This is a genomic window from Rhizobium sp. BK602 (assembly GCF_014195095.1).
Taxonomy (GTDB): Bacteria; Pseudomonadota; Alphaproteobacteria; order Rhizobiales; family Rhizobiaceae; genus Rhizobium.
The window spans coordinates 1-56,965 of sequence record NZ_JACIBC010000005.1 but is presented as its reverse complement, the minus strand read 5'-3'; the positions used below and the strand labels follow the sequence as shown (position 1 = coordinate 56,965).

The 56,965-nt window shown below is 60.7% G+C and carries 55 protein-coding genes (1 of these 55 cut by a window edge); 32 read left to right on the top strand and 23 right to left on the bottom strand.

What is annotated here, in order from left to right; genetic code table 11:
- Nucleotides 1-1,084: the 5' portion of a sigma-54-dependent Fis family transcriptional regulator gene (locus FHX11_RS16935; protein ID WP_184358830.1), read on the bottom strand. 704 nt of this gene lie to the left of the window's left edge; 1,084 of the gene's 1,788 nt are visible here — the first part of the coding sequence; its start codon is at nt 1,082-1,084; the stop codon falls past the left edge of the window.
- Nucleotides 1,085-1,406: 322 nt separating this feature from the next.
- Between FHX11_RS16935 and FHX11_RS16930 the strand changes: the two genes are divergently transcribed.
- Together FHX11_RS16930 and FHX11_RS16925 are read left to right on the top strand one after the other, a co-directional pair.
- Nucleotides 1,407-2,879 carry a benzaldehyde dehydrogenase gene (locus FHX11_RS16930; RefSeq protein ID WP_184358829.1) on the top strand — a complete coding sequence of 491 codons (1,473 nt, stop codon included), beginning with the start codon at nt 1,407-1,409 and terminating at the stop codon, nt 2,877-2,879.
- 86 nt (nt 2,880-2,965) lie between these two features.
- Nucleotides 2,966-3,733 carry a coniferyl-alcohol dehydrogenase gene (locus FHX11_RS16925; protein WP_184358828.1) on the top strand — a complete coding sequence of 256 codons (768 nt, stop codon included), beginning with the start codon at nt 2,966-2,968 and terminating at the stop codon, nt 3,731-3,733.
- A gap of 121 nt (nt 3,734-3,854) precedes the next feature.
- On the opposite strand, the gene FHX11_RS16920 is transcribed toward FHX11_RS16925, so the two are convergent.
- A complete protein-coding gene (locus FHX11_RS16920) occupies nt 3,855-4,265 on the bottom strand; it encodes a MarR family transcriptional regulator (protein WP_184358827.1) in 411 nt (136 codons plus the stop codon).
- A 291-nt stretch (nt 4,266-4,556) separates the two neighbouring features.
- Here FHX11_RS16920 and FHX11_RS16915 point away from each other — a divergent pair, with 291 nt between their 5' ends.
- From FHX11_RS16915 to FHX11_RS16870, 10 genes are all read left to right on the top strand, one after another.
- Entirely contained in the window at nt 4,557-5,606 is a 1,050-nt protein-coding gene (locus FHX11_RS16915; protein WP_184358826.1) for a substrate-binding domain-containing protein, read from the top strand.
- A 68-nt stretch (nt 5,607-5,674) separates the two neighbouring features.
- A complete protein-coding gene (locus tag FHX11_RS16910) occupies nt 5,675-6,913 on the top strand; it encodes an ABC transporter substrate-binding protein (protein WP_184358825.1) in 1,239 nt (412 codons plus the stop codon).
- Between the two features lie 65 nt (nt 6,914-6,978).
- Complete coding sequence (locus tag FHX11_RS16905; protein ID WP_184358824.1) at nt 6,979-7,845, top strand: branched-chain amino acid ABC transporter permease; 867 nt, start codon at nt 6,979-6,981, stop codon at nt 7,843-7,845.
- A complete protein-coding gene (locus tag FHX11_RS16900) occupies nt 7,845-8,894 on the top strand; it encodes a branched-chain amino acid ABC transporter permease (RefSeq protein WP_184358823.1) in 1,050 nt (349 codons plus the stop codon). Before FHX11_RS16905 ends, FHX11_RS16900 begins: the two co-directional genes overlap by 1 nt.
- A 1-nt stretch (nt 8,895) precedes the next feature.
- Nucleotides 8,896-9,624, top strand: a complete 729-nt coding sequence (locus tag FHX11_RS16895; RefSeq protein WP_184358822.1) for an ATP-binding cassette domain-containing protein — start codon at nt 8,896-8,898, stop codon at nt 9,622-9,624.
- Entirely contained in the window at nt 9,621-10,322 is a 702-nt protein-coding gene (locus tag FHX11_RS16890) for an ATP-binding cassette domain-containing protein (protein WP_184358821.1), read from the top strand. The genes FHX11_RS16895 and FHX11_RS16890 overlap by 4 nt, the downstream gene beginning before the upstream one ends.
- Nucleotides 10,323-10,399: 77 nt before the next feature.
- Entirely contained in the window at nt 10,400-11,914 is a 1,515-nt protein-coding gene (locus FHX11_RS16885; RefSeq protein WP_184358820.1) for an amidase, read from the top strand.
- A complete protein-coding gene (locus tag FHX11_RS16880; protein WP_184358819.1) occupies nt 11,914-12,213 on the top strand; it encodes an antibiotic biosynthesis monooxygenase in 300 nt (99 codons plus the stop codon). The genes FHX11_RS16885 and FHX11_RS16880 overlap by 1 nt, the downstream gene beginning before the upstream one ends.
- Before the next feature lie 77 nt (nt 12,214-12,290).
- Nucleotides 12,291-13,877, top strand: a complete 1,587-nt coding sequence (locus FHX11_RS16875; protein WP_246781048.1) for a GMC family oxidoreductase N-terminal domain-containing protein — start codon at nt 12,291-12,293, stop codon at nt 13,875-13,877.
- Between the two features lie 11 nt (nt 13,878-13,888).
- Nucleotides 13,889-15,391, top strand: a complete 1,503-nt coding sequence (locus FHX11_RS16870) for an aldehyde dehydrogenase (RefSeq protein WP_184358818.1) — start codon at nt 13,889-13,891, stop codon at nt 15,389-15,391.
- A gap of 192 nt (nt 15,392-15,583) precedes the next feature.
- Here the strand turns inward: FHX11_RS16870 and FHX11_RS16865 are convergent, their stop codons facing one another.
- The 7 genes from FHX11_RS16865 to FHX11_RS16835 form a co-directional block, all read right to left on the bottom strand.
- Nucleotides 15,584-16,096, bottom strand: a complete 513-nt coding sequence (locus FHX11_RS16865) for a RidA family protein (RefSeq protein WP_184358817.1) — start codon at nt 16,094-16,096, stop codon at nt 15,584-15,586.
- Between the two features lie 120 nt (nt 16,097-16,216).
- Nucleotides 16,217-17,278, bottom strand: a complete 1,062-nt coding sequence (locus FHX11_RS16860) for a branched-chain amino acid aminotransferase (RefSeq protein WP_184358816.1) — start codon at nt 17,276-17,278, stop codon at nt 16,217-16,219.
- A complete protein-coding gene (locus FHX11_RS16855) occupies nt 17,275-19,152 on the bottom strand; it encodes an FAD/NAD(P)-binding protein (protein WP_184358815.1) in 1,878 nt (625 codons plus the stop codon). The genes FHX11_RS16860 and FHX11_RS16855 overlap by 4 nt, the downstream gene beginning before the upstream one ends.
- Nucleotides 19,149-20,564 (bottom strand): lysine 2,3-aminomutase, encoded by a 1,416-nt coding sequence (locus FHX11_RS16850; RefSeq protein ID WP_184358814.1) that lies wholly within the window; start codon nt 20,562-20,564, stop codon nt 19,149-19,151. The genes FHX11_RS16855 and FHX11_RS16850 overlap by 4 nt, the downstream gene beginning before the upstream one ends.
- Before the next feature lie 68 nt (nt 20,565-20,632).
- Nucleotides 20,633-21,769 (bottom strand): NAD(P)/FAD-dependent oxidoreductase, encoded by a 1,137-nt coding sequence (locus FHX11_RS16845; RefSeq protein WP_184358813.1) that lies wholly within the window; start codon nt 21,767-21,769, stop codon nt 20,633-20,635.
- The gene (locus FHX11_RS16840; RefSeq protein ID WP_184358812.1) at nt 21,766-22,623 is read right to left on the bottom strand and encodes an N-acyl homoserine lactonase family protein; all 858 of its coding nucleotides are present in this window, start codon (nt 22,621-22,623) and stop codon (nt 21,766-21,768) included. The genes FHX11_RS16845 and FHX11_RS16840 overlap by 4 nt, the downstream gene beginning before the upstream one ends.
- A 5-nt stretch (nt 22,624-22,628) precedes the next feature.
- Entirely contained in the window at nt 22,629-23,375 is a 747-nt protein-coding gene (locus tag FHX11_RS16835; protein ID WP_184358811.1) for a TauD/TfdA family dioxygenase, read from the bottom strand.
- Between the two features lie 183 nt (nt 23,376-23,558).
- Between FHX11_RS16835 and FHX11_RS16830 the strand changes: the two genes are divergently transcribed.
- On the top strand, nt 23,559-24,212 hold the full coding sequence (locus FHX11_RS16830; RefSeq protein WP_184358810.1) for a glutathione S-transferase N-terminal domain-containing protein: 654 nt from the start codon (nt 23,559-23,561) through the stop codon (nt 24,210-24,212).
- 79 nt (nt 24,213-24,291) lie between these two features.
- Here FHX11_RS16830 and FHX11_RS16825 read toward each other — a convergent pair whose 3' ends face one another.
- Nucleotides 24,292-24,987 carry a GntR family transcriptional regulator gene (locus FHX11_RS16825; protein ID WP_184358809.1) on the bottom strand — a complete coding sequence of 232 codons (696 nt, stop codon included), beginning with the start codon at nt 24,985-24,987 and terminating at the stop codon, nt 24,292-24,294.
- Nucleotides 24,988-25,385: 398 nt separating this feature from the next.
- Nucleotides 25,386-26,240, bottom strand: coding sequence for a LysR family transcriptional regulator (locus FHX11_RS16820; RefSeq protein ID WP_184358808.1), 855 nt, complete (start codon nt 26,238-26,240; stop codon nt 25,386-25,388).
- A gap of 142 nt (nt 26,241-26,382) precedes the next feature.
- Here FHX11_RS16820 and FHX11_RS16815 point away from each other — a divergent pair, with 142 nt between their 5' ends.
- Genes FHX11_RS16815 through FHX11_RS30135 form a run of 3 tightly spaced genes read left to right on the top strand, consistent with a single transcriptional unit; the run spans nt 26,383 to nt 29,273 of the window.
- Nucleotides 26,383-27,492: a hypothetical protein gene (locus FHX11_RS16815; RefSeq protein ID WP_184358807.1), complete on the top strand. Its 1,110-nt coding sequence runs from the start codon at nt 26,383-26,385 to the stop codon at nt 27,490-27,492.
- Nucleotides 27,453-28,739 carry a biotin carboxylase gene (locus tag FHX11_RS16810; RefSeq protein WP_184358806.1) on the top strand — a complete coding sequence of 429 codons (1,287 nt, stop codon included), beginning with the start codon at nt 27,453-27,455 and terminating at the stop codon, nt 28,737-28,739. Before FHX11_RS16815 ends, FHX11_RS16810 begins: the two co-directional genes overlap by 40 nt.
- A 51-nt stretch (nt 28,740-28,790) precedes the next feature.
- Nucleotides 28,791-29,273 (top strand): cupin domain-containing protein, encoded by a 483-nt coding sequence (locus FHX11_RS30135; RefSeq protein ID WP_184358805.1) that lies wholly within the window; start codon nt 28,791-28,793, stop codon nt 29,271-29,273.
- 103 nt (nt 29,274-29,376) lie between these two features.
- Here the strand turns inward: FHX11_RS30135 and FHX11_RS16800 are convergent, their stop codons facing one another.
- From FHX11_RS16800 to FHX11_RS16760, 9 genes are all read right to left on the bottom strand, one after another.
- The gene (locus FHX11_RS16800; protein ID WP_184358804.1) at nt 29,377-29,928 is read right to left on the bottom strand and encodes a MarR family transcriptional regulator; all 552 of its coding nucleotides are present in this window, start codon (nt 29,926-29,928) and stop codon (nt 29,377-29,379) included.
- A 57-nt stretch (nt 29,929-29,985) separates the two neighbouring features.
- Nucleotides 29,986-30,783 (bottom strand): ATP-binding cassette domain-containing protein, encoded by a 798-nt coding sequence (locus FHX11_RS16795; RefSeq protein WP_184359391.1) that lies wholly within the window; start codon nt 30,781-30,783, stop codon nt 29,986-29,988.
- Nucleotides 30,783-31,715 (bottom strand): ABC transporter permease, encoded by a 933-nt coding sequence (locus FHX11_RS16790; RefSeq protein WP_184358803.1) that lies wholly within the window; start codon nt 31,713-31,715, stop codon nt 30,783-30,785. Before FHX11_RS16790 ends, FHX11_RS16795 begins: the two co-directional genes overlap by 1 nt.
- A complete protein-coding gene (locus FHX11_RS16785) occupies nt 31,712-32,686 on the bottom strand; it encodes an ABC transporter substrate-binding protein (protein ID WP_348649712.1) in 975 nt (324 codons plus the stop codon). The genes FHX11_RS16790 and FHX11_RS16785 overlap by 4 nt, the downstream gene beginning before the upstream one ends.
- A gap of 36 nt (nt 32,687-32,722) precedes the next feature.
- A complete protein-coding gene (locus FHX11_RS16780) occupies nt 32,723-33,943 on the bottom strand; it encodes an alpha-hydroxy acid oxidase (RefSeq protein ID WP_184358802.1) in 1,221 nt (406 codons plus the stop codon).
- Nucleotides 33,944-33,979: 36 nt separating this feature from the next.
- Nucleotides 33,980-35,344: an FAD-linked oxidase C-terminal domain-containing protein gene (locus tag FHX11_RS16775; RefSeq protein WP_246781047.1), complete on the bottom strand. Its 1,365-nt coding sequence runs from the start codon at nt 35,342-35,344 to the stop codon at nt 33,980-33,982.
- A gap of 59 nt (nt 35,345-35,403) precedes the next feature.
- A complete protein-coding gene (locus FHX11_RS16770; RefSeq protein WP_184358800.1) occupies nt 35,404-36,417 on the bottom strand; it encodes a prephenate dehydratase domain-containing protein in 1,014 nt (337 codons plus the stop codon).
- 87 nt (nt 36,418-36,504) lie between these two features.
- The gene (locus FHX11_RS16765; RefSeq protein WP_184358799.1) at nt 36,505-37,311 is read right to left on the bottom strand and encodes a class I SAM-dependent methyltransferase; all 807 of its coding nucleotides are present in this window, start codon (nt 37,309-37,311) and stop codon (nt 36,505-36,507) included.
- Nucleotides 37,312-37,724: 413 nt separating this feature from the next.
- Complete coding sequence (locus tag FHX11_RS16760; RefSeq protein ID WP_184358798.1) at nt 37,725-38,594, bottom strand: DMT family transporter; 870 nt, start codon at nt 38,592-38,594, stop codon at nt 37,725-37,727.
- A gap of 461 nt (nt 38,595-39,055) precedes the next feature.
- Between FHX11_RS16760 and FHX11_RS16755 the strand changes: the two genes are divergently transcribed.
- Both FHX11_RS16755 and FHX11_RS16750 read left to right on the top strand, forming a co-directional pair.
- Complete coding sequence (locus FHX11_RS16755) at nt 39,056-40,123, top strand: cupin domain-containing protein (protein ID WP_348649720.1); 1,068 nt, start codon at nt 39,056-39,058, stop codon at nt 40,121-40,123.
- Between the two features lie 18 nt (nt 40,124-40,141).
- A complete protein-coding gene (locus tag FHX11_RS16750; protein ID WP_210292492.1) occupies nt 40,142-40,942 on the top strand; it encodes a maleylpyruvate isomerase N-terminal domain-containing protein in 801 nt (266 codons plus the stop codon).
- A gap of 31 nt (nt 40,943-40,973) precedes the next feature.
- On the opposite strand, the gene FHX11_RS16745 is transcribed toward FHX11_RS16750, so the two are convergent.
- Both FHX11_RS16745 and FHX11_RS16740 read right to left on the bottom strand, forming a co-directional pair.
- On the bottom strand, nt 40,974-41,804 hold the full coding sequence (locus FHX11_RS16745; protein ID WP_184358796.1) for an IclR family transcriptional regulator: 831 nt from the start codon (nt 41,802-41,804) through the stop codon (nt 40,974-40,976).
- Entirely contained in the window at nt 41,801-42,202 is a 402-nt protein-coding gene (locus FHX11_RS16740; protein ID WP_184358795.1) for a thioesterase family protein, read from the bottom strand. The genes FHX11_RS16745 and FHX11_RS16740 overlap by 4 nt, the downstream gene beginning before the upstream one ends.
- A gap of 83 nt (nt 42,203-42,285) precedes the next feature.
- Between FHX11_RS16740 and FHX11_RS16735 the strand changes: the two genes are divergently transcribed.
- The 10 genes from FHX11_RS16735 to FHX11_RS16690 all read left to right on the top strand — a co-directional run bounded on the left by FHX11_RS16735 (nt 42,286) and on the right by FHX11_RS16690 (nt 51,986).
- Entirely contained in the window at nt 42,286-43,428 is a 1,143-nt protein-coding gene (locus FHX11_RS16735; protein WP_184358794.1) for an FAD-dependent monooxygenase, read from the top strand.
- Between the two features lie 44 nt (nt 43,429-43,472).
- A complete protein-coding gene (locus FHX11_RS16730; RefSeq protein ID WP_184359385.1) occupies nt 43,473-45,107 on the top strand; it encodes a benzoate-CoA ligase family protein in 1,635 nt (544 codons plus the stop codon).
- Nucleotides 45,108-45,216: 109 nt separating this feature from the next.
- Nucleotides 45,217-45,945 carry a fumarylacetoacetate hydrolase family protein gene (locus tag FHX11_RS16725; protein WP_184358793.1) on the top strand — a complete coding sequence of 243 codons (729 nt, stop codon included), beginning with the start codon at nt 45,217-45,219 and terminating at the stop codon, nt 45,943-45,945.
- Nucleotides 45,942-46,592: a maleylacetoacetate isomerase gene (maiA, locus tag FHX11_RS16720; RefSeq protein ID WP_184358792.1), complete on the top strand. Its 651-nt coding sequence runs from the start codon at nt 45,942-45,944 to the stop codon at nt 46,590-46,592. The genes FHX11_RS16725 and maiA overlap by 4 nt, the downstream gene beginning before the upstream one ends.
- A gap of 32 nt (nt 46,593-46,624) precedes the next feature.
- Nucleotides 46,625-47,809: an ABC transporter substrate-binding protein gene (locus tag FHX11_RS16715; protein ID WP_184358791.1), complete on the top strand. Its 1,185-nt coding sequence runs from the start codon at nt 46,625-46,627 to the stop codon at nt 47,807-47,809.
- A 45-nt stretch (nt 47,810-47,854) separates the two neighbouring features.
- Nucleotides 47,855-48,769, top strand: a complete 915-nt coding sequence (locus FHX11_RS16710) for a branched-chain amino acid ABC transporter permease (RefSeq protein ID WP_184359383.1) — start codon at nt 47,855-47,857, stop codon at nt 48,767-48,769.
- A gap of 4 nt (nt 48,770-48,773) precedes the next feature.
- On the top strand, nt 48,774-49,784 hold the full coding sequence (locus tag FHX11_RS16705) for a branched-chain amino acid ABC transporter permease (protein WP_246781045.1): 1,011 nt from the start codon (nt 48,774-48,776) through the stop codon (nt 49,782-49,784).
- On the top strand, nt 49,781-50,530 hold the full coding sequence (locus FHX11_RS16700) for an ABC transporter ATP-binding protein (RefSeq protein WP_184358790.1): 750 nt from the start codon (nt 49,781-49,783) through the stop codon (nt 50,528-50,530). The genes FHX11_RS16705 and FHX11_RS16700 overlap by 4 nt, the downstream gene beginning before the upstream one ends.
- Nucleotides 50,530-51,231 carry an ABC transporter ATP-binding protein gene (locus FHX11_RS16695; protein ID WP_184358789.1) on the top strand — a complete coding sequence of 234 codons (702 nt, stop codon included), beginning with the start codon at nt 50,530-50,532 and terminating at the stop codon, nt 51,229-51,231. Before FHX11_RS16700 ends, FHX11_RS16695 begins: the two co-directional genes overlap by 1 nt.
- Nucleotides 51,232-51,263: 32 nt before the next feature.
- Complete coding sequence (locus FHX11_RS16690) at nt 51,264-51,986, top strand: alpha/beta hydrolase (RefSeq protein WP_184358788.1); 723 nt, start codon at nt 51,264-51,266, stop codon at nt 51,984-51,986.
- A gap of 37 nt (nt 51,987-52,023) precedes the next feature.
- On the opposite strand, the gene FHX11_RS16685 is transcribed toward FHX11_RS16690, so the two are convergent.
- The gene (locus FHX11_RS16685) at nt 52,024-52,635 is read right to left on the bottom strand and encodes a TetR/AcrR family transcriptional regulator (protein WP_184358787.1); all 612 of its coding nucleotides are present in this window, start codon (nt 52,633-52,635) and stop codon (nt 52,024-52,026) included.
- Nucleotides 52,636-52,845: 210 nt separating this feature from the next.
- Between FHX11_RS16685 and FHX11_RS16680 the strand changes: the two genes are divergently transcribed.
- The 4 genes from FHX11_RS16680 to FHX11_RS16665 all read left to right on the top strand — a co-directional run.
- Nucleotides 52,846-54,039 carry an ABC transporter substrate-binding protein gene (locus FHX11_RS16680; protein ID WP_210292490.1) on the top strand — a complete coding sequence of 398 codons (1,194 nt, stop codon included), beginning with the start codon at nt 52,846-52,848 and terminating at the stop codon, nt 54,037-54,039.
- Nucleotides 54,040-54,206: 167 nt separating this feature from the next.
- Nucleotides 54,207-55,604 carry an aminomethyl transferase family protein gene (locus FHX11_RS16675; RefSeq protein WP_184358786.1) on the top strand — a complete coding sequence of 466 codons (1,398 nt, stop codon included), beginning with the start codon at nt 54,207-54,209 and terminating at the stop codon, nt 55,602-55,604.
- 198 nt (nt 55,605-55,802) lie between these two features.
- The gene (locus tag FHX11_RS16670) at nt 55,803-56,723 is read left to right on the top strand and encodes a methylenetetrahydrofolate reductase (protein WP_184358785.1); all 921 of its coding nucleotides are present in this window, start codon (nt 55,803-55,805) and stop codon (nt 56,721-56,723) included.
- A gap of 69 nt (nt 56,724-56,792) precedes the next feature.
- A partial coding sequence (locus tag FHX11_RS16665; RefSeq protein ID WP_184358784.1) for an ACT domain-containing protein occupies nt 56,793-56,965 on the top strand: 173 nt, incomplete at its 3' end.

Below are 56,965 nucleotides of genomic sequence, written 5' to 3'. Positions count from 1 at the left end.
CGCCCGCAGCACGCTCAAAATATCCCGGCCGGGATGCGATCGCGCCGGTATAGGCTCCCTTCTCGACGCCGAACAGCTCCGATTCCACCAGGTTTTCGGGGATCGCAGCGCAGTTGATCGGCACGAACGGGCCATTGGCTCGGCTGCTCAACTGGTGAAGCTGCCGCGAGAACAGTTCCTTGCCAACGCCGGATTCGCCGATCAGCAGCACGGTGGCTTCGGTATCGGCGACCTTTTCCACCATCAGCCGCGCCCGCAGGAAGCTTGCCGATACGCCAATGACCTGGCTGGAGCCGGTGATATCGGGCGGACCGGCTTTCGCTGGCGGCTCGGTTGGCTGCAATGCCGGCTCCGCGTGGCGGCGAGCGCTGCGGCGGGACCTTGGCCATTCAAGCCCGAGGTAAGCGCGTTCCGGCGCGTCATCGCCCCATTCCTCGGCATTCTGACCCACCACGCGGCAATGGGGCGCACCCATGCCGGCGCACTCGACTTCGCGAAAGATGACGGGGCGTCCGAAGAGCGTGCTGGTATAGCCGCTGGGATAACCCGTCTGCATCCAGCAGACCGGCGCGCTGGCAAGGCCATGATGGGCGATGTGTTCGGCGGCTTCGGAGGAATCGTGCCAGTCGAACTCGCCGAAATAGGTGCCTCGGGCGCTGTCGAATTCGAAATGGCGGGTGGTGACCTTGACGAAGCCCTCGAGGGTGTGGACCCGCGGCCCAGCCGCCAGCGCATGGGTCAGATCCTCGTTCGGAAACCGCTTCTGGATCAACTCCGCATCGCGCACGCCCTGCATGTAGCCGACGCGCATGAACATGGCCGTGGCGGTTTCGACCCCGAAAGCCTCGATGATCTCCTGCCGCAGCCGGCCCAGAACCTTGGATTGCATCAACACCATGCGCTGATCGTTCAGCCAGATGCGGCCGTCCCCGAGCGCGAAATGAAGGGCCTCGGTCAATTCGGTCAATGTCGGGGATGCGCCGGTGTCGAGCTCGCTATATGCGCCGCGCGACAGCATCTTGCCGGTCCGTTTGGATGCGTCGGCCAGGGAGATCAGGTGTGGCGGGACTCTGCGCTTCGGCATGATCATCTTTCATGAAATTCTGAAAATAATGAAATTATTTATCATTTGATGAATTTCGGCAAGCCATTTTCCGAAGCGGTTTTGAACTCCCGATCCCCTGAAAATCAAGTTGGTGCAAGCGTTTATCTGCCGTCGCCGTCATCCGGCTCGGCAGAAATGAAAACTGGCACGCACCTTGCTGCGGAAGGAGCGGCCGCTTGAGGAGCAGCGGCCGGGAGGATTGCAGCATTACCATAGCAGACGTCGGTCGAACCGCGCGGACCGTGCAATGGTGAAGCGATGCCTTTCTCTCATGACACGGGGATATGAGGAGGCCCACAGCATGAACATCCATACCCATAATTTCATCGATGCCGAGCGCTGGACCGGCCGCGCCTTCTTCGGCGGCTGGGATCGAACCGAGGCAGGGACGATCAATGTCACTGATCCAGCCAACGGAACGGTTCTCGCCTCCGTCGGGCTTGGCGGGCCAGCCGATATCGCTCGCGCCGCCGCCGAGGCCCGCGCGGCCCAGAAAGCCTGGGCAAGAATGCTCGGCGCGGAGCGTGCGCGTATCCTCAACAAGGCGGCGGACTTGCTGGAGGCAAACGGCACGGAGCTCGCCCAGTGGATCATGAAGGAATCGGGCTCGATCCATCAGAAGGCGATGATCGAGATCGAGCACGGAGCGCTCTTCATTCGCCATGCGGCAACACTCGCGACGGCTCCGTCCGGCATGTTCCTTCCCGGCATGGATGATCGCGAAAATTATGCCCGGCGGGTGCCGCATGGCGTCGTCGGTGTCATCTCGCCGTTCAATTTTCCGCTGGTGCTTTCGGTTCGCTCCATTGCCGCGGCGCTGGCGGTCGGCAACGCGGTGGTGCACAAGCCCGATCCACGCACGCCGATCTCGGGCGGCATCATTATTTCCCGCATTTTCGAGGAGGCTGGCCTGCCGGCGGGCGTTCTGCAGATCGTGCCCGGCGGCGCCGACGCCGGCGAAGCCCTCTGCAGCGATCCGAACGTGGCGATGATCTCGTTCACGGGCTCCGCACGCGGCGGTGCCAAGGTTGGCGAGATCGCCGGCAGGAACCTGAAGCGCGTCCAGCTCGAGCTCGGCGGCAAGAACGCGCTGATCATTCTTGACGATGCCGATCCCGACGTCGCGGCCTCCAATGCGGCCTGGGGTGCGTTCCTTCACCAGGGTCAGATTTGCATGGCAACCGGCCTGGTTCTTATCGACGAGAAAATCGAACAGGCGGTGGCTGAGCGGCTGGTCGCAAAGGCCGCGCACCTGCCCGTTGGCGATCCTTCGAGCAACCAGGTGGCGCTGGGGCCGATTATTTCGGACGCCCAGGCGGCGGCGATCCAGGCGATCGTCGACGATGCCGTCGCAAAAGGCGCCCGACTGCTCGTCGGCGGCCGCGGCGAAGGGCGTTTCTATCCGGCAACCGTCCTTTCCGGTGTCACGCCCGGCATGCTCGCCTTCGAGGAGGAGATCTTCGGTCCTGTCGCCTGCATCGTCTCTTTCCGCAGTGACGAAGAGGCGATAGCGCTTGCCAACCGATCCGATTACGGCCTCGCCGCCGGGGTCATTTCCGCCGACGTTGGCCGGGCGATGGCCGTCGGACAAGAGCTTGAGGTCGGCCAGTTGCACATCAACGACCAGACGGTCAATGGCGGGCCATATGCCCCCTTCGGCGGCCGCGGCAAATCGGGTAACGGCACGCGGGTGGGTGGTCCGGCGGATATCGAGGAATTCACCCAGTGGCAGTGGGTTTCGGTCAAAAGCGCCGCAACGCCCTATCCGTTCTGATCCGTCCGCTTTTTTCATTTTCCCGATCCAGCCCGGACCGCTTCGCGGCATGTGGCTCGACGTCTTTTGGAACAAGGATAATCCCCATGAACTTTCACGGAAAAACAATCGTCGTTACCGGCGCATCGTCCGGCATTGGGGGCGAAGTCGCCCGCCTGGCGCGCTTTCACGGCGCGCATGTCGTCGGCCTGGATCGGAACGATCCGATGCTGACGCTTGACGGCTTCGTCAAGGCCGACCTGAGCGATCCCGCCGCAATCGACACCGCCGTCCGCTCGCTTCCCGGGCAGGTCGATGCGCTGATCAACGCGGCGGGCGTGCCCGGAACCGCCGATCGGGCCCTTGTTGCGAAAGTCAATTACCTCGGGCTTCGCCACCTTACCGAAGCGCTGGTGGCGCGCATGCCCAAGGGGGCATCGATCGTCAACTTCGCCTCCATTCTCGGCGCCGAGTGGCCTAAACGTGTCGAGGCTCATGATGCGCTCGCCGCGACGAAGACTTTCGCCGACGGACTGGCTTGGCTGAACGACAACCCGGTCGCACAGGAGACCTGCTATCAGTATTTCAAGGAGGCGCTGATTGTCTGGACGCGCGCGCGTAGTTCCGATCTGTTCATGCGGCACGACATCCGCATGAATTCGGTGGCGCCGGGGCCGGTGTTCACGCCGATCCTCGGCGATTTCGTCGCCATGCTGGGTGAAGAACGGGTGCAGCGCGACGCGGGCCTGATGAAGCGTCCTGCCTTTGCCGACGAGATTGCCGGACCAACCTTATTTCTCTGCTCAGATGCCGCCCGCTGGGTGGTCGGCGTCAACCTGGCGGTCGATGGCGGCCTCGCCGCGGCGGCTCTCTGATCGATCCAAGTCTTCGGTTCTTGGTCGCCCAAAAACCAATCAGAAGCCTATCCAAATCGAAGGACCTGGCTGCGGTTCGCATTCCTTCGAGGGCAGGCAAGGGCGAACACGCGACCGGATATTACTGGTCAAGTTTTTCAAACACTTCGTAAAGGAGGTTAGACAGGTCTCTAGCCTCCTTCTGACCCAATATGTCCATCACGTCTTGTTGGGCCTTAACGCTGAGCCCCTGCAGTTTCAAAAAAATGTCCTTACCCTTATTCGAGCGGAATATGAGGACTTTACGCCGATCCTTCGCATCGGGAGCGCGATAGACATCTGAAGATGCGACCATCTTGTCGATGATTTTGGTGAGTGTCGGCGAGTCGACGAAGACCTTCGCCGCCAGTTCTCCCATGGATATGCCGTCATGCTCGTCGAGAGCTTCGAGAATCCGATATTGTTCTATCGAAAGACCTAGAGGCCTCAGGTGGGCTTCCATGGCCTGTTCGAGCTTGCGGTTGACACCGCAGATGAGGCGCGACAGTTGCACTTGGTGGTCTCCTCATGTGCGTATCTTCATTTTCAATATTTTCCTTTCCATATAAATTTTCAAACCGGAATGATCAAGCTCGGACAGTCCTGCATTCGTGCTCAACAACTGAGCATCGGGTCCTGTCATTTTTTATGCACAATCGGCGCGGCCGCCTTTCAAGTGGCCAAAAGAGGCGACTTGCGGTGATCGATGACCTTTCGAAGGGCATCAATGGCCTGTCGAGGGGGTTGGCATGTTTCCTGCTTTCATAACTCTCTGGCGAAGCGAAGAAGATGAAAGGCAACGGTCTTGTTCACGATTCGGCTTGGTCTGCTTACTCCACAAAGTGGATCGGCGGGGCTGTGGGCGCCGTCCGCCGAAGCTTGCGGCCGTCTGGCGGTTGACGAGATCAACCGTGCGAGCGGGATCTTGCGCCGGCCGGTCGAGCTTTCGATCATCGACGCCGGACCGACGAGCAAGACGGCCGGCCGCGCTGCCGCGCACGCGATCCGCTTTGATGGCATTCACGGAATCATCGGGATGTTGCCGAGCTATGCGCGCGAAGCCGTCGCCGCCGCGACCGACGACAAGGTGCCGTTCGTCTATACGCCGCAATTCGAAGGTTTCGCGCCGGAGCGGCAGGTCATGACCACCGGAGAGACGGCCGACGAACTCCTGGCGCCGGCAATCAACTGGCTTTCGGAGAAAATCGGGGCTCGCCGCTATTTTCTCTGCGGCAATGACTATGTCTGGCCGCGCTCGAGCCTGTCCATCGCGCGGAAACTGATCCAGCGTGCCGGCGGCATCGTCACGGGGGAGGGCTTCGTTCCCGTCGGCGTGCTCGACTATGATGAAATCCTCGATCGCATCAAGACGACGCGCGCGGATGTCGTCCTGCCCTATTTCCTGGGCTCCGACGCCATTGTCTTCAACCGGGCCTTTTGCGCGGCGGGCCTGAGTTCCAGTGTCCTGCGCTTCACCTCGGCAATCGACGAGACGATCGTCTATGGCCTTGCGCCGCACGAGACGGAAAATCTCTACGTCAGCTCGGCTTATTTTTCATCGATCAGATCCCGCAACAACGGGGCGTTTCTGGAGCGCTACCACATGGCCTATGGCGAAAACCCGCCGCCGGCCAATGCCTTCGGACAATCCTGCTACGAAGGCATCTATTCCCTGGCCGCCCTTGTCGAGGAAGCCGGCAGCTTCGATGCCCGACAGCTCGGGCGCCTCTATGGCCGCATCCTGCAGCAGCGCACCGCTCGTGGCAGCGATCCCCAGGCGGTGGTCGGCGGGCGCCATCCCGTGCATGTCGCGCGGCTGGACGGCTACGATTTCAGAATTCTCACCGGCGCATAAAATAACTTGATTTTTCAAATATTGCGGATTTAAGTATCCCCATTGCAAGCAACAAGGGGAACTTTTCAATGCACCTGTCTCGCCGCCGCTTCCTGCATCGCTCCGCGCTCGCCTCCGCCACGCTCCTCACCGCCCCGATGATCCTCCGCCATTCGGCGCTGGGCGCGGACAACCCCATTCTGATCGGCAGCCTGCACGACCAGTCCGGCCCGATCGCGGCATCCGGCGTGCCGATGGTGCATGCGCTTCAATTGGCGGTCGACGAGATGAACGCGGCAGGCGGCCTTATCGGCCGGCCGGTGAAGGTCGTGCATTACGACACGCAATCGAACATCCAGATGTATTCGCAATATGCGCAGCAGCTGGCCCTGAAGGACAAGGTCGCCGTCGTTCACGGCGGGATCACCTCGGCGTCGCGCGAAGCCGTGCGTCCGACCTTCGACCGCTTCAAGGTGCTCTATTTCTACAATGTGCTCTATGAAGGCGGCGTCTGCGACCGCAATACGTTCTGCACGGGCACGACGCCGGCGCAGACCGTCGAGAAACTGGTGCCAGCCGCCATGAAAAAGGCCGGCAAGAAGGCCTATATCATCGCCGCCGACTATAATTACGGTCAGATCACCGCCAAGTGGATGACCAAATATGTCAAGGACAATGGCGGCGAGGTTGCCTCGATCGACTTCTTCCCGCTCGACGTCACCAATTTCGGCCCGACCATCTCGAAGATCCAGGCGGCCAAGCCGGATCTCATCCTGTCGGCGCTCGTGGGCGGCAACCACACCGCCTTTTATCGGCAGTGGACCTCGGCCGGAATGAAGGGGCAGATCCCGATCGCCTCCACTACCTTCGGCCTTGTCAACGAGCCGACGACGCTGGATGCGGCGGAAAGCGAGAACATCCTGGGCGCCTACGGCTATTTCGAGGAGCTGGATACGCCCGCAAGCAAAAGCTTCGTCGAGAAGATCAAGAAGGCGCATCCCGATACGCCCTATATCAGTGAACTTGCCGCGGCCACCTATGAAGGGGTGCAGCTTTGGGCCGAAGGCGTGCGCAAGGCCGGCAGCATCGACCGCGCCAAGGTCATCGATGCGCTGGAATCGGGCCTTTCCTTCGCCGGGCCGACCGGCACCGCCACCCTCGATCACGCGACGCATCACACCACGCGCAATGCCTTCCTGGCAGAGGTCAAGGATCGTAAGTGGAGCGTTCTCGAGAGTTTCCCCGACGTCAAGCCGCTCGACACTGCGGGCGTTTGCGATCTGGTGAAGAACCCCGCCGACAACAAGCAATACGTCATCAGCTTCTAAAGTCCGCCGGCGGATTGCGCGGCAAACCCGCGCAATCCGCAATCTTGCGCGAAAGGAGCTCGATTTTGGATATCTACATCATACTGGCGCTCGACGTCATCAACGGCACGGCCTCTTTGTTCCTCCTATGCCTGGGATTGGCGATCATCTTCGGGATGATGAAGATCATCAATCTGGCGCATGGCGAGTTCATCATGCTCGGCGCCTATGCCACGGTTATTTCCGCCAATGCGGGGCTCAACATCTGGATCGCCATGCTGGTCGTCGCGCCGCTGTTCGTCGGGCTGGTCGGGCTTGTCGTCGAACGCTGCCTGATCCGCTTCCTCTACGGACGGCTGGTCGATTCCATGCTGGCGACCTGGGGATTGAGCCTGCTGATCATTGGCATCGTCACGACGATCTTCGGCAATACCATTCAAGGCGTGCCGACACCGCTCGGCGGCTTCTCCATCGGCGCCTATCGGTCGAGCTACTACACGCTCTTCCTGCTGGCGATGGCCGTCATCATGATGGCGCTGGTCTATGCCGTCATGCGCTACACCAGGTTCGGCCTGATCGCGCGCGCCACCATGCAGAACCCGGCCATGGCCAACACGCTCGGCGTCAATCCGGCCCGCGTCTACATGACGACCTTTGCCGCTGGCGCTGCCATCACCGGCCTGGCCGGTGGCCTGCTGGCGCCGGTCTCGGGCGTGACGCCGGTCATGGGCGGCGCCTATGTGGCCAAGGCCTTTATCACGGTTGTCGGCGGCGGCGCTGCCATTCTGTCCGGGACGCTTTCGGCGGCGACCCTGTTCGGCAGCATCAATCAGATCGGCGCCTATCTCACCACCCCCGTCTATGGCGAGGTCATCGTCTTCACCGCCGCCATCGTGCTGATCCGGCTGCTGCCGCAGGGCATTTCCGGTCGCTTTTTCAAGGGGAACCTGTGATGACGCTACGTCTTCGCCTGATTGCCCAGACCCTGGCCGTTCTCGTCGCCATCATCGCCGTCGCCATCGCGCCCGGCCAGCTCGAACTCTTCACCTTGATGCAGGTCACGCTGTTTGCCGCCATGGCGGTGCTGTCGCTCAGCCTAGCCTTCATCTGGGGTTTCGGCGGCATCCTGTCTTTCGGACAGACAGCTTTCTTCGGCCTCGGCGGTTATGTCTATGCGATCTCCGCCATCAACTTTCAGGATTCCACCCAAGGCATCATGCTGGCAGTGTTCATCCCGGCCGTGTCTTCGGCGCTGCTCGGCTATTTCGTCTTTTATGGCCGGATTTCCGATGTCTACCTCGGGGTCATCACCCTGACGGTGACCCTGATCCTGTTCAATGTCATCAACTCCACCTCGGGCGACGAATATCATATCGGGACGGCGATGCTGGGAGGCTTCAATGGCATTCCCGCCGTACCGACCTTCAACATGCTCTTCGATCCTTCGAGCCCGCTGTCGCCGGAACAGTCGTGGTGGGTGACCGGCGGTGCGCTCATTGCCGTCTATCTCCTGCTGCGCCTCATTCTGGCGAGCCCGTTCGGCCGTGTCGTGGTCGCGGTCCGGGAAAACGAGGTCCGCGCTTCCCTGCTGGGATACGACCCTCGGCTGATCAAGCTGGTGACCTTCGTGATCGGCGGCGCGATCGCCGGATTGGCCGGCGCCCTCTATGTCAATTGGGGCGCCTTCGTCGGCCCGACGATCTTCAGCCTGTCGCTGTCGGCCGAGATCATCATCTGGATCACCATCGGCGGCCTCGGAACCCTGCTCGGCCCGATCATCGGCTGCATAGTGATCGAATATGCGGTCGCCGCCATCGGCTCGCAGCAGACCCTGAATTCGAACCTCGTCCTGGGCGCCGTTCTCATTTTCTTCGTGCTGCTGCTGCCCAAGGGATTGGTGCCGACCGTCCGCGATCTTCTGCTGCGGCTCGTCCCCAGGATCGAGCCGAGATCGGCCAATCCGGCTCAGGAGCCCTCCGTCCAGCCCGTGGGAGCCAAGTGACATGCCCGAGCCCACATTGCTTCTCAAGACGGAACATCTCACCATGCGCTTCGGCGGCGTCGTCGCCAATGACGACATCAACTTCGCGCTCGAAGAGATGGAGCTACGCTGCCTGATCGGCCCGAACGGAGCCGGAAAGAGCACCTTCTTCAAGTCGCTCACCGGCCAGCAGAGGCCGACATCGGGGACGATCGCCTTCCGGGGCCAGCCGATCGCGGGGAAGCTCCCGCATGAAATCGCCCGTATGGGGATCGGCATCAAGACGCAGGTTCCGAGCGTCTTCAACGGGTTGAGTGTCCGCGAGAATATCTGGATGGCGGCTCGCCGCAAGGCGACGCCGAGGAGCCTCGCGCCCATGGTGGAAAGCGTACTGGCCCTGATCCGGCTCAGCGACTTCGCCGACAGGATCGTAGCAACGCTGTCGCACGGGCAGCGGCAATGGGTCGAGATCGGCATGGTGCTCGCCGCCGAGCCGGACTTGATCCTGCTCGACGAGCCGGCCGCCGGCATGACCGACGAGGAGACGCTCAGAACCGCGGAGATCATCCGCGACATCAACCAGTCGCGCGCCATTATCGTCGTCGAGCACGATATGGCGTTTATCAAGCTGATCGCCAAGAAGGTCACGGTCTTTCACCAGGGCAAGGTGCTGGTGGAGGACACGATCGACCGCGTGCTTGCCGATCAGAGGGTTCGGGACATCTACCTTGGAAAGAAGGTGGTCGCATGACGCTGCTTCTCGACGTGAAGGACCTGCGATCCGGCTATGGACGCATTCCGATCCTCGCCGGCGTCGACATGGCGATGGCGGAGGGCGAGTATCTCGGCATCCTCGGACATAACGGCATGGGCAAGACGACGCTCATGCGTACTCTCATGGGGCATCTGCCGGCAACGGCGGGCATGGTGGAGTTCTCCGGCCGCAACGTGACCGGGATGAAACCTTTCGAGCGGTCGAGGCTCGGCATGGGGCTGGTGCCGCAGGGGCGCGAGATTTTCCCGGAGCTTTCCGTCTATGAAAATCTCCGCATGGGGCTGGTTGCGGCCCGGAAGGAAGATCGATCGATCATCGATACGGTGCTTCAGGATTTTCCGCGTCTCGTGCGCCTGCTTGACCGCAGGGGCGGAGCACTTTCCGGCGGCGAACAGCAGCTCCTGGCGCTAGCCCGCTGCCTGTGCACCAGGCCGAAGCTCATCCTTCTCGACGAGCCGACGGAGGGCATTCAGCCCTCGATCATCGAGGAGATCATCGAGACGCTGATTGCGCTGAAGAGCCGCTGGAAACTGTCGCTGATCGTCGTCGAGCAGAATCTCGAATTCATCACATCGCTGTCCGACCGGATCCTGCATATCCAGAAGGGACGCATCACCGGCGAAGTGGACCGGGATGCCATCCTGTCCGGGGAGGTAGGCATGGCCCCCGCTTAGTTCACCGGGGCCGGCCCGGCTCCGTTCCCACCGAAATCCGATCTCAAAACACTTGTCTTCACAAGAAAGGATGACTCATGTCCATTACCCGTCCAACCGTTGCCGATGTCGTCGAGCTCGCCTCCAGCCTGCACATGACCATGTCCGCCGAGGAGGCCGCCAGCTATCAGTCTCTGATGGGCGGCATGTTCGACGCCTACGACGTGGTCGACTCGCTGCCCAATCCGCTGCCGCCGGCCAAATATCCGCGCACGCCCGGCTACAAGCCGGGCCTCGAGGAAAACAAATACGGGGCATGGGCCTACAAGAGCGAGGTGAAGGGCGCGTCAGAGGGCAAACTCAAGGGACGAACCGTGGCCCTCAAGGACAATGTGGCGCTCGCCGGCGTGCCGATGATGAACGGTTCCACGACGCTCGAAGGTTTCGTGCCGGCGGCCGACGCGACCATCGTCACCCGCATGCTCGACGCCGGCGCGACCATCGTCGGCAAGGCGGTCTGCGAGCATTTTTGCCTTTCCGGCGGCAGCCACACCTCCGACCCCGGTCCGGTTCACAACCCGCACCGCATGGGCTATTCGGCGGGCGGTTCCTCCTCGGGCAGCGCCGCATTGGTCGCGGCCGGTGAAGTGGACATGGCGATCGGCGGCGATCAGGGCGGCTCGATCCGGATTCCCTCTTCCTATTGCGGCATTTACGGCATGAAGGCCACGCATGGTCTCGTGCCCTATACCGGCGTCATGCCGATCGAGTCGACCATCGACCATACCGGGCCGATGACCGCGACCGTGGCCGACAATGCTCTGCTGCTGGAAGTGCTTGCCGGCGCCGACGGTTTCGATCCGCGCCAATATGCACCGAAGGTTTCGTCCTATACCGAGGCCCTGGGCAAGGGTGTCAGGGGCTTGAAAATCGGCCTGCTGAAGGAAGGCTTTGCCGCGCCGAACATGCAGGAAGCGGTTGCCGACAAGGTGCGGGCGGGTGCCGAACGCCTGGCCAGCCTCGGCGCCGAGATATCCGAGGTCTCGATTCCGGATCATCTCACCGCGCTTGCAGCCTGGAACCCGATCACGCTCGAAGGCTTCGTCGTGCAGATGATGCATGGCAACGGCATGGGCTTCAACTGGAAGGGACTCTACGACGTCGGTCTGCTGGATGCGCATTCGTCCTGGCGCAACCGCGCGGATGACCTGTCGAAGACCCTGAAGCTGTGCATGCTGGTCGGCCAGTGGGGGCTGACGCATTATCGCGGCCGCTACTATGCCAAGTCCCGCAATATCGCCATCGCGGCTAAGGCGGCCTATGACGCGGTTTTCGGTCAATATGATCTGTTGCTGATGCCGACCCTGCCTTGCGTCGCAACGAAATTGCCGGAGAAGGATGCGCCGCTATCGGAAATCATCCAGCGCGCCTTCGAGATGACTGCGTCCACCAGCCCCTTCGACGTCACCGGCCATCCGGCCATGTCCTTGCCTTGCGGTCTCGCAGATGGATTGCCTGTCGGCCTGATGCTGATCGCCAAGGATTACGACGAGAGCACGATCTATCGCGCGGCCAGCGCGTTCGAGGCCGATGGCGACTGGAGGTCGTTCTGATGCACACCATCAGTGCGATCATCCGGGTCAAGGCCGGTGAGGAGACGACCATGCGCGACGCGCTGATGGCGGTCGCCTCGCATGTGGCCATGAATGAGCCGGAAACTCTCGGCTTCTTCATTTCCCAGAGCGAGGACGATCCGTGCCTGTTCACCACCTATGAACGCTTCGCGGATCGCGCCGCCATGGATCGCCACAATGGGTCGGATGCGGTGGGTGTGTTTTTCGCCGTTGCAAGCCCGATCCTCGATGGGCCGGTGACGCTGGTCACTGCGGTCGAAGCCTCGGCAAAGGCCTGATCCGGACATTGCCCCGGCGGTGTCGATCTCGCCGGGGCAATATGTGCTCTTTGCCGGTTTTCCAACGAAAGAACAGGATGATGTTCGATACGATCATTGTCGGAGCGGGCTCGGCGGGGTGCGTTGCGGCTTATCGCCTGAGCGCGGATACGCAGCGAAAGGTTCTGCTCCTGGAGGCTGGACGGGACGCGCCGGTCGCCTCCGATATTCCGTCCGACTGGGTGACGATGTTCAACACCGGTGCCGACTGGGGCTACTACACCGAGCCGCAGTCCGGTTGCCGGGGCCGCCGCATCTTCTGGCCGCGCGGCAGGATGGTCGGTGGGTCCGGCGCGCTCAATGCCATGATCTATATTCGCGGCCTGCCGTCGGACTATGACGCCTGGGAGGCGATGGGCTGCGCCGGCTGGGGCTGGAAGGATGTCTTTCCGGCCTTCCTCGCCGCCGAGAGCAATGCCGATTTCCAGGCAAACCCCTATCACGGCAATGACGGGCCGCTTCATGTCGCCAACGTGCCCTATGTCGACAGGCATGAGCGTCTATGGCTCGATGCCGCCCAGGCGGCGGGCTTTGCCTTCAACCACGACTTCAATGGCGAGAGTCAGCAAGGGGCAGGGCTTTTCCAGTTCACGATCCGCAATGGCGAGCGATGGGGGACCGGCAAGGCCTATCTGCGCCCCGCGCTCGACCGGCCGAACCTGACCTTGAAAAAAGGCGTTCTCGTCACCGGCCTGATCGTCGAGAAGGGCCGGGTTATCGGCGTGAACTATCTGATCAACGGCATTCCCGAGACGGCCTATGCGGCGAGCGAAGTCGTCATGACGGCCGGCGCCATCGGAACATGCCAGATCATGATGCTGTCCGGCATCGGCCCGGCCACGGAGCTGGAGGCGGCAGGTGTTGCACCGGTTCACGATCTTCCCGGTGTCGGCAAGGATCTGCAGGACCATCTGAATATCCCGATATCATTCTATGCCAGGGAGCCCATGGGCATCGGGGCGTGGACGGAGGAGATCCTCGAGGACAGTTTTGTGGAATGGCGTGACCATCGAAGCGGCATCCGCACCTCGCCCTGGGTGGCTGCGGGTGCGCATGTCTGCAGCCGGGAAGGCGTCGAGCCCGATCTCCAGCTCTACGGCGCTATCAGCCCGCATCGTGACTATGCCCGTTTCCTCGGCGGCCGACCCGGCGTGACCGCCCATTGCGTTCTCCAGCGGCCCAACAGCCGGGGCGAGATCAGGCTGCGCTCGGCCGACCCCACGGAGCATCCGGCGATCGATCCGAAGTACTTCGTCTCCGATCCCGACGGGACCGATCTTGCGACGATGATCGCGGGCGTGCGGATCAACCGCGATATCCTCGCCCGATCGCCGATGAGGGAGCTCATCGACTACGAGCTGTCGCCGAGCGCGGAATGCGAGACGAATGCCGAGATCGCCGATTATGTCCGAGGGCACATGACGACGCTCTATCACCCCTCCAGCACCTGCCGGATGGGTATCGACAGGCTTGCGGTCACCGATCCCGTCACGATGAAGGTACATGGCCTAGAGGGCCTGCACATCGCCGATGCCTCCGCCATTCCGAAGATGGTGTCCGGCAATCTCAACGCGCCGACGATCATGCTTGCCGAGCGCGCCTGCCAGAAAATACTTGCGGCTTGAGGAGAACGAAAATGACCGCTGCTTCCATCAACACGACCTGGCACCAGAAGGCCGAAAAACTGAAGCCCGAGGGAGGGTTGTTCATCGATGGGACGCTTCGTCCGGCACGATCCGGCAAGCTGTTCGAAAGCATCAATCCGTCGAACGGCACGGTGATCGCCGAAGTGGCTGAGGGCGATGCCGCCGATATCGATCGCGCCGTGGCATCCGGCCTGAAGGCTTTCAAATCCGGTATCTGGTCGCGAAAGCCGCCGCGTGAGCGCATGGCGGTGATGCTGCGGTTTGCCGATCTCATCGAGGCGCATCGCGAGGACTTCGCGCTGATCGATACGATGGACATGGGCAAGCCGATCAGCGAGATGCTGAACGTCGACGTTCCGCTTGCGCTCCTCTGCTTTCGGTTCACGGCCGAATGCATCGACAAGGTGCAGGGGAGCGTCGGCGCCACGTCCCCTGACATCCTTTCCTATGTGCTGCGCCAGCCGCTCGGGGTCGTCGGGTGCATCGTGCCCTGGAACTATCCGCTATTGATGACCGCGTGGAAGATCGCTCCGGCGCTGTCGGCCGGCAATTCGGTGGTGCTGAAGCCGGCCGAGCAGTCGCCGCTGTCGGCCGTGCTTCTCGCTCGTCTTTTCGTCGAAGCCGGTGGTCCGGAGGGGGTATTCAACGTCGTCAACGGCTTCGGGCCTGAAGCCGGCAAGGCGCTTGCGCTTCATCGCGACGTCGAGAAGATCGCCTTCACCGGCTCGGTCGAGGTCGGCAAGCTGATGATGGTCTATTCCGGCCAGTCGAACCTCAAGAAGGTTTCGACCGAGTGCGGCGGCAAATCCCCGCATGTGATCATGGCCGACGCCACCGATCTCGAGGCGGCCGCCTCCTGGGCTGCCATGGGTATTTTCGGGAACCAGGGCGAGGTCTGCTGCGCCGGCTCGCGCATCCTCGTGGACAGAAAGATCCTCGGCGATTTCACCGACATCTTCCGCGCAAGGGCCGAAACGGGCTACCAGCCGGGCGATCCGCTGGACCCGAATACCAGCATGGGGCCGCTGGTGGATTTCGGTCAGCAGAAGCGGGTGTTGAATTATATCGGCATCGGCCGGCAGGCCGGCGCGGAGTGCCTGCTCGGCGGCGGCATTCCGGCAGGGCTGGAAAAGGGTGCCTTCGTCTCTCCGACGATCTTCACCGGCGTCACCAACCAGATGACCATCGCCCGCGAAGAGATTTTCGGCCCGGTCGCCAGCATCATCGCGTTCGACGGCTTCGAGGAGGCGGTCTCGATCGCCAACGACACCAGCTTCGGTCTCGCCGCCGGCATCTGGACCTCGGACCTCGGCAAGGCGCATCGTTTCGCGCGCGATATGGAGGCCGGGATGGTCTATATCAACAGCTATATGACCGGCGACATGCAGCTTCCCTTCGGCGGCTGGAAGGAAAGCGGCAACGGCCGCGACAAATGCATGGATGCGCTCAATTCCTACACCCAGACCAAGGGCGTCTGGGCGACCATTGGATGAGAAGGCGGTCTCACCTCTGCGCGATGACGATATCGATCCTGGCATCCGTTGCCACCCGGCGGAGGCATGAATGCTTGTTTCCGGCTGCAGGTTTTCACGGTCGCTCCGAAATTATCGTACCATCTTTACGATAAGATCGCCGCGCGCCTTTCCGGCGAGATACCGGCGGAAAACGTGGGAACAAAGAAGCCGTCAGTACGGAAGTATTGCTGCTTCCTGTCTGCGGTCATTTGTCTGTGGGCGTGGTTTGATGGCTATCGTCGCTTCGATTTCAAGGGCTGCGTTGCGCGGCACCTGCGCGACACCGATCGTGGTGCGGGCGTGCTGGCCACGTTCCGGACCGAGCAGGTCAAAAATCAGCTCGGATGCGCCATCCGCCACCTGGCTGTGCCGCGTGAAATCGGCAGCGCTGTTGACGTAAACGACGAGCCGCAGCACTCGATCCAACTGCTCGATATCGCCAATCGCCTCTCGGAATGCCGCCAGAGTGCGAACGAAAGCCAAGCGCGCACCACGTTTGGCATCCTCGAGCGTAACATCCTCGCCTACCTTGCCAAGGACTTGGACGATGTCTCCATCGCGAGGCAGCTGGCCGCTGACATAAGCCACCGATTGATGAACGACAGCGGGCGTATAACGTGCCCCAGGTGCCGCGTCAGCGGGGAGTTCGATACCAAGTTCTTTCAATCGAGAGAGGATGCTCATGGAAATCTCCTAACTGATGGTAGCTTGATGCCAACATGCGCTGGCCGTCAACCGATGGTGCCTGCAACAAGATTGGCAAATGAATGACGGCATGCGGGGCTTGCCCGGCGTCGAAGGGATTCATTCGACATTTGTCATCCAGCCCTCGGGATCAGGTGAAATGCCGGTTTGGACATCACGGATATGGATCGAAAGCCGACCGGCAAGCGAGGAAGAAAAGGGGGCATCGGGCAGGCGATACTCGTTTTCCCGCCAGGAAATGGATGCGACCGGGGCGATGTGCGTCGCGGTGCCGGTCATGAAAACCTCGGTCACCTTGCCGTTGAGAATTCCGTTCGCGAGTTCGGTAATCGAGATTTCCCGCTCCTCCACCTCCAGGCCCCAGCGCCTGGATTGCGCAATCACCGTTTCGCGCGTCACGCCGGCCAGAATCCGGCCGTTGAGAGGAGGAGTGAGGATCCGTCTGTCGCTTGTCCGCAGGAAGACATTGGTGATCCCGGCTTCTTCGATCAGATCGAGACCGTTGGGATCGAGCCACAGGACGTTGTCGAATCCGTCGGCACGAGCCTCGTCCAGCGCCAGGATGGTACGGCCGTAATTTCCGGAGGTCTTGGCATCCCCTCCGCCTTTGGCGGTGGCGCGGGTATAGTCTTCGGTTGCGCGGAGCCGCATGCCCCGTCCGTCAGCCCGATAGAGATCATCCACCGGACTGGCGACGACGAAAAAGAGATAGGAGGACGCACGGCGCACGCCAAAGGCTGCCTCGTCCGCGATCATCACCGGACGCAGGTACAGCGAACCGCTCCTCGGATCCGGCACCAGATGCCGCTGATGTCGTGTCAGGTCAGTCATTGCCTGCACGAATAGCCGTTCCGGCATCTCGGCCATTGCCATGCGGCGCGCGGAAGCGCGAAATCGCGCGGCATTGCGTTCCGGACGGAACAAAGCAATCGATCCATTCATCTGCCGATAGGCCTTCAGTCCCTCGTAGATCGACTGGCCATAATGCAGAACCAATGCGCAGGGATTGAGAGCAAAATCCTGGTAAGGCACGACCTGCGGCTCGCTCCAGCCGTCTCCGGCACGATAGCGGCAAATGGCGATGTGGTCGGCAATATATTTCCCGAAGCCCAATGAACCAGCCGTTGGCAGCGGAGAATTGGCAGACAGCATTTCGATCATGTCAGGCTCTCCAATGCCGGCGCATGTTGTGTTTCAGGTGAAAGTCGTGGCTTCGGCCAGAGCGTTGCCAGCAGGTCATCGATCAGCAGCATGGCATCGTTCAGCTGCGTGGAGGCACGGCCGGGCCTCGGCAAAGCATGGGTGTGAAAGCGTGGTCCTTCCACCACATAACCCACGGCCCAGGCTCTCGGATTGAGCGAACCGTCCGGTTGAATCAGGCGCAGCCGCCGATCGACATCCAGGCCATAGGGCTCATAGTCTCCGTTGCGGAAGGCGCGCGCCAGCCCGTTCGCGATCATTCGGCGGGAAAGCGAGCGAACATCCTGTGCTGGCCGGTGACCAGTGACGCGCGCAATCACCAGCGCGTCGGCTTGCACGCGGGCACTGTCCGCGACAAAGGGCGTGTCGATCACAAAACGCCCGCCCTGTTGAGGCAGTTCGGCGCGCGCACCGGGTCCACCCGCCCAATCAACGATCCCGGCATCGATCAGCGCCAAGAGTTCCGCATTGCGGATCAGTGGCGGGCCGAAGGTGATCCGGTTCGTCAATGCGATGAAGGTTTCCGCGACATAGCGATGCGATTGCGGCAGGAGACCGGAGAATTCGATAGCCGTGGAGAGCCCGGCCCGCAGATCGCGGATCGTATCGGTGGCCGCCTTGAAGGGAGAAGAGACATTGCCCTTCAACGCCTCGGCGAGATCGCTGCGCAGATGAGCAACCACGCGGTCCCGGAAGCTTTCCAAGTCTTCTGCGTCAAGGAGATGCCGGGGATCGAAGATCCGGTCGATGATTGCATTTTCCTCGACCGTCGGCTCGAAGGAACCGGGATCGATCTCTCGCTGGAGTTTGGAACAGCGATAACCGAAAGCCATATCCTTGCGCAAAAGCGGCATGATATCCTGGATGAAATCAAGCCGTCGATCGCCGGTTTCGCGCTCTCTCCGCTGACGGATGGCTTCCACCGCCTCGGCGGTCAGGAAACGGGCGACATGGCCGCCATCAACCCCCTTCTGATTGACGCCGCGCGCATCGTAAGGGAGCGATTGGCGCGAAAAAAGCAGGACTTTCGGTTCCCTTCCGGAGGGACGATAACGCAGGTTGCGGGCATCGCCCTCGAAAACACCCCCGCGTCCTACCGTCAGTTCGGTCATCACGTCATAGGCGGTCAATCCCAGGCCTTGCAGGGCAACCACGGCGCCGGGTTCGATCTGCGAGAGCTTCGATGTCGGGTAGACGGAGGGAATATAGGCGAGCTTTGCATTGCCGGCGCGCCCGGCTTCCACAAAGGTCTGCCGCCGCAAATCTTCAGGGCTTGCCGCGGTTTCGCAGTGGCCCGTCGCTATGATCAGGCCATCGAAGGGCAGGCGGGTGCCGTCTTCGAGGACGACCTCGTCGGGCTGCGTCGTGACATCCACCGCCAACTGACGGTGTTCTATGATCTTCAGGCACGCGGGCGCTTCCATCACGATGCGCTGAAAGGAGAAATGAAGATATTCCCCCAGCATGGCCCGTGGCAGGTAATCGAGATCGCCGATCGGCTCGCCCTCGTCCGGCCCGGCCTTGTCATAGCGGCTACCCAGACGGCGGTAGCCCGCGGCTTTCGCCCATTCGGTGAATGAGGGGCCTGAGGGCGCGGATTTCGGATTTTTCGGATCGATACCGGAAAAGCTGGTAACCTGCGACGCCAATGTATTTGTCAGCAGCAGACGGGATTGGTCCGGAGAATGCACTCCGGCCCCGGCAAGGCCGGGATCGATCAGGTGCACGGTAATTGCCGGAAGGTTGGGCTCCTGCTTCAGCCTGAAGGACAGGCGCTCGATGAGGTTGAGCGATCGCGGCCCTGCGCCGACGATCGCAATCGCAAGGCGGTTCATGCGTTTGAACCCCCTGCGTGGGCCGCGGGGTTTTCCGCCTGATTGCCGGCTGCCATCATCTGTTGGTATTCATGGGTAAAGAAGAAGGCATTGTCACCGCCGGACGGCGTGAGATCATCCAGCCAGCGCGCCGTCTCGGAATAGTCCGCCAGGAAGGGGCGATTAAGCCACTCCTTCTTGCGGGCCTGCAGGAAGGAGAGGATGAAATGCTCCCGACCGCCATGCGAAAGCCGGCCCAGAACATGTATCTTGCCCGGTCCCGCACTCATTACCGGGCCTCGCGCCGTCTTGCAGATGCCGGATACGGCGGCGCTGGCATCCTGGTAGATCGAAAGCGCGCGGGCGACCCCGGTGCCGAAATAGTGGTGCGCGCCGGTATCCCGCTCCATGAACATGTAGTAGGGCACCATGCCGAGCTCGACCTGATCCTTCCACATGCGGCTCCAGACCGAGGCATCATCATTGATGTGTCGCAGCACCGGACTTTGGGTGCGCAGCACGGCGCCGGCATTGCGAAGCGCCGCAATCGCCTGATGCACGGGCTCCGGTTCCAATTCCCGCCAGTGGTTTACATGCGCCATCACGGCAACGTGTTTTCCGGCATCAGCCAGCCGCGCAATCAGCGCCAGCAGTTCATTTGCATCCTTGTCGGTCACAAAGCGTTGTGGATTGTAGGTGATCGCCTTCGTACCGATGCGGATATTGCGAATATGGTCGAACTCTCTGGACAGGAGCGGCTCCAGATAGGCCGTAAGACGTCTCGTGGTCATCACCATCGGATCGCCGCCAGTCATGAGCAGATCGCTGACATCGGGCCGGGTACGCAGGTAGTCGAGCATCTGTGCGCCGTCATCTGCCTCGAACTTATCGGCACCGGTCTTGACGAATTGCGGCCAGCGAAAACAGAACGTGCAATAGGAATGGCAGGTCTGTCCTTGCTTGGCGAAGAACAGGGTCGTTTCCTGATACTTGTGCTGCATGCCCGGCACATGGCGCCCGTCGAAAATCGGAATATTGGTCAATTGGTTGGAGCTGTGCGGGTTCATGCTGTCGCGGATGCGCATTATCTCGGCCGTCAACAGGGTTGGATCGCCAGCATTCCGCAGCCTCCTCAGGCTCGCAAGGTCCTCCGGCAGGAGCATGTCCGGATGCGGGAAGACAAGACGGAAGATCGGATCTTGCTCTCCCGCCTCCCAATCAATCAAGGTATCCAGCACATAGCTGTTGACCTTGAAGGGAAAGACCAGTGCCGCAAGGCGAATGCCTTCGACCAAAGCAGGGTCCAGCTTTTCCAATTGCGGGACGTGATCCAGCCGATGATTGGCGTAATAGGTAATCTTTCCGGTGTCGCCGCTACCATGCAGCGGAATAGGAGCCACCGCGCCAATCGCGTTATAGGCCGTCGTATCCATAGTCGTCGCCATCCTCAAGAGTTACGGGAAAGAGAGTGCGGAGCCGGTTCGGGCGCGGGGCGCCCGTCCTAAAGCAGATCCTCCGCCCGCAAGTGCTCCGCCACATGGCGGGCAAGCGCGAGGGAACAGGTCATGCCGGGTGTTTCGATGCCGAACAGATTGACAAGGCCGAATAGCCCATGCGTTGCGGTCGTCTCGACGATCCAGTCCTGAGGGTCGCCGGGCGTGCCGATCTTGGCGCGGATGCCGGAATAGGCGGGCATCAGCGTATTCGGCTTCAGGCCGGGCCAGAATGCGCGGATCGCATCGTAAAAACCTTCCGCCCTGTCCGGCTTCACATCGTAGGAAATCTGATCGACCAGCTCTACGTCGGGGCCAAACTTGGCCTGACCGTCGAGATCCAGCGTCAGATGCACGCCCAGTCCGATCGGACCGGGGAGGGGATAGATCAGATGCGAAAATGGGGCGCCGCCCTGGCAGCTGAAAAAGTTGCCACGCGCCAGATAGGTCTCCGGAATTCGCTCCGCTGCATAACCGTCGATGCAGCTTGCCAGATGCGGGGCTTCGATGCCGGCGCTGTTGATGAGGAGCCGGCAGTCGAGCCGGATCGTCTCACCGCAGTTCTCAACGAAAAGCGTCCATCCGTCAGGCCGTGCCTCGGCCCTCAAAAGCCGACTGTTCATCGAAAAGGCTGCACCGAGAGCCGTCGCCTCGGCTTCCATGGCATCAAGAAGCGCCGAGGCATCGATGACGCCGGTGGATGGTGACCACAGACCGGCGACACCGGCGAGTTCCGGTTCCATGCGCCGCAACTCGAGGGCGGATAGCAGTTGCACGTCGTCGATGCCGCAGGCAAGCGCCCGAGCGTGCATGATTTCAAGCTTTCCCGTTTGTGCCTCGTCCGTTGCGACCACGATTTTGCCGACCCGTCGGTGCGGCACGCGGCGTTCCTCCGCAAATCGATAAAGTTCAAGCTTGCCTTTGTGGCAGAGCTTTGCCTTGAGACTGTCGTCAGGATAGTAGAAGCCGGCATGGATCACGCCGCTGTTGCGGCTGGATTGATGCTGTCCTGGCCGCTTTTCCCTGTCCAGTATCAGAACTTCGCGCCCGTCGAGCGCCAGTTCCCGGGCAATTGCCACCCCGATCACGCCGGCGCCGACGATCACCGTGTCGATTTGGAAGCCACTGGTCGCTCCTGTCGTCATGCTGTTTTCCCGAGGGAAAATTGCCGGGCCATGGCGGCGGCGATGTCAATCACCGGGTTTTCGTGCAGGCAAACGATATCCGCATGGCGTTCTCCCAATTTCGGATAGGCGCTCGCGATAATGGGATCGTGACCGGGGATAACATGGGCAATCGAGCCACCCGACAGGCGATCGATGATATCGAAGGCGGTTAGTGCCTGGGGGAAGTTTTCCAGAATGGGAAAGGGGCTGCGTCCTTGGAAGTTGGCGTAAAAGTGCGCGGCATCCGAAGCGAGCACGACAGGTCCGCGGCGGGTGGCGACAGTCACCGTCATGCTGCCGGGTGTGTGCCCTCCCACCTTGTGCACGTCGATGCCGGGAAACAGCGTGGCATCGCCGTCCACGATCGCCACGCGTCCTTCGAAGAGGGGCGCCATGAAGGATTGCACGTCTTCACGGTTGTAGATCTTGCTCACGCCTTGGTGCAGCATCGCAGGCCCCGTGCAGAAGGCGAGTTCGGCTGCCTGCACATGGAAGCGCGCGTTTGGAAAGAGCCCGATATTGCCCGCATGGTCCCAATGCAGGTGAGTCATTATGACATCGGTCACACCGGCGGGCTCGATATCGAGGTCGGCGAGCAGGGCTTCCAGCGACCGATGCATATGCCGCCGCCGCCGCTCCGCGGACGCGGCCGTAAAGCACGTATCGACCAGAATGCACCTTCCGTCGCCTCGTAACACCCATGACAGGTAGTCTTGTGGCATCGGGAGATCCGCTGGGCCCGGAAAGCTGTCGAAGAAGAAGTTTGTGCCGACTGTGCGTTGCGGATCGGATGCGATCCGCAACGACAGAACCTCGTAATGCGCAACGGTCATGGCGGTCAGGCGATCCAATAGCGTGTCAGGTGACGAGCGGGATCGGTATATTCGCCGCGACCATGGATCAGGCGATGGTTGTTCCACACCATCATGCAGCCTTCCGGGATGAGAACCGGCGTGAGGTTGTCACCGAACCAGGCCTCACCCAGTTCAGCGATGCGAGAGAGCGGCGTATCTTTAAGACGGTCGGCCTCTGCCACATCGGCGGCGCTTGGGTTCACATTGCCGTAGCGGAACAGATTATAGCTGAAGCGCATCACCGGCTCGCTGTCGTGCTCTCCGCGAATCTTGGCCGTGAATGTGCGGCGCTCCGTATCGCCTGGCTTCGTTGCGGCAACGAATTCCACTTCATTCGTGTCGGCCCAGCTGCGCAGGCTTTCATCCAGGACCGTGTCGTAAAATCTCACGCCGTCGGCAAGTAGCGTCTGGCCCTTTCCGCAGCGAGCCTGACGATGGCAGTAAAGGGCCAGATATTTCGGCGGAGGCTCGTAGCCGGGAGCTTCCGTGTGCGCGCCGAGGCCGTTCATGCTCTGGCTGTAGGGAGCGTCCTCGAATCCCTTTTTGTAGGTCACGTCAAATGTGATCTGCCCATTGTACTGCGGCACAATTTTGCCGATTCGGCCAAGCGTGCGGGCTGGATCGTCATCGATCGCCTCCGGGCGAAGTATCGACCAACCGCGTGTTTGCAGTTCCGGCAGGAATTCTTCAAAAGTGCGAATTTCAAAATTCTGATCCGAAATGTTTGACATGGGTGCTCCCAGATTTTCATTGTGAGGACGTCACCCATATCAATAGATTCAAATAAATCTAGTAATATTATAGAATATATTTCTCGATATATTACAAAATATATTATTTAATCTTGAAGATATTAAATGCCTTTTGGGGTAGGCAAATCTATCCAGTAGTTTCGTGAATGACAGGAGAGAGAAATGAACACGGATGTTGATTTGGCGCTTTGGTTCTGGCCGGGAGCCTGTTCGCTGGCATCCCATATCGTCTTGGAGGAGACGGGGCTTGCATATGATGAGATCAAGGTCGACTTTGCCGCCGGCGCCCAGCGGCAAGCTGAATATCTGGCAATCAACCCGAAGGGACGGGTGCCCGCGCTGAAAGTTGCGGATGGTATTCTAACCGAAACACCGGCAATTCTGACCTATCTGCAGCCGGCTTTTCGAGCCGCACTCGGGCAGAGCCAGCCCAGCCCGCTCGAGGTTGCCCGTGAGTTGGAATTCATGTGCTGGCTATGCTCCACCGTTCACGTCGCTTTCGCTCATATCAGCCGGACGGAGCGCTATGCCAGGAGCCCGGAAGGCCTGGCGGAGGTGAAGGCAAAGGGACGGGAGACCTGCCGGCCGTTGTGGGAGGAAATCGAGGCGATGATCGTCGGCCGCAGCTGGATCATGGGTGACCGCTACACGGTTCTAGACCCCTACCTCCTGGTGTTCTGGAATTGGGGACGGGGCGAACGTCTCGGTTATGACATGGAGCGCGACTTCCCTCACTGGACAAAGCATGCTCGTCGTCTGTACGAACGACCCGCGGTACGCCGGGTCTATGAGCGAGAGGGTCTGAGCGCCCCATGACACCCTCGTTTTCAAGCGCATTGCAAGGCTGTTCAGTGTCCCCGTCCCCTGCATCCTCGGATGACAGCCGCCTTGCATATTATCTCGGGAATGCTCCGGCTCTGCGGGCAGATGAAGAAATCTCCATCAACATGCGCAGCTGGGCTTCCTGGACGATCTCGTGAAGCCGGCTGCGGAGATCCTCGTGCTGCCGGCACAGGCATAGACTGGCGCTCTCTTTGTCGTCGTTTTCCAGATGAGCCCGCAATTCCGCCAATGAGGCGTGCAACTGCGCCAGTCTCGCCGGGTTTTCCAGGTCGATCGACCGGACTAGACGCGTCAGGTCCAACTGGCGCTCGATTTCCGGCGTCAGCACGCCGTAACCCGACATTGAAGCTATCGATAGATAGGTGCGGTTGGCTAGCAGCATGCCTGCCGCGGAGGGAGCAATTGCCGTATCGACAGGTACTTTGGCTTCTTTGCCGGCATCCGGTAGCGAGCATGTGCGTAAGGCATGCTGGAGCAAGAGAAACAGTATGTCGAGCCGGCAACGGGTTTCGTCAAGCGACACGTTCCTCGCAAAATATCCCCGGTTGGGTACGCTTTCGATTAGACCTTCGCCCGCCAGCCGTGCCAACGCCTCGCGCACGGGTGTTGTACTGGCCGAGAAACGAGTGGCAATATCCTCGATGTGAAGTTGTTGATATGGCCAAAAACGATGGTCTAGGCACATCTCTCGTAGAGAGGGGTACAATTTGATGCGTTTATCAATTGAGCGAGCAATTATCCCGGACACCGAATCCTCTTGAAATTAGAAGTCAAACTGGAACTTGAGAATCTATCCCGCAAATTGATCAGTATGCGTCCTTTCGGGCATCGAGAAATAGGGATACCCGTCTCCCAAGGTATGGATGCTATGCTTGCCGACAGAACGCAGAGAAGAAATCGATATAAGGTCGATGCACTCTGTTCGTCGAAGACAAACCCCATTGCCGTACTCGGAGGCGCCAAGCCTTGCGGTTTCCCGATACTGGGTGAATTGCACCCAGTGCCGAACAACTAGCCATTGTGATGGAACTCAACCAGTCATCGCTCCCACTTTCAGTGATCGCAAATCGTTATAGGTGCGAAGGGGCGGCGATAGGGGCTGGCTGAATGCGGGATATCGGCGAAGAGGTGCTGGTCGGGATGACGCTATCTCTTGCTGAGCGCGGCGATGGCGGTCTTGATGCTTTCCAGCCCTTTGCGCGCCCTATGCGAACTGATCTGCGATAAAAGAACGATCTCCTTCGTGGGCAACGGCGGCAATTCCAACTGAGCGCCGAGCTCCGACAGGTCGTCCTGGCTTATGTTGACGCAAAGGGCGGCGACGCCGAAGCCGGCAACGATGGCTGACCGCAGACTGGCGGCCGACACCCCGATAAAGGATTCGCGCCAGGCGATGCCGGCCTCTTCCAACGCGGCGATCGCCATGGCCCGCATATTGCAGCCAGGTGGATGTGTCGCAAGCGGCAGCGCTTCGGCCGCACGCCGCTTCAGCCTGATGTCGCCAAACCAGCCGAAGCGGGCAATCCCGATCGTTTCTCCGTGGCGACGCGTCGTACTATGGCGCAGGAGGAAAACGGCGTCCAGATCGCCCTGCTCGTAACGGGCCATCAACCCCTGAGACCCATCCACGCTGAGGCTGACAAGCAATTCGGGATCTTTGCGGGCGATATCGGCGAGCAGGGGCGCCAGATCCAGGCCGACGAGATGGTGACTGATACCAATCTTGAGATGTGGCCGCTCGACGGCGAAGACGGCAGTAGCCTTGTCGTGAGCGCTGAGGAAATCGCGCGCGGGCTGAAGAAAGGCCTCGCCCGCGGATGAAAGCTTGATTGCGCGCGTCGAGCGCTCGATCAGCTTGGTGCCGAGCTGCTCCTCCAGCCGGCGCAGCCGCGCACTAACGGCAGATTGCGTGCTGTTGAGAATGTGGGCGGCCTTGGTGAAACTCTTCTGCTCGCTAACCAGCACGAAGGTAAGGACCGCTTCGGTATCCAACATGAGCATCGGTGTTTATTCCCAAACGACATCACTGAAATCTGTTCAAGCTAGTTTTCAAATATTTCGGCCCGTTGCAAGAAACGAACAGCGATAAAAGTGAGAGCCGGCCCGCTCCCAGAAGCTTTACGGGACCGGCGGAAAGTTTCAAATGACCGATATCTCCAAGAATGAAGCTCTCGCCCCCGCTGGCGGATATGGAGCTGCTCGAAACCTCCATTTGATCATGATCCGCGTGATTACCGCGGTGACCCTGTTTGCGGTACTGGGCGAGGCGAATGTCTGGCTGGACACGACCACCAATACCGTGCTGGCGCTCGGCTATCGTTTCGGACTTGTGCTTTTGCCTTTGACGCTCAACGCGCTTGGCGCCCGCTCACTCGTGACATCGCTGGCTTTCATGGCGGCCGGCGCGGCTCTGCTCTCCCTCCAGGGTGGGATTGCCCAATCGGTGGCTGCCGCCTGTCTGTTTTCCTATGGTGCCGCCGTTAGTGGTTATCTTATCAAGAATGTCGCGGCGCAGACCAAGCGCGGAGCCGCCAACAATCGCGTGGCGATGAATGTCGGCTCGTTGGTTGCCGGCATCATCATCATGCTTCCCATCCTCACGCCGCACCTGTTTTTCTGGGGGGCGGCCGCCCTCGTGGCGTTCTGCGCGCTCATCGCCCTGCCGCGCTCCGTCGATGTCTCGATCATTCATGTCAAGATCTTCGAGGGGCAATCGGCATCGACATTCGTGGCTTGGGTGCTGGTGGGCGCCGCCATGGGAATGATGCTGTTCGGCGTTTTCTCCGTCCTGCCGCAGACCATCCTGAAATCCGGCATGGCGCTGCCCGGCTGGTATGGTTTCATGATCATCCTGAACAGCGCGGTCGTGGTCCTGGGGCAGATGCCGACCCTCAAGCTCATTGAAAAAATGGGCCGCTTCCGCATGGCGACGATCTTCGCCTTCGTGTTCGTCGGCTTTGCCTTGCTTGCCTTCCCCGATCTCTTCCATGTTCATACGCTGGTTGGCGCCTCGATCTGGGTGCTATTGGTTTCGGTGGCGGAATGCGCCTTCGGCCATATCGATTACTATTCGGTCAAGCAGAAGGCGATGTTCATCAAGGAGATCTGCATCGGGCTCGGCGCGGCGCTCACGGTCGGTCTGATGCGGTCCATCCCCTTGCCCTATAGTTCCATGCTCGTCGCCGGTATGGGCATTGTCTTCACCTTGACCTGGTGGCTGCTCACCCGCCGTCAATTGCGCGCCTTCGATTGAGATCTATGCCCATGCAAGTCTTCGTCGTTGTCGGCTACAATAATACGCGGGTCTACGATGTCGTGCGTCTTCGCCAACTGGCGAAGAAGCGGCATGGAGCCGGTCTGGTTCTCATTGCGGAAGTGGCAAGCAGCCTGGACAGCGAAGCGGCCGACCAAACAATTGTCACCTCGCTTGCGGAAACCTCGCTTGACGAAAGCTTTGCGCGGGTGGCGCATCGTCTCGCCGCAGACGATCTGGTGCCGATCGGCATCCTGCCGTTTTCCGATCGGGGCATCCTGCTCGGCGCAAAGCTTTGCGAGGCTTTCCGCCTACCCGGTCCGTCCCTGGCGGAAGCACGGGTGGGAATCGACAAGCAAGTTTTCCGTCGATTGGACCAGGAGGCGTCCCATCCGCCCCGGTATCGTCCCGTCGGGCATCGGTGCGTCAATGACCTCGAGGGCTTTATCGACGGGACGCGGCAGATGGGAGGCAAGGCCTTCGTCAAACCAATGCGGGAGGGAGCCAGTCGCGGCTGTTTCGTCGTGCATAGTCTGGCGGAGTGCGCAACCATCTGGCCCAACATTGCCCGCTACGCGACCGATGGCATCATCGTCGAGGAGCTGGTGACGGATGCGACGGAATACAGTTGGGACTACGTGGCCGGTGCATCTTGGATCACCGAGAAGGAGACGACGAACGACAGCCATCGCGCCGAAATACAGCAGATCGTGCCGGCGCCACTGACGCCGATCATGCGGCAGGCGATCGATGCGGCTGGAGAACACATGCGCCAACTGTCGTCGACCACCCACGGCGCCTATCACAATGAAGTCTTCCTGCGCGGGTCGGGGATGACGTCCGCGGTGGAGGTTAACATGCGTCCCGCCGGCATGCATATCTGGGACCTCGCGTGGATTTCCTTTGCCGACTTCGATCCCTGGATTCGCTGGCTGGATTGGGCAAGCGGTCTTTTGATGCGATCAGTCGAGGCGCCGGAAGCCATCCGCTATAGCGGTATCCGCATGCTGCGCCCCCGAAAGAGCGGAACCGTGCGCCGCTTGCCACCGACCTCGATGCGGATAGGCGAAAGCTTGATCCACGAGATTGCATTTTCCGTGCAGCCCGGGGCTTCGGTCAGCGACAGGATTGTCGACAATCACGCTTTCATTGGTCATATCATGGCCAGCAATCGGGATTATCGTTCTCTCAAGACGGATCTTCTGCAAATTGCCGAGGCCTTGGAAAACCAGATTGTTATCGAATGATCCGGCAGGGTCATCTTGCGGATGTTTATTGAGATAGACGGAGACCATAACGTGGATCATGTCGACGGAACTGTAAGCAGCTATTTGGCCATGAAGGCCAGCCTGACCAATCTGACGAATCGTCCTTCCAAAGTTTGGACCGCCGCCAGCCTCGATGCCTTGCGGCAGAACCTGCGTCACACGGCCGAGGATGTGTTAGGCCTCACCCACGGCTCTTCCCATGAAGATGCGGAATTGTTTGATGGCATGGCATTGGAATATCAATGGATTCGTTGCGCCGAAGAGATGGGCATGCATAGCCATTCCTGGTGGCACCTATTTTTCGTGATCTCCGGCGAAGTCAGAATCCGCCTCGAAGGAGGCAATGAGCGGCTTCTCCAGTCGGGTGATGTCGCCTTCGTGCCGCCGGGAGCGCTTCATGGTTTTCGCAACGACGACCCATCGATCGATGTCGTGATGTACAGCCTCACCAATAAGGCAGAACTGGCACGCATTGGCCAATTTGGAACCGTGGTACCCATCGCGGTAGAGTAGCGGCGGGGTTTTTGCGAAATCAAACGCTACTCGACCATCGCCGATCTGTCCGGCTTCCCGGTCTCCGCGTGATCGTGCTCGGCGGATATGGCCGAATAGGGGATTAGCCTCCAGCTTTGCCGTCTGCCACCACCGCCTGCCAGCCGCGAGCGACCGCTCCGGCGCAAGCATCTTCGATGCGATCAAGCATGGCATGCAGTGTCTCGCGCTCACGCTCCGATAGGCTTTCGAGAATACGCGCTTCCATCGCCTGACCAATGGACACGATCTCATCGAGCACCTTGTAGCCCTCGGGCGTCAGTTCGACTGCCGAAAATCGGCGGTCGCCGGCACCGGCATTGCGCCGGGCAAAGCCCAGCGAGACCAATTGTGCAATACCGCGGCTGACGGCGAATTGATCGAGCGCTCCGGCATGGCAGATTTCCTTGCTCGAAAGCCCGGGGCGGCCGCCGGCGATGGCGAGAATTCGCCATGACGCCTGGGACAGGCCGTATCGCGGCCCGTAGTAGGAGGCGAGCAATTCAGCGGTGCTGCTTGCCACCAGAAACATTCGATAGGGTACCCAGCGGTCGAGCCGAAAGGCCGGCTTGATCGCCGTCCCATCCTCACGTTCCCCCGCCGCCTTATCATCAGCTTGATTGTCTTTTAATTGCATATTGCAGATTTATTCCAACATAGTTCCGAAAACAAGTGACCGCGGTCGCGGAAGCAATCAAGCAAGCAGAAGCCGATCTTCGGAAACCTCGCCGCCACTTACCGCTCCGAAAAGGGCGATCAGGTCGGGCACATCGTAGCCGGCCCGCTCGTCGCCGGCGACGTCGAGCACGATCCGTCCGCCATTCATCATGATGGTGCGCTGGCCATAGTCGAGGGCATGGCGCATGCTGTGCGTGACCATCAGCGTGGTAAGCTGCTGACGTTCGCTGATGTCCGCCGAGAGGGCAAGAATGCGCGCCGCCGCCTTGGGATCCAATGCCGCCGTGTGCTCATCGAGAAGAAGTAGCTTCATTGGCAGCAATGTCGCCATCAACAGGCTCACCGCCTGTCGCTGACCGCCGGAAAGCGTGCCGATCCGCGCCCTGAGCTTCGTTTCAAGTCCGAGACCAAGGCCGGCGAGCTGTTCTTCGAACCGCGCGCGCCCGATCCGCCCGCCGAGCGCAAGCGACAGCCCGCGCCGCCCGGCGCGCGCGCAAGCGAGCGCAAGGTTCTCTTCGACGGTAAGCGCCTCGCAGGTGCCGATCCGTGGGTCCTGAAATACGCGGCCGATGAACCGCGCCCGCATCTGGGTCGGCAACCGCGTAACATCGACGCCATCGATGATGATCTGGCCGCGCTCTGGCGCAATTGCGCCGGCGATGGCCGAAAGGAGCGTCGACTTTCCGGCGCCATTGCTGCCGATGACGGTTACGAATTGACCCTTGGGGATGGCGAGCGATACGCCACGCAGCGCGGCTACTTCGAGAGCGGTCCCCGGATTGAACGTGACGGAGATCATGTCGAGGTTCAACATCATGACGTCGCTCCTTCTGCTTTCGATGGCTCAGGCAGGCGAGTGCGCTTGATGGAAGGCAGCTTCTTCAACCGTGCTTTCGAAATCATCACGGCGACGGCAACCACGACTGCGGTTACCAGATTGAGATCCTGTGCCTGGATGCCGATCACGCCGCCGTCGAGCGCCAGTGCGATGACGAGCCGATAGATCAATGCGCCGAGGATACAGCCGAGCGTGGCTCGCGCGACTGATCCCGCACCGACGATTGTCTCGCCGATGATGACGGCTGCAAGACCGGTCACGATCGTGCCGATACCCATCGAGACATCGGCAACGCCCTGACTTTCGGCGTAGAGTGCTCCGGCAAGACCGACGAGGCCATTGGCGAAGGCCATGCCCAGCATGACCATGCGGCCGTTGTCGACGGCCTGCGCCTCAGCCATCCTCGGATTAGCGCCGGTCGCGCGCAAGGCTAGCCCGATCTGAGTGGCAAGGAACCAATCGACGGAAACCTTTGCGGCCAATAGGATGCAGAGAAGCAATACCGTGTTGGCCCAGACCCCGAGCGCGGCGATCCCGTCAACCCAGGAGAATATGGTGTCTGTGCCATAGAGCGATATATTCGGTTTGCCCATGACGCGCAGGTTGATCGAAAACAGCGCGACCATGGTCAGGATTCCGGCCAGCAGGTTCATGATCTTCAACCGCACCGACAAGAACGCCGTCACAAAGCCCGCGAGGGCACCCGCGGCAAATCCGAGGAGCGTTGCGACGATGGGCGGCACGCCGGCCATAATCGCCGAAGCCGCGACCGACGCACCGAGCGGGAAGCTACCATCGACGGTCAGGTCCGGAAAATCGAGCACCCGGAACGAGAGATAGACGCCAAGGGCAACGAGGGCAAACAACAGGCCAGCTTCGCAGGCGCCGGAAAGGGCGATCAGGCTCATTGTGCGATCACCTTTGCTGCGCTCTGGGTCATCGCCTCGGACAGGGTTACGCCCATCTTCTTGGCGGCGCCGGCATTCAGGTAGAGGTCCTCGCTGTCCAGTATCCCAACGGGGATGTCACCCGGCTTTGCTCCGTTCAGTATTTTCGCTGCGATCTCGCCCGTCAGCCGTCCCAGCTTGTAGTAGTTGAACCCAAGGGCAGCCATCGCGCCGCGTTCGACCGAGTTGGTATCGCTGGCATAGACCGGGATCTTTGCGTCGACGCCGACTTTGACGACACTTTCGACGGCGGAAACCACCGTGCTGTCGGTCGGTAGAAGGATGACGTCGGCCTTGCCCACGAGACTGCGGGCCGCATCCGGCACCGCGGCTGATTGTGCAGCCGTCGCCTCGACGATACTCATGCCAAGCTTCGCCGCCTCGGCTTTCATATCCGCCACCTGCGCGACGGAGTTGGCCTCGCCGGCATTATAGAGGACCCCGACTTTCGTTGCCGTCGGTGTCAGCTTGCGGATCAACTCGAAAGTCAGGTTCAATGGCTGCTTGTCGCTCGTGCCAGTCAGCGTGCCGTCCGGCTGCGTGAAGCTTTTGACCAATTTGGCGGCAACGGGGTCCGTGACGGCGGAGAACACGATCGGAATTGTTCCCTTGGCCGCGGCCTGGCAGGCCTGGGCCGATGGCGTGGAGATGGCGACGATCAGGTCCGGCGATTTGCCCGCGAATGTCTTGGCAATCTGCGTCTGTGTCGGCATGCTGCCCTGTGCGCTCGCAACATCGAGCGTGATGGTCTTGCCATCGATGAAACCGGCATCGGCGAGTGCATCGACGATCCCCTTGCGGGCGGCGTCGATGGCCGGATGTTCGACGATATAGGTCAGCGCCACCGTCTTGCCGGCTGCTGTCGCGACAGTGGTGGAAAGAGACAGCAGTAAGGCCGACAGGGCCAGGGCTAAAGCGGTTCTGTGTTTCACCGGGCAATCTCCTCATAAGGGTCTTTGAGTGACAGGTCAGGCGGCAAATGGCGGCTGCGAGCGCGAAGACATGGGGTCGCGAACCGGAACTTGTTCAGCGTGCATCAGCCGCGGGGAAAGCCGAAGCCCAGACGGTCGGAGATCGGCAATGGCGGGCGCACCCATCATTGCCTGGGCGACGTCGAGTTCGGCGGCGATGATGGCGAGGGCCCGAAACACGGCATCCTCACCACCACTCGCGAGCGCATAAAGTGTCGCACGTCCGACCTGCACGGCCGTTGCCCCGAGCGCCAGCGCCTTGGCGATATCGGTGCCGCTGCGAAAGCCGCTGTCGACCAGGATTGCGAGCTTGCTTCCGACAGCACTGACGAATTCCGGCAGCATGTCGATACTCGCGACGGCTCCATCGAGTTGCCGGCCGCCGTGATTGCTGACGACGATACCGTCAAGCCCGAGTTCGGCTGCCCGGATACCCTGCTTCGGATCGAGCAATCCCTTGAGGATCAACGGTCCCTTCCAGCGATCGCGGATGAAGGCGATATCGTCCCAGGAGACGGTCGGGTCGAGCTGCTGTTCCATCACCTCGGCAATTGTGCGAGCGGATTTGAGGTCGAACTCGGCTGCCATGACTTCCAGACGTGGCGCGCCGGCGCGGGCCATTCGCAATGCCCATGCGGGGTGAGCGGCGAGGCTCAGGAGTTTTCTCGGTGTCCAGCGGAACGGCAGCGAAAAGCCATTGCGGGCATCGCGCAATCGTCTGCCGGGAACCGCATTGTCGACGGTGATCTCGATCGCTTCGAACCCCAGCGTCTCGGCGTGCTTGAGTAGTCTCAGGCTCACTTCACGGTCGCGGAACAGGTAGAGCTGAAACCACCTTCTGCCTTCGCCGGTGGCCGCCACGGCTTCCATGGTCGCGCTGGCTGCCGAGCTCATGACAAAGGGAATGCCCGTTCGCCCGGCAGCTCGAGCCAATGCCTGGTCGCCTGCAGGCCATGCCGCACCTGCAAGCCCGGTGGGTCCGATAATGACCGGCATTGTAAGTGGCTTGCCGAAGAGCGTGATAGCCGACGAGCGATGACCGACATCGACCGGCGCTGAGCCGACGAGACGGATTCGGTCGAGCGCCGCGCGGTTTTCGCGCAGCGTCAGCTCCGAACCGGCACCGCCGTCGAAGAAGTCGAAGACCATTTTCGGCAGGGCACGCCGCGCGGCGGTTCTGAAATCGGCAATCGAAGCCGGGTCAGGCTTGTTGGACATGAATATTGCAGTATCTCCCTGATCTCAGGATTTCTTTCAGTTGAAAGGCGGTGCCTCGGCGAGGTTGAAAATCTTGCCTGGATTCATGATGTTATGGGGGTCGATGGCGCGTTTGATCGCGGCCATCACCCGGATGGCCGGGCCATGCTCGGCGACAAGCGCCGCCATTTTGCCATGGCCTATCCCATGCTCGCCGGTTGACGTTCCTTGCAGGGCGATGGCCCGGGCCGCGAGGCGTTTGGTTAGCGCCTCGACGCGCTGCCGTTCATCGGAATCAGCAGGGTCGAAAAGCACGCAAAGATGGAAATTGCCATCACCGACATGACCGCATATCGGCGCAACCAGGCCAAGGTCTCGCACGTCGGCCTTGGCGGCAAGTATGGCCTCCACGAGCCGCGATACCGGCACGCAGCTATCGGTCGGAAGCGCGCTTGCACCTGGGCGCAGCGCAAGATTGGCCCACCAGATATCATGACGCGCCTGCCACAGTTTATTTCTTGCCTCTGCCGATACGGCCATGTCGAACCGATTGGCTCCGGCGGCATGTATCTCCTCTTCGATGAGAGGCAAGGCTGCCTCGACTGCGCCACGGCTGCCATGCAGCTCGATAAAAAGCGTCGGCTCGACCGGCAGTGCGAGTTTTGAATAGCGATTGACGGCCTCGACCTGCAGTTCGTCGAGAAGTTCGATGCGTGCCAGCGTATCGGTGAGCCTGGTCGCAACAAGCACGAAACCGACAGCATGTTCCAAGGTGGAGAAACTTGCCGAGATCGCAACGACATGGTCTGGAATCGGATGCAGTTTGACGGTTACGTCGGTCACGATGCCAAGCGTGCCTTCCGACCCCACCCAGAGACGGGTCAGATCGTATCCCGCGGCCGACTTGCGAGCGTGACTTGCCGTGCGGATTCGATCGCCATTGGGCAGAACGACACCGAGTGAAATGACGTTGTCTTTCATCGTGCCATAGCGCATGGCATTCGTGCCCGAAGCGCGCGTCGAGGCCATCCCGCCGAGCGAGGCGTCGGCGCCGGGATCAACGGGAAAGAAGAGGCCGGTATCGCGCAGTTCGGCATTGAGACGCTTGCGGGTCACGCCGGCTTCCACGGTCGCCGTCATGTCGTCCGGCTGAACGGTCAGAATTCGATCCAGGCGTGAGAGATCGATACATATTCCGCCCATGAGGGCGGCAACATGCCCCTCACAGGACGTGCCGGTTCCAAACGGGATCACCGGTACGTCAAAGGCGTGGCAGGTCGCGACGACACGCGATACCTCGTCGACCGTTTCAGGAAAAATGACCGCGTCCGGCGGATAGGAGGGATGCCAGCTCACGTCACGGCCATGCTGATCCCGTACGGCCGCAGCCGTTGTCAGTCGATCACCAAAATGCGGCTTCAATTTCGCGATTGCCGCCTCGGCAAGATCGCCATGGCGTTCGGAGCGGTTCACCGCGGTCGTCATCGCTCGACCTCCTGTTGGCCATCGGACCATCGAAAGGCGGCCGGAGGCTCGGTTCCCCAGGAGCGGAGATTTTCCTCACTGCGGTTGCGCAGATGGCGGCTGGCCATCGGAAAGGTACCGAGCACAACCAGCTCCCGAGCATGGCGGGCGAGAATATCGAGCGCATCGGCCACGTCCGGCATGGCTGGATCGCCCTCGAATTCGCAGAGGAAGCGGGACGGCACGAATTGCCCGCCGACGAGATAGCTTTCGATCTTGGTCATGTTGATGCCGTTTTCGGCAAATCCGGCGATGGCGTGGTAGAGGCAGCCCGGCCGGTTCTGGGTACGGAAGACGATTGTCGTCAGAAGCTGTGTTCTTTGCTCGATTGCCTGCGGCTCGGTTGAGAGTACATAGAACCGCGTCGTATTATGCGGATCGTCTTCGACATTGCGTTTGAGGACATGCAGGCCGTAGAGGTTTGCGGCGAGATCTGAAGCGATCGCAGCCTCGCTTGTATCCTCGCAGTGTGCCACCAGCTCGGCGGCGTGCGATGTCGTGGGAGCGGCAATGGCCTCGAGATCGAGTGCGGCGATAAGCCGGCTGACCTGACCAAGTGCCACGGGATGCGAACGGATCCGCCGGATACTCGCGAGCGTGGCGCCGGCTGGTGCCATCAGGCAATGCTCGACACGTTGAAAATGCTCGCCGACGATATGCAGGCCGCTGTCGGGGACGACGCGGTGCACGTCAGGCACTCGGCCCACCAGACTGTTCTCGCATGGCAGGAGAATCCGGTCGACGTCACCACGGACGGCGCTGGCGATCGTCGCCTCCAAGCTCGACATGGCGATACGATCGGCGGAAGGAAATGCCATCTTGCAGGCAACGTCGGCAAAGGCACCCGGTCTGCCGTTGTAGCCGACTTTATGGACAGCTCTGGCGGCCGAAGCCGATGCTTTCTTGTCTGGACCAACGGGAACCGCGGAGCGCGGCACCTTGGAATCGCTGTCGGCAACGGTCGATATCATGAGGCAATCTCCGGAAACTGACGCCCATCAGGCCACACCGCGGCCGGGTTTATCCCGTGCCGGCGCCCGTGCATCGGTCGTCTGTGTTTAATTGGCTGTTGGCAGCCGCGTTGTCTCCATGACTGTCATCGGCCAAAGCAGGGCGATACCATTGCCGTCGCCGACGACGTCAAGGTGGCGCTCTGCCGCCATGAGACAGTCATCGTCATTGAAGATCTCGGTTGCGGAAAACAACAGTCGCAGGAAATGTCCGAGATCGGCTTTGGTGTCGAAGCGCCAGCGGGTGGTGACATCGGTAAACTGAGGCTTGTCCCAACCTGTCATGGCACACAGACTTGTCGCAAATTCCCGCGAGAGAAACGAGACTTCGTGGCCGGTACAGCAGCTCAGCGCGATGAAATCATCGAAATAGGCGGCAAGCCGCGTTCCGGCGAAGATGTCGGCAACCACCAGCTTGCCGCCGGGCCGCATATGGGCTGCAATCGCCTTCCAGGCAGCGGTCTTGTCGGAAATATGGTGTACGGCGCCACGCGACCAGGCCATATCGAAATCGCGGATCGGCAGGTCGAGCATGTGTGCCGCCTGGCCGAAAACCTTGATCCGGCCACCACTTTCGACCTCGAGGTCTTCAAGCTGCTCGGTGGATGGGTCGGTCGCGACCAGCAAGCCGGCGGGGCCGACGTCCTCGGCAATCGCGCGGCTGAAATGACCATTGCCGGCGCCGATCTCCAGGACGCGTCGGCCGCCGATCGGTCGCAGGAAGCTGCGCATGGCGGCAATGTCGTCTAGCCAGGCATCGGGAAAGAGATGGAGTGCATCACGGTAGGTCGCCGAGCGGCGGCCGGAGAAGACGACCTCAGATTCGATCGGTGTCGAGGACATATACATGACCATATGCCTTCCAAAATTGTTGCGGTTCGGACATCTCCCTAGATTCTAGTTTTACGGGTAATCGTGATGTGAATTACCTCTTATGATTAAACTACAACATAGATTTGCTAGGAAATCAATTGCTATTTGCAAGTAATTTAGACATGAACAAATTTTATGCAGACGATCTTATTGGAGGCAATTTGCGGGGACTGGATATCCGGATTTGCGGGATATTCTTCGCTGAGCCAACGTTTTGCCGGACTGTCGGGTTGGGGGGCGTTGAAGGGTACTCAAGCCGTGATCGCAATCCGCAGCCCGTGCTGATCGATAGGCCGGCAAATGCGGGCTCAGATCATTGCTTCTTATTGAAGCCCCTCAGACCGGCGAGCACCGATAGGGGGCTCGTCGCGGGACGCATGCTTGACTGCTCAGCGTCAGGCATTGAGCACAAGGATATTGCCAAGAAGGATTGTCGCGCCGCCGAAGGCGAGACGCGTATCGACGTGCAGGCCCTCGAATATAACGGAGATGGTTATGGCAACGATCGGAACAACGGTTAGCGCGTAGGCTGCTCGCGCAGGACCGACCTTCTCAATGAGCGTGAAATACATGAGAAACGTAACACAAGAAGCGACGATTGCCAGGTAGGCCAGCTGCGCCAGATAGCCCGCCGATATCGGTATTGTAAGAGACGTGCCGACAGTCACGGCCCAAGCGAAGCCGAAGCCGCATCCACACAGCGCACCCCAGCCCATGAGTACCGGGATTGGGACGCCGCGCCGCTGGTTACGCGCAGCAATCGCCGTCCCCGCGCCCGTTGCCACCGCCGCGATGCCTGCCCAGACGAACCCTGCCAGAGTTTGCGGGTTGAGATGCAGTGCGAAGATCTGAGGGGCAGCCACGATGCCAAGACCCAGAAGACCACAGACTATGCCGATCGTCGCACGGCGGCTTATGCGCAGATTCAACAGCAAACGACTGGCAATGGCCGCAAACAGCGAAGAACTCGACAGCACCAACGCTGCAATCCCGCTCGGGATACCCTTCGTCGCCTTATAGAAGGCGATGAAGGCAAGCCCGAAAAACAATATGCCTTGCATCATCACCCAAGGACGGTCGCCCCGGGCAACCGTGATCGGTTTGCCGGTGGCGATCGAAAACCCGAGCATGCCTAAGCCAACAAGAAGCATGCGGATCGCCACCGACAACTCGGGAGCCGACGCGCTTGCCTGGAGGGATGTCACAATGGCGCCCGAACCCCAGAAAAGCACGGTCGCGAGAAAGAGGGCTACAGTTGCAGTCATCTCACATCCTTCGCTGCCAGTTGAGCACTGACCATATCGTTGGCATTGCGGTATGCGGATCGGCTTCTTAAAATTCATCATTTAATTGCAAAATGCAAGTATTTGCTCGAGGCAACGCAAATGCGTCATGCCGATTTTATGCGTTCATGCTGAGTCGCGATTTGCGGGGCTGCCTATGTGAGCTTGTCGATCGTTTCGTGGTTTGCCGGGATCGGGCGCCGTTCCAGGCGCATGCGCGTGCGTCGAGACGAATTCGCGGTCGCGCTTCAAAATAGAATGCAGTGCCCTCATAAATTTATTGCATAAGATAAAATTGATTCCATAATACGTAATATGTTGGCTGGAAGTCCGTCATGTCACCGTGGATGTTCCTGGTGCGCGGTTGACGTGCGGAGCATCCAGCCGTGAAGGCGAGTTGGAAGGTTGAGGAGCAAATGCAGAGCGACAAGAAAAGCAACATGATGGTACCGGAGGACACAGAGGAGTTGCGGCAGCTCTATTCGGATTTCGAGGCCGAGCATCTCAAGCCGCTTTGGACGCAGATAGACGATTTGATGCCGGTGGTGCCCAATCCCAAAGCGGTGCCGCATGTGTGGAAATGGTCCAGGCTGTATCCTCTGGCGAAACGCTCGGGCGATCTGGTTCCCGTCGGGCGTGGCGGAGAGCGCCGGGCGATTGGCCTGGCCAATCCCGGCCTTGGCGGGCGGGCCTATATCAGCCCGACGCTTTGGGCCGCAATCCAATATCTCGGGCCGCGAGAAACGGCTCCGGAACACCGTCACGCGCAGAACGCTTTCCGCTTCGTGGTCGAGGGCGAGGGCGTATGGACCGTGGTGAACGGTGATCCCGTGCGCATGAGCCGGGGCGATTTCCTCCTGACGCCGGGCTGGCATTTCCATGGCCATCACAATGATACGGATCACCCCATGGCCTGGATCGACGGCCTGGACATACCGTTTTCCTATCAGAACGATGTCGGCTTCTTCGAATTTGGTTCTGATCGCGTCACCGACTATGCGACGCCAAGATTTTCAAGGGGCGAACGGCTCTGGTGCCATCCGGGTCTGCGACCGCTCTCGGGGCTCGGGGCGACCGTTTCCTCTCCGATCGGCGCCTATCGCTGGGAACATACCGATCGGGCGCTGACCGAACAGCTTCTGCTGGAGGAGGAAGGGCAGCCCGCGACCGTGGAACAGGGGCACGCGGCGGTGCGATACGTCAACCCGACGACCGGCGGCGATGTCATGCCGACGATCAGGGCGGAATTCCACCGCCTGCGTGGCGGAACCGTCACCCCGGGGCGACGCGAAGTGGGGTCGTCCGTGTTCCAGGTGTTCGATGGCAGGGGGGCCGTCGTGCTCAACGGAACAGAACACCGTCTGGACAAGGGCGACATGTTCGTGGTGCCGTCCTGGGTGCAATGGTCCCTCCAGGCGGAGAGCCAGTTCGATCTTTTCCGCTTTTCGGATGCCCCCATCATCGAACGGCTTCACTTCGCGCGAACCCATGTGGAGGAGCGGGACCGCTGAGGCGGTTGGAGGGATAGAATGATGTCTTCTGGCGAGATCGATGCCCGGGAGGCGCTGCGCGAACGGCTGGGGAAGGGCGCCCGGTATGATTCGCTTTCGGCGCCGGCGTCCGAGCTGCAGTGGGCGCGATTGGGCACGGCCTATTTCGCGCGACAGCTGAACGAGCTGTCGGACGAAGCGCTCGATCGTCCGTCACTCGTACCCGGCTGGACCAGAAGGCATGTCATCGCATCTGTCGGTTTCCAGGCGCGCGCGCTCGCGCGGCTGGTCGAGGCCGCCCGCCTGGGAAAGCATGAAGAGACGCTGGAGGAGCCGGAAGCACAGAACGAAGACGTCATCTTCGGCGCGACCTTGCCGGACCACGCCTTGCGATATCTTTTCAAACATTCGGAAGTGCATCTTAATGTGGAATGGCGGGATCTTGATGAGCGGGGATGGCGGTCGCGGGTGAAATCCCTTGCCGGCGACGTCGTCGATATCGGCGATACGCCCTGGTTGCGGGCGCGCGCGATATGGCTGTGCGCCGTGGATCTCGACAACGGCGCCTCGTTCCTCGATTTTCCGCCGGAGATCGCGGATCGGCTTCTTCGAGATGTCGCGGAGGAGCTTGCGGCGCATGGCGGCCAGTTTTCGTGCACGCTGAAGCCGACGGATCGGTCCGGTTTCATCAGGGTCGGCTCAGGCGGACAGGTGATCTCGGGGCGTATTGCCGACTTGCTCCGATGGCTGACGGGACGCGGTGCGCGCCGTCTTGTCTTTGACGGCAAAACCGAAGATCCGTCGTTCTGGTCTGGACGCACCACCGGATTTTCGCCTTGAAACGGTCGTCGCGATATTATTGCTGGGACCTCTACGCCTTCGCTGAGGTCCATTGTCGGCGACTGGATATCGCCGCGGTAAAATCCAGAAGCTGGCGGACTGCGGGATTGTCTGCCGACAGGATCTGGTCGGAGGTGCTGATCAGGGTGACGGCAGCCTCAGCCTCGCCCTGCCAGTTGGTAATCGGTGCTGCCACCGCCCTGAGGCCGGGGACGTAGCGTCCGTCTATGGCCGCAAAGCCGTCTGCGCGAATGGTGTCCACCAATCGATCGATACTTGCGCCGCTCAGGTCGAGATCGGGCCAGGACAGGCCGACCTCCATCGCCCGTTCGACTTCGAGATAGAGGCGGGCGGCAGTAACGTGCCGTGGCAGATAGGCAAGAAAAACCCTTCCGCTCGACGAGGTCAGAAGCGGCAGACTGCTGCCGAGGCCGAACGATGTGACCATCGGGCTCGGTGCCCGGCACCATCTTATAACGGTTGCTCCCTGGCTGCCCCATACGGTCAGCAATACGGTGAGGCCCGTCTGGTCGACCAGATCCGGCAGCGCGTCTGCGGCCTGATTGACGAAATCGCTTCGGCCGAGAGCTGCGATGCCGAGGGAGGCCGCAAACGGTCCCAGTTCATAGCGTCCCGACCGTGCGGCCTGCCTGACAAATCCGGCATGGATAAAGCTTGCGAGATAGCGATGAACCTTGCTCGAAGGCATGGATACCGCCCGCGCAATGTCAATCAGTGCGGCCGGTCCGTCGAAATCCGCAAGTGCGCGCAGGACGACCAGGGCCGCGTCGAGCGCCTGTATGCCGCCGCGGGCATTGCCGTTTCCCGTAAGCTCGCTTTCGGCATCCTCGTGGTCGCTCATCGCATCCGTCCCCTGAATTCATCCGGTATGGCCGCTCCCTTCAGGCCTTCAGCCGTAATGGTTGCCCATGCACGAAGCTCATAGCCCTCCGCGACGATCTTTTCACCGGAAAAAATTCGATAGGTGATACGGAACCTGCGCTCCTGCCATTCGGTGATCTCGGCTTCTATGCGGATCGTCTCGTCGTAGCGAACCGGTGCCCGAAACTGCAGGCCCACATCGATGAGCGGCGTCACGGCCCCGAATTCGGTTTGATTCTGCCGTTGGCCCAGTCCTCGCGAGCGAAGGAGCCGCTGAAACGTGCAGTCCAGCCAGTAGAAATAATTTGGATAGAACACGATGCCTGCCTCGTCGCAGTCGCCCCATTCTACCGTGAATTCCGTTGCAAATGCTTTCATATCGTTGCGCCTTGTAAAATGTATTGCACTATGCGTAATATGCGCTAGATTGATGAAAAGCAATTGCGTGAGGGAGGATGCGCATGAAACGCGTCGCGATCATTGGCGGAGGGCCGGGAGGGCTCTATTTCGCTTATCTCTGGAAAACCCGGCATCCGGCCGACACCGTCAGGGTGTTCGAACAGAACCCGGAAGGCGCTACCTTCGGGTTCGGCGTCGTCTTTTCCGCGAGGGCGATGGACTTCCTGCGTGCCGACGACCCGCAGACCGCGGACCTCATCGCAGCACGCATGGAAACATGGTCGGACATCACGCTCGTCCACCAGGGCGAAAGTATCGCGCTTGATGGCGTAGGGTTTTCGGCCATCAGCCGCCTCGATCTCATCATTCTGCTGACGGAGAGGGCGCGTGCCGCAGGCGTCGAACTTTCGTTCGGCGCCGCACTGCATTCCGTCGCCGAGCTTGGGGAGTACGATCTCATCGTTGCCGCCGACGGCGTCAATTCGCTGGTTCGCCGTTCCTTCGAGGGAGATTTCCAGACGTCGCTTTCCTACCTCGATGAGAAGTTCGCCTGGTTCGGCACCACCAAGCGCTTCGAGACGCTCACGCAGACCTTCGTCGAAACGGAATTCGGCACGTTTAATGCCCATCACTACCGCTATTCGCCGACGATGAGCACGTTCATCGTCGAGTGCGATCGTGCAAGTTGGCAAAAGGCGGGTTTCGATCACCTTGGCCCAGACGAAATGAAGGCGCGGTGCGAACGGATCTTTGCCGAGACCCTGGATGGTCACCCGCTTGTCGCCAACAAGTCAAGCTGGCGGAATTTCCCCTGGATCTGGAACGGGCGCTGGTCGTATCGCAACATGGTGCTGATCGGCGATGCGTTGCACACCGCCCACTATTCCATTGGGTCCGGCACACGGCTCGCCCTGGAGGACGTTCTGGCGCTGGTGAAAGCGCTCGAAGCACATCCGGACGATCTGCGCGATGCGTTCCAGCGCTATCAGGCCGAGCGGCAGCCGGTCGTGGAGAAGCTGGTGCGGGCGGCACGCGAAAGTGCCGCATGGTATGCCGATTTCCCGAAGCACATGCGCCTGTCGCCGATCGATTTCGCCTACAGTTACATCACCCGTGCGGGCCGCATTGACGATGAGCGGCTGCGTTCGATGTCTCCACGTTTCATGCAGCGCTATGACGCCCAGCGTCCGCGTCCGGCCGCATGATGAAGGAGGATGCAATGACTATTCAGGCCAAGCTGCAGGAAACAATGACCGATCCGCTTGAGGATTGCGTGCCGCGTGACGCGGCTGGCAGCCTTGAGATCGGCTTCTCGCTGCCGGACGTTTACAATGCCAGCGCCATTCTGTTCGATAACCTCCAGCGCGGGCGCGGGGACCATCCCGCCGTGATCGGCCCCGCCGGCACGCGGACATATGCCGAACTCTGCGCCGACGCCTCCCGGTTCGGCAATGCACTGACCGGTGCCGGCCTGGGAATCGGCGAAAGAGTGCTGCTCTTTCTCGACGATACGCCCGCCTATCCGGCGGCGCTATTCGGCGCGCTCCGGGCGGGCCTCGTCCCGTTGCTCATCAACACGCTGACGCCGCCGGATCTTTTGAATTTCTACCTCCAGGATTCCTCGGCGCGCGTGGCGATCGTGGATGCGGGCTTTGCATCTCGTTTCGACGAGGTTGCCTGTGCGGACACGCGACTGGAAACGGTCGTCGTAGTCAACGGTCCCGCCCCGGCAGGTTGTCCTATGCATGCGGTCGAGGCGGAAACATTTCTGCGGGGGGCAGCAACGACTTTGGAAGCGGCGCCGACCCGGCGCAACGACATGGCTTTCTGGCAATATTCGTCCGGCTCCACCGGTCGGCCGAAAGGCATCGTTCACCTTCAGCACGACATGGCCTACACGGCACAGTCCTTTGGACGCCATGTTCTCGACATTTCGCCCGATGACGTCTGTTTTTCCGTTCCGAAGATTTTCTTCGCCTATGGCTTAGGGAACTCGCTCACCTTTCCGTTCTCGGTGGGTGCGACCAGCGTCCTGGTTCCGGGCCAACCGAAGCCCGGCGTGGTTTTCGATGCGATCCGGCGCTATAGGCCCACCCATTTCTTCGGGCTTCCGACGCTCTACACTGCGCTCATCAATGCCCCCGAGGCGGCAGAAGCCGATCTTTCGAGCCTGAAGCTCTGCCTGTCGGCCGCGGAGGTGCTCGCGAGCGAGGTTGCCGAGGCGTGGCGTGCGATGTCCGGTCACGACATCGTCGAAGGTCTCGGCTCCACCGAGGTCTTGCACATCTATCTCTCGAACACGGAGAAGGCGCGGCGTCCGGGTGCTGCCGGCCTGCGCGTGCCGGGCTACGAAATTTCCTTGCGAGATCCCGATGGCAACGAAGTGCCGGACGGTGAGAGCGGTATTCTCTGGGTGCGCGGCGATTCCAACGCGCCGTTCTATTGGAACCGTTCCGACAAGACGGCTGAAACCATGCGCGCCGACGGCTGGATCTATACATCCGACCGCATGACGCGCGACTCCGACGGCTTCTATTACTTCCTCGGCCGGGCTGACGAGTTCGTGAAGGTGTCTGGCCAGTGGGTTTACCCGCTGGAAGTGGAACTCTGCCTTGCCGATCATCCGCTGGTGCGCGAATGCGCCGTGCTTGCGGTCGAAATGGCCGACAGGCGCATGACGCTTCAAGCCTTCGTTGTTCTCGAGGAGGCGCATGCCGAGGAGGCCGCCGCCGAAGCACTCAAACAGCACGTCAAGAAGACGCTGCTTCCCTACAAGTATCCCCGAAGCGTCATCTTCTTCGAGGAACTGCCGAAGACCGGAACCGGCAAGATCGATCGACAGACCCTGAGGAAGATCGATCTGAGTAAACGCCGGGTTCACTAGAAACCGAGAGCTGGTGCCGTCCCTCGATGACCGGCACATGATCGCGAGATGGTCCGGCGGCATAGGCATCGCCGCCCGACCCGGGCAAAAATGACAGATTGGAAAACCCATGAGTGATTTCGAATTCGCACCGCCGTCACCGGCATCGATTGCCATCCACGACAGCCAGAGCCGTTTTCCGGTGCGACGGATCTTCTGCGTCGGCCGCAATTATGCGGCGCACGCCCGCGAGATGGGCAAGGATCCCGACCGGGAACCGCCTTTCTTCTTTACCAAACCGGCGGACGCCGTGGTGGATAGCGGAAGCGCGATCCCCTATCCGCCGGAAACGAAGGATTTTCACTACGAGATCGAACTTGTCGTGGCGATTGGTCAGGATTGCGCCGATGTTCCCCAGGAAGCGGCCCTCGACATGGTGTGGGGTTATGGTGTCGGCATCGATCTCACCCGCCGCGACCTGCAACTGGCGGCGCGCGACAAGGGACGGCCATGGGATTGGGGCAAGGCTTTCGACCTTTCCGCCCCTTGCGCACCGCTGCACCGCGTTTCGCAGGTGGGGCATCCGTCCCAGGGACGGATCTGGCTTGCGGTCAACGGTTCCATTCGCCAGGAAGCCGACATTGCCGAGCTGATCTGGGATGTGCCTGAGATCGTCTCCATTCTGTCGCGCTCGATGTCGCTCAAGCGGGGTGACGTGATCATGACGGGAACCCCGGCCGGCGTCGGTGCGATCGTGCCGGGCGACAAGGTGACCGGCGGCATCGACGGGTTGGGAGAGATCGCCATCGATATCGTGGATCGCGCCTCGGCCACGCGCCGCGCGGGGAAAGCCGCATGAGCCGGCCAGTCCTGCATAATTATTTCAGGAGTTCGACCTCCTACCGCGTCAGGATCGCCCTGGCGCTCAAGGGCATCGATTATGATTACGAGGCTTTCCACCTGCGCAAGGGCGAGCAGCGCTCCGACCGTTTTCTAGGGCTCAATCCGCAAGGTCTGGTGCCCGCCCTTACATGGACCGATGGCAAGACCTACACACAGTCGCTCGCGATCATCGAGTTTCTGGATGAGGTCGTGCCCGAGCCGCCGCTGCTTCCGAAAGATGCCGGAGGGCGCCAGCGCGTACGCAGCCTCGCGCAGATGATCGCGCTCGACATCCATCCGATCAACAATCTCCGGGTGCTGGCCTATCTCAAGGAGCATTTCGGCGCCGACGAGACTGCACAGGCTGCCTGGTTCCGGCATTGGGTGGAGGCCGCCTTCGCGCCGCTGGAGCACCGGCTTGCGACGGAGCCGGAAACCGGCCGGTTCTGTCACGGCGACAGCGTGACGCTGGCGGATATCTGCCTTGCGGCGCAACTGGTCAACAACAAGCGCTTCAATGTGGACATGGAAGCCTATCCGCACATCGGCAGGATCGGGCAGGCGCTGGCGGAACTGGAGGCGTTCCGCAAGGCCGCCCCCGGCAATCAGCCGGACAACGAATGACGCAATAGACGTTTTCAGGGAGGGAGAACAGAATGAAACGTATCGCAGCAGCGGCGGTGGCCGCCTTGCTCATGAGTGCTACGGCGCGCGCCGAAGAGCCGATCAAGATCGGTTTCATCACCACGCTGACCACGCCCGCCGCTTCGATTGGCAACGACATGGTCGATGCGGTCAAGCTTGCGGTCGAGCATTCGGGCGGCAAGATCGCTGGCCACCCGATCGAGGTCGTTTTCGAAGACGATGGGCTGAAGCCGGAACTCGGCCGCCAGAAGGCGGAGAAGCTCATTCGCCAGGACAATGTCGATGTCGTCGCGGGCTTCATCTGGTCCAACGTGCTGATGGCGGCGCGCAAATCGGTTCTCGATTCCGGCAAGTTCCTGATCAGCACCAATGCCGGCCCATCCGAGCTTGCGGGCAAGCTTTGCAGCCCCAACTTTTTCTCGTTGCGCGGCCAGAACGACATGGTGCCGATCGCGCTCGGCAAGGTCATGAACCAGCGCGGCGTGAAGAAGCTCTATGTCATGGCCCCGAACTATACCGCCGGCAAGGATATGGCCGCCGGTGTGGAAGGCAGCTTCGGCGGAGAGGTGGTCGGCCGCGACTTCACCAAATGGGGCGATGACCCGCAGCTCGATTTCTCGGCGGAATTCGCCAAGGTCGCGGCTTCCGGCGCGGACGCGCTTTTTGCCTTCTATCCCGGACGTGCCGCGATCTTCGCGCGGCAGTTCGAACAGGCCGGCCTGAGCAAGAAAGTCAAGCTCTACAGCGCCTATACCGTCGACCAGATCGCGCTGCCGAAGCTGCAGGAGGCGAAAGTCGACGTAGTCCTGGGGACGAATTCGGCGGATTACTGGTCGCCGGACATAGATACCCCCACCAACAAGCGGTTTGTTACAGACTTCAAGACCAAATATGGCCGCGTGCCGTCCAACTATGCGGCGGCGGCCTATGATCTGATCCCCTACATCAAGGCCGCGGTGGAGCAGGCGGGCGGCGACATCTCAGCCACGGATGCCGTCCGCGCGGCTTTGGCCAAGGCCGACTACGAGTCCGTGCGCGGCCATTACACGTTGGCTCGCAATCATTTCCCGATTGACCGCTACCTCAGTCTGGAGGTCGCTCCGGATGCAAATGGCGTCTGGAGCCTGCGGTCGGACGGTCTCCAAATGGATGGTCTGGTCGATCCCTATGTGGACGCCTGTCGCAACGAAAAGTGACGGCATGTCATTCGGAAGGCATCGTCTCGGGAGGAGAAGATGGATATCATCCTTTTTGCCAATCAATTCCTGAACGGGGTCCAGCTTGGGCTGATCCTGTTCCTCTTGGCCGCCGGCCTTTCGCTGGTCTTCGGCATCATGGACTTCATCAATCTGGCGCATGGCGTGTTCTACATGGTCGGGGCCTACGTCTGCGCCACGGTTGCCATCGCCTTTGATTCCTTTCTCCTCGGCATGCTCATCGCCATACCGGTGACGCTGGTCGCGGGCTTTGTGTTGGAATGGCTGATTGCGCGGCATTTCTACAAGCGCGATCATCTCGACCAGGTCCTGGCCACGTTCGGTCTTGTCCTCTGTGCGGATGCGGCGGTGAAATATGTCTGGGGACCGGAGGGCCTGTCCGTTCCGCTGCCGGCATGGCTGAGCGGCCAGGTATCGTTTGGCGCGATAATGCTTCCATCCTACAGGCTCTTCATCGTCGCCGTCGCTGCCCTGGTGGCGATTGCGCTCTGGCAGGTCATCGCGCGGACGCGCGTCGGCATGATGGTGCGGGCATCCGCCTCCAATGAAGAGATGGCCCGCGCGCTCGGTATCGAGACACGCATGGTCTTCGCGCTGGTCTTCGCCATCGGCGCGGTCCTGGCCGCCATCGGCGGCATCATGGCGGCACCCATCACGGGCGCCTCGATCGGCATGGGCAACCAGATCGTCATTCTGGCGCTCGTGGTGATCATCATCGGCGGCATCGGCTCGATCATCGGTGCCTTCATCGCCGCCATCGGTGTCGGGCTCATCGATACGCTCGGCCGGGCCTATCTGCCGTCGCTGTTGAACGCGATATTCCCGCCCGAAGTCGCCTCTTCGGCTGGGCCGTCGCTTGCCTCCATCCTGATTTATCTCACCATGACCATGGTGCTGATCTTCCGGCCCTCGGGACTTTTCCCGCCGGCGAACAGGTGACGTGATGACAGAGACCACTTCGGTAATTTCTCCATCGGCGCAAGTGTCTTCCGCGCAAGAGGTCGCGGCGGCCAGGAGCATGGATCGCGACCTTGTCGCTGCGATCATCATCCTTCTGTTGCTGGCGGCGGCGCCTTTGCTGCTCAATGCGTCGGGCCACGACTTCTGGGTTGAAGTCCTGCTGCGGGCGATGATCCTCGGCATTGCGGCCGTCAGCCTCAACTTCATCATCGGGCTTGGTGGCCTGGTGAGCCTTGGGCATGCGGCCTTTCTGGGGATCGGTGCCTATTCCGTCGGCATCCTAGTCGATTTCGGCATAGACAACGGCTCCCTTCAGTTGCTTGTCGCGCTCGGTGTCAGTGGCCTCTTCGCCTGTCTGACCGGGCTGGTCGCTCTGAGAACCCGCGGCGTCCACTTCATCATGATCACGCTCGCCTTCGCGCAGATGGTTTATTTCACGATGATCGGCCTGCGCCAGTTCGGTGGCGACGACGGACTGACGATCAATTCGTCGAGCACATTCGGCGAGGTCGTCGACCTCGGCGTCAAATCGACGCTTTACTATGTGGTCCTGGCCATGCTGGCGATTGTGATGCTGGGCTTCGCCCGGGTCATGAAATCCGATTTCGGGCTGCTTCTAAAGGCGGCAAAAGGCAATGAACGGCGGGTAAGGGCGGTTGGACTAGACCCATATCGTTATCGCCTGGCAGCCTACATCGCCGCCGGCATGATATGCGGACTGGCCGGTTTTCTCGATGCGAACTTCACCAGTTTCGTCACGCCGGAATCGATGAGCTGGACGAATTCGGCCGAACTCATCTTCATGGTCATCGTCGGCGGCGTGTCGACGATAGCAGGTCCGGTCGTCGGCGCGCTGGTCTTTCTGCTGATCGAGGAGTTTCTCGGTGGTCTCACGGTCTACTGGCACTTCTGGTTTGGGCTTTTCCTGATTGCCATCGTGCTTTTCGCCAAGGGCGGCCTGATCGGCCTCATCAACTCGGGGAAACGCACATGAACGCCGTGCTCGAGGTTCGCAATCTGCAGAAATATTTTGGCGGTCTGCACGCCACGCGGAATCTTTCCATGTCCCTGCCGCAAGGCGAGCTTCACGCCGTGATCGGTCCCAACGGCGCGGGAAAGACGACGTTGATCACCCAGCTGTTCGGCGAAATTCGACCGACCTCCGGCACCGTGCTCGTCAACGGGCGCGACGTCACCAGTCGTCCGCCGCATGAGCGGGTCAGGCTCGGAATGGCGCGGTCGTTTCAGATCACCACGCTCGTCCGCGACTTGAGCGTGGGTGAGAATGTGATCCTGGCGCTTCTGGCACGCGAGGGTCATGCGTTCCGGTTCTGGCGACGGATCGACAGGAACATGGATCTGCGGACACGCGCTGCTCAGGCGCTTGCGCGCATCGGTTTAGACGGCATGGACATGTCGCGACGGGTGGCCGATCTCAGCCATGGCGAGCAGCGCATGCTGGAGCTTGCCATCGCACTGGTCGGTGATCCCGCTCTTGCTCTGCTCGACGAGCCAATGGCCGGGCTGGGATCGGAGGAGAGCCGTGCGATGACGCGGTTCCTCTCCGGATTGAAAGGGCGCATCACCATACTTCTGGTCGAACATGACATGGAAGCCGTGTTCGCACTGGCCGACCGAGTGACCGTTCTGGTTAGTGGCGAGATCATTGCTGTCGGAACGCCGGACGAAATCCGCAACGATTCCAGGGTGCGGGACGCCTATCTCGGGGAGGATGCGTGATGCTGAAGGTCCGAAACCTCACCAGCGGCTATGACCGCAGCCAGATCCTGTTCGACATGTCTTTCGAGGTCGATGCCGGCGAAGCGATCTGCCTCATGGGCCGCAACGGCATGGGCAAGACCACAACCGTGCGCGCCCTGATGGGGCTGTTGCCGACATGGGACGGGACGATCGAGTTCGAGGGGAGCAGGCTTGACGGCCTATCGGCTGCCAGGGTCGCCCGTCAGGGACTTGGTCTCGTGCCCGAGGGACGACAGGTTTTTCCCAACCTTACCGTCCATGAAAATCTGAAGGTTGCCGCGGCCAACCGCCGGGGCGATCCGAAGCCCTGGACCGAGGATCGGGTCTACGAGCTTTTCCCCGGGCTTCTGGAGCGGACCGACTCGTATGCCAATCTTCTGTCCGGCGGAGAGCAGCAGATGCTGGCGATCGGCCGCGCCTTGATGACCAATCCCCGCCTTCTGATTCTCGATGAGGCGACGGAGGGCCTTGCGCCCGTCATTCGCGACCAGATCTGGGATTGTATCGCCCGCCTGCGCGGGCTGGGGCAGTCGATCGTCGTCATCGACAAACACATCAAGCGGCTGCTCGGCGTCGTCGACCGCTTCTATGTGGTGGAGAAGGGGCGTACCGTTTGGTCAGGCACGGCCGAGCGGGTGCGGGCCGAGGAAAATACGGTCAAACAATACCTGAGCGTCTGAAGACGCTGGACAAGAGCGCAAGGGAGAGATCGATGAAGATCGTGCTGGTTCACGGAGCATGTCACAACGGAGCCCATTTCGAGCGCGTCGCCGCGCTCCTGCGCGCGGGCGGCCACGAGGTCTGGTGCCCGACGCTCCGCGGCAATCGACCGGAAGACGATCCTCGCCAGATCAGCCTCGATGACGCTATCGCTTCCCTGATCCGCTATTTCGACGACGAAGCTATCGATGATGCCGTGCTTCTGGGTCACAGCTGGGGCGGGATGGCGATAACGGGCGCGGCTGACCGTCTTGCCCCGGGCCGGGTCCGGCGACTGATCTATTACAGTGCCTTCGTGCCGAACCCCGGCGAGAGCCTGATCGACATGTGCCCGCCGCACTACCAGGCTCTGTTTCGCCAGATGGGTGCCGAGACAGGAACCGTCAGTTTTCCCTGGCCAATCTTCCGCGAGGCTTTCGTCAATGACGGGACGCTGGAGCAGGCCAAGACCCTGTTCGACAGCCTGGTAGCCCAGCCTTTCCGCACCATGGCAGACCCGATCAGCCTGAGCCTGTCACCCGCCGAAATGACCTTGGGCAAGAGCGTGCTCTATTGCACGGAGGATATCGGGTTGCCGCATTCCATGCCGTTTCATCCTCGCCTCTCCGAGAAGCTCGGGCTCTACCGGCTTGTCACCATGCCCGGCAGCCATTCGACCTTCCTCACCAATCCGGATCTGCTCGCCGAAAAAATCGTGCAGGCGGGTCGGGACTGACATTGTGAGATTGCAGAAGGCAAGCCCGCAAAACCAGTCACTGGCGCACGGATTTTCGCCGGGCCGCGCGATCGGTACACCAGGCGTCGAGCAGGGCGTCATAGGCAGCGCTGCCGCTCTTCCATAGCCTGTTGACGGCCATTCCGCGAATGAGATTGAGCGTCAGGGCCAGCTCCTCCTCGGCTTCGGATGGGCTGTAGCCCGTCGCGACGAACGTCTCTATCCAGGTCGTTCTCATGGTGTCGTGGAAATGCTCCAGAACGGGGCGCAGACGTTCCATCAGATCTTCGTCCGTGCGCGCGGTGATAACCACTTCGAGCGCGGCGATAAAGGGCCAGTCGAAATAGATCGAAAGGCAATCCTTCACATATTCCCGCAAGGGTTCTGGCGAGCTGCGGGCGGACAAGGCCCGCTGGCGGCCGAGTTGAGCGGCCAGCTCATAGGTGTGGCGCGTTGCCGCCACGACCAGATCGATCTTGGCGGGATAGTGATGCACCCGCGCTCCACTGGAAACGCCGGCGCGTTCATCGACCAGCGCCGTCGTCAGTCGCGCATTGCCCTGTTCGAAAAGCAGGTCGACCGTTGCCTGGAGGATCTTCTCTTTCGTTTCAGCGCTTCTTTCAGCCTGTGTGCGTCGCTTCTTCTGCATTTCCTGACTGTCACGATCCTGTTTGCGGCACTCTTTGGCTGCGCATGTTACCGGCCAATGCACGGGCTATAGCATCTTCGCCGCGCCTTGTGCGGTCCAGCCACCATAAAATCGACGCTCTACTCCTTATCAGGGAATCTTTTTGTTGAAAACATACCGATTAAGCGGTATGTAAATTGAGCCGGAGAGGAGCCGGCTCGGAGGAAAATCATGACAATGAAATATGTCGCGGCGACTGCCGCCCTATTCAGTCTGGCGAGTACGGTATCGGCCCAGGAGCCGATCAAGATCGGCCTGGTCACAACGCTGACGACGCCCGCCGCCGTTATCGGACGTGACGTGGAAGACGCGGTCCGGTTGTCCGTCGATCATGCGGAAGGCAGTATCGCGGGCAGGCCCATCGATCTTGTGGTCGAAGACGATGCTTTGAAGCCGGATGTCGGGCGCCAGAAGACGGAAAAGCTCGTTCGCCAGGACAAGGTGGATTTCATAACCGGCTACATCTGGTCCAACGTCCTGCTGGCCTCGCGCAAAAGCGCACTCGATTCCGGCACGATCGTCATCAGCACGAATGCGGCCCCTTCCGATATGGCCGGAAAGCTCTGCAATCCGAACTTCTACAGCATGCGCGGGCAGGGTGACGTGATGTCGATGGCGCTCGGCCAAGAACTCAACAAGCGTGGCGTCAAGGCGATCTATACGATGGCGCCGAACTATGCCGCCGGGCAGGATGTCGTCAAAGGGCTGCTGAGCACGTTCAAGGGTCAGGTCGCGGGCCAGGATTTCACGAAATGGGGTGACGATCCACAGCTCGACTTTTCGGCCGAGTTCAGCAAGGTGGCGGCGAGCGGGGCCGAAGCCCTCTTCGCCTTCTATCCGGGCCGCGCCGCTGCTTTCATGACGCAGTTCGAGCAGTCCGGCCTGAAGGGTAAGGTCAAGCTCTACACGGTCTATACGCTCGATCAGATCGCGCTGCCGGCGCTCCAGAAAGGCAATGTCGCGGGAGCGCTGGGCTCCGTGCTGACGGACTATTGGTATCCCGATCTCGACACGCCGGAAAACAAGCGTTTCGTGTCGGCCTTCCGGCAAAAATACGGCCGCGATCCGTCGAACTATGCGGCTGCCGCCTATGATGCGATCCAATTGATCAAAGCCGCCGTCGAATCCGTGAAGGGCGATCTGGACGACAAGGCTGCCTTGCGCGCGGCGCTGGAGGCGGCAAACTTCAAATCCGTCCGCGGCAAGCTGGCCTTCGGCAAGAACCATATGCCGCTCGACAATTATTACGCTCTCGATGTGGAGGCCGGCCCGGACGGCAAGTGGCGCATGGGTTCGCCCAAGCTTGCGTTGGAGCATGGCGAGGACCCCTATGTTTCAGCCTGCGACATGGCTGCGGCCAAATGATTGGCGCCTCCCGAGCGTGACCGAAGCCGCCCCGGCCCAGTGATGGCCGGGGCGAGCCAGACACCGCATCCGAAACTTTTCCCGGTCGGCGTAGATGCGCCGGCGCGGCCGCTGCCCTGCGCGGCAATGGCACCTTTGAAGCATTACCAACAGGAAGGCCTGACAAGATGAAAAACCTGCAAGAGTTGATCGACTCGAAGAGCAATCTGGTCGACTATTTCTACAACGATACGATTTCCCAGTATCACAAGTCGCGTACCAGCCTGTTCGCGACGTTGATCGCGCCGGAATACACGAACTGGCGCGAGGAGCAGAAGGCCTGGCGCGAAAGCGCCGTGCTCTTCAACCAGTCGCATCACATGCCGGTTCTCTATGTGAAAGGTCCCGATGCGAAGAAGCTGCTGAGCTATCTGTCGCCCTGCAGCTTCGCCAATCTCGCCACCGATCGCGCCAAGCAATATATCGCCTGCACGCCGCGTGGCCATCACGTCGGCGATTGCATCCTAAATTACTATGGCGAAGACGAAGGTTTCGAGCTGATCAGCGGCATGCCGGTTCTGAATTGGGTCCGCTACCACGGCGAGACGGGCGGCTACAATGTCGAGTTCAGGTTCGATCCGACGACGCCCTACAGCCCGGACGGCCGGCGCACGAAATATCGTTTCCAGCTCGAAGGGCCGAATGCCCGCAAGATTCTCGACGAGATCTGCGAGGGCGGGTGGCCCGAAATCAAGTTCTTCCATACGGCTTACGTCAGCATTGCCGGCTGCAAGGTGCATGTATTGCGCCATGGCATGGCCGGCCATGCCGGTGCCGAAATTTCCGGGCCGTTCGACGATATGGACAGGGTCCGCAATGCCATTCTCAAGGCAGGAGAGGCATATGGCCTGCTCCAGGCTGGCACACGCACCTATTACAGCACGCCTCTTGAAGATGGCTGGATTCCCTATCCGCTGCCGGGCATCTACACGGGCGAGGAACTGCGCTCGTATCGCGAATGGCTTTCCGCAGATAGCTGGGAAGCGAACATGCAGCTCGGTGGTAGCCTCTATACTGGAAATATCGAGGATTATTACTGGACGCCCTGGGCTCTCGGCTACGAACGCCTCGTCAAGTTCGATCACGATTTCATTGGCCGCGAAGCTCTGGAAGCGCAGCTCAAGGCGCCAAAACGGGTCAAGCGCTCGCTGAAATGGAATGAAGAGGATGTGATGAAGGTGTTCGCATCTCAGTTCGGGGACGGTCCCATGTACAAGGCAATCGAGATGCCGACCGCTTATTTTGGTTGGCCCCAGGCCGACGAGGTTCGCTCAACCGACGGACGGCTGGTCGGAATGTCTCAATATTGCGGCTACAACATCAATGAACGCGACATGATCTCCTTGTGCGGCATCGACGAGGACTATGCCGCCATCGGGACCGAAGTCGTCTTGACCTGGGGCGAGGTTAACGGGGGATCGCGCAAACCTCATGTCGAACGTCACCAGCAAACCACGATCAGGGCAACGGTCTCATCCATTCCCTATTCCAAGGCGGCGCAGGCGAAACTTCGTGCGGTGATTTAAGCCGCAGCGGTTCCGGCCCGTTCCGATGGGCGATGAATTCTATCGATCTCATCCGCGTATGAACGGCGTTCCAGGCGGATGAGATCGAAACGCCCAGCCAACGTCTCACAAGAGCAAGAGCTTCATCATGATGAGTGGACCCGCCCCGGTTCCTCGCAGGCACACTGTATTCTTCAGCCCAGGCAAGGAGGACGCGCATTGGCACTATTAGGCCTTTTGAAAGATAAGCAGGATGAGGAGCTGGTCGAGCCGGTGGCCGGCTTGAGCGACTTGACAAGCGGCTATTCCATTGAGGTCACGCCGCGTACGGCGGCGAAGATCAGCGACTTCAAGACGCTGCTGCCGAGAGGGACTCGAGTCTATATTGCCCATGTCGAAGGAACGTCGATCACGGAAATGGCCGAGACCGCGAAGCGCCTGTCGACTGATGGTTTTCCCGTCATGCCGCATTTTCCCGCGAGGATGATCCCGAATGTCGCGACACTGGAGGATTGGATCAAGCGCTATCGCGGCGAGGCGGGTGTCGACCAGGCCCTGCTGCTCGGTGGCGGCCTTCGCAAGCCGGTCGGCAATCTGGAGAGTTCGATGCAGTTCATCGAATCCGGCCTGTTCGACCGCCATGGCTTCAAGCGGCTGCATGTCGCGGGCCATCCGGAAGGCAACAGGGATATAGATTCGGATGGCGGATACCGCATCGTCGATGAGGCGCTGAAGTTTAAGCAGGCCTATTGCGAACGATCCGATGCCGAGATGGCGATCGTCACGCAGTTTGCCTTTGACGCCCGGCCGATCATCGCTTGGGCAGAGAGGATCGCGGCGTTCGGCGTCAAGCTGCCGATCCATCTCGGCGTTGCCGGCCCCACCAAATTGCAGACGCTGATCAAGTTCGCGATCGCCTGCGGTGTCGGCCCGTCGCTTTCGGTGCTGCAGAAGCGTGCACGCGATTTCTCGAAGCTTCTCGTACCCTACGAGCCGGTGGAAATTCTAAGGGATATCGCTGTCTATAAGGCAGCCCATCCGGAGAGCCTTATCCAGCAGATACATCTCTTCCCGCTTGGTGGAATCGGTGCCAGCGCCGCATGGATGAGCGAGCAACAGAGATCAGTGAGCGTCGCATAAGCATTGGGCCTTGCCGAATTTCTGCAACCCGTCTTAATCCCGACCAGACATCAGATAAATGGAAGAGACATGAAGAGCTATGTTTTGAGGGTATCGTGCCAATCGACGCGTGGGATTGTGGCTGCGATCGCCAATTATCTGGCCGATCAGGGCTGCAACATCGTCGATTCCAGCCAGTTCGACGATCTCGACACCGGCAAGTTCTTCATGCGCGTCTCCTTCATCTCCGAACAGGGCGTCGG

Coding starts and splice junctions, on each gene's coding strand:
- FHX11_RS16735 (WP_184358794.1), top strand. CDS start 42,286: ATGAAACGCGTCGCGATCATTGGCGGAGGGCCGGGAGGGCTCTATTTC.
- FHX11_RS16765 (WP_184358799.1), bottom strand. CDS start 37,311: ATGGTCATGTATATGTCCTCGACACCGATCGAATCTGAGGTCGTCTTC.
- FHX11_RS16680 (WP_210292490.1), top strand. CDS start 52,846: ATGACAATGAAATATGTCGCGGCGACTGCCGCCCTATTCAGTCTGGCG.
- FHX11_RS16890 (WP_184358821.1), top strand. CDS start 9,621: ATGACGCTGCTTCTCGACGTGAAGGACCTGCGATCCGGCTATGGACGC.
- FHX11_RS16910 (WP_184358825.1), top strand. CDS start 5,675: ATGCACCTGTCTCGCCGCCGCTTCCTGCATCGCTCCGCGCTCGCCTCC.
- FHX11_RS16850 (WP_184358814.1), bottom strand. CDS start 20,564: ATGGATACGACGGCCTATAACGCGATTGGCGCGGTGGCTCCTATTCCG.
- FHX11_RS16725 (WP_184358793.1), top strand. CDS start 45,217: ATGAGTGATTTCGAATTCGCACCGCCGTCACCGGCATCGATTGCCATC.
- FHX11_RS16820 (WP_184358808.1), bottom strand. CDS start 26,240: ATGCTCATGTTGGATACCGAAGCGGTCCTTACCTTCGTGCTGGTTAGC.
- FHX11_RS16800 (WP_184358804.1), bottom strand. CDS start 29,928: ATGCAATTAAAAGACAATCAAGCTGATGATAAGGCGGCGGGGGAACGT.
- FHX11_RS16760 (WP_184358798.1), bottom strand. CDS start 38,594: ATGACTGCAACTGTAGCCCTCTTTCTCGCGACCGTGCTTTTCTGGGGT.
- FHX11_RS16815 (WP_184358807.1), top strand. CDS start 26,383: ATGACCGATATCTCCAAGAATGAAGCTCTCGCCCCCGCTGGCGGATAT.
- FHX11_RS16845 (WP_184358813.1), bottom strand. CDS start 21,769: ATGACGACAGGAGCGACCAGTGGCTTCCAAATCGACACGGTGATCGTC.
- FHX11_RS16690 (WP_184358788.1), top strand. CDS start 51,264: ATGAAGATCGTGCTGGTTCACGGAGCATGTCACAACGGAGCCCATTTC.
- FHX11_RS16715 (WP_184358791.1), top strand. CDS start 46,625: ATGAAACGTATCGCAGCAGCGGCGGTGGCCGCCTTGCTCATGAGTGCT.
- FHX11_RS16930 (WP_184358829.1), top strand. CDS start 1,407: ATGAACATCCATACCCATAATTTCATCGATGCCGAGCGCTGGACCGGC.
- FHX11_RS16790 (WP_184358803.1), bottom strand. CDS start 31,715: ATGAGCCTGATCGCCCTTTCCGGCGCCTGCGAAGCTGGCCTGTTGTTT.
- FHX11_RS16865 (WP_184358817.1), bottom strand. CDS start 16,096: ATGAGCATCCTCTCTCGATTGAAAGAACTTGGTATCGAACTCCCCGCT.
- FHX11_RS16840 (WP_184358812.1), bottom strand. CDS start 22,623: ATGACCGTTGCGCATTACGAGGTTCTGTCGTTGCGGATCGCATCCGAT.
- FHX11_RS16870 (WP_184358818.1), top strand. CDS start 13,889: ATGACCGCTGCTTCCATCAACACGACCTGGCACCAGAAGGCCGAAAAA.
- FHX11_RS16895 (WP_184358822.1), top strand. CDS start 8,896: ATGCCCGAGCCCACATTGCTTCTCAAGACGGAACATCTCACCATGCGC.
- FHX11_RS16925 (WP_184358828.1), top strand. CDS start 2,966: ATGAACTTTCACGGAAAAACAATCGTCGTTACCGGCGCATCGTCCGGC.
- maiA (WP_184358792.1), top strand. CDS start 45,942: ATGAGCCGGCCAGTCCTGCATAATTATTTCAGGAGTTCGACCTCCTAC.
- FHX11_RS16830 (WP_184358810.1), top strand. CDS start 23,559: ATGAACACGGATGTTGATTTGGCGCTTTGGTTCTGGCCGGGAGCCTGT.
- FHX11_RS16885 (WP_184358820.1), top strand. CDS start 10,400: ATGTCCATTACCCGTCCAACCGTTGCCGATGTCGTCGAGCTCGCCTCC.
- FHX11_RS16900 (WP_184358823.1), top strand. CDS start 7,845: ATGACGCTACGTCTTCGCCTGATTGCCCAGACCCTGGCCGTTCTCGTC.
- FHX11_RS16795 (WP_184359391.1), bottom strand. CDS start 30,783: ATGTTGAACCTCGACATGATCTCCGTCACGTTCAATCCGGGGACCGCT.
- FHX11_RS16835 (WP_184358811.1), bottom strand. CDS start 23,375: ATGTCAAACATTTCGGATCAGAATTTTGAAATTCGCACTTTTGAAGAA.
- FHX11_RS16745 (WP_184358796.1), bottom strand. CDS start 41,804: ATGAGCGACCACGAGGATGCCGAAAGCGAGCTTACGGGAAACGGCAAT.
- FHX11_RS16780 (WP_184358802.1), bottom strand. CDS start 33,943: ATGTCCAACAAGCCTGACCCGGCTTCGATTGCCGATTTCAGAACCGCC.
- FHX11_RS16880 (WP_184358819.1), top strand. CDS start 11,914: ATGCACACCATCAGTGCGATCATCCGGGTCAAGGCCGGTGAGGAGACG.
- FHX11_RS16875 (WP_246781048.1), top strand. CDS start 12,291: ATGATGTTCGATACGATCATTGTCGGAGCGGGCTCGGCGGGGTGCGTT.
- FHX11_RS16750 (WP_210292492.1), top strand. CDS start 40,142: ATGATGTCTTCTGGCGAGATCGATGCCCGGGAGGCGCTGCGCGAACGG.
- FHX11_RS16860 (WP_184358816.1), bottom strand. CDS start 17,278: ATGATCGAAATGCTGTCTGCCAATTCTCCGCTGCCAACGGCTGGTTCA.
- FHX11_RS16705 (WP_246781045.1), top strand. CDS start 48,774: ATGACAGAGACCACTTCGGTAATTTCTCCATCGGCGCAAGTGTCTTCC.
- FHX11_RS16685 (WP_184358787.1), bottom strand. CDS start 52,635: ATGCAGAAGAAGCGACGCACACAGGCTGAAAGAAGCGCTGAAACGAAA.
- FHX11_RS16700 (WP_184358790.1), top strand. CDS start 49,781: ATGAACGCCGTGCTCGAGGTTCGCAATCTGCAGAAATATTTTGGCGGT.
- FHX11_RS16740 (WP_184358795.1), bottom strand. CDS start 42,202: ATGAAAGCATTTGCAACGGAATTCACGGTAGAATGGGGCGACTGCGAC.
- FHX11_RS16730 (WP_184359385.1), top strand. CDS start 43,473: ATGACCGATCCGCTTGAGGATTGCGTGCCGCGTGACGCGGCTGGCAGC.
- FHX11_RS16770 (WP_184358800.1), bottom strand. CDS start 36,417: ATGATATCGACCGTTGCCGACAGCGATTCCAAGGTGCCGCGCTCCGCG.
- FHX11_RS16855 (WP_184358815.1), bottom strand. CDS start 19,152: ATGAACCGCCTTGCGATTGCGATCGTCGGCGCAGGGCCGCGATCGCTC.
- FHX11_RS16675 (WP_184358786.1), top strand. CDS start 54,207: ATGAAAAACCTGCAAGAGTTGATCGACTCGAAGAGCAATCTGGTCGAC.
- FHX11_RS16755 (WP_348649720.1), top strand. CDS start 39,056: ATGGTACCGGAGGACACAGAGGAGTTGCGGCAGCTCTATTCGGATTTC.
- FHX11_RS16695 (WP_184358789.1), top strand. CDS start 50,530: ATGCTGAAGGTCCGAAACCTCACCAGCGGCTATGACCGCAGCCAGATC.